The following is a 57671-nucleotide window of genomic DNA, read 5'->3' as shown; positions in this document are numbered from 1 at the left end:
TCGCTATTATAAATTTCTATGATTTGTATTGGGGCATGTGTCATTACTCAATTTTTTTAATCACTGTATGCAGGCGGCGCACGCCGATAGCGACTATCACTAATACGAAGGGGATAGCGATCCCTGAAATCAGATCGGGTTTTATATCAATTAACTGAGTGCTGAGTATGGCTTTTGCAGCTGAATGGATCAAGCTAATGATATATGTGGTAATAGCAACTATAGATAAACCTTCCACAGTTTCCTGAAAACGTAATTGAATTTTTGCGCGTAAATCCATGGAGGTAAGTAGCGCCTGGTTTTGGCGTTCTATGGAAATATCAACGCGTGTGCGTAGTAATTGACTGGCATTGCTGATTCTTTCCGAGAGCAGGCGGAAACGTTGTGCCGTGGATTTACAGGAGCTAATCGCGGGTTGCATGCGTTTAGTTATAAACTCACCAATATTTTGTATGCCTTGTATTTTTTCTTCACGGATATCAATAATGCGTTGTTCTACAATTTTGTAATAGGCTGCAGCCGCACCAAAGCGAAACTGGCTATGCGAAATATCGCTTTCGACTTCTGCTGCCAGCAGTGTCATTTGGTCCAGTAATAAGCTGTCATCACAATCTGGCTGTGCCATTGTCGTAGTGATTTGAGATAGGCGTTGTTCGTAATCGCTTACTTTAGGCGCAAGTTCATGTGAGATAGGAAAGGCTAACAGTGCCATTACCCGATATATTTCAATTTCAAACAAACGTTGTAATAAGCGCCCGGCTTGCTGCGATTGCAGTTTTTTATCGAATATAATAAAACGGCTAAAGCCATCATTATGTATACGAAAATCAGTGAATGCGGTGGCGTCACCGCCCGTCATTTTTGCACCGACAATGGTATTGCCTGCAAAATATTGACTTATATTCTCAAGATTCGGTGTCTGATCATTGGCCGGCATAATAACCGTATGTATAGCAACAATGGTTTGACCCGTCAGTTTATCTAGCCAGTCAATCGGCGCAAAAGATAATGCCGGCTTGGCAAAAGGAAAGTCTGTATTAACATCGTTAACATAAAAGCTGTAGGTGCTAAATTCATCATGCTGCTCCCAGTGAAAAAGAAAATTATCAAAACGGGCAATAAAGTGGCTAGCTTCAATCGGCGGGGGATTGATAGCAAATCTTTGACATAGGCTAGCCAGGTGAAAACGTTCCTGGGCTTTTTCCTGTTCATTGAGAGTTAATGCAAGATGGCTTGCTCTTGCGGGGAGCTCCAGGGATACAGGAGGGCGGGCATGAATCTCATTATGCAAGGTAAAGCGTTGCGCGTTATTTTCGGGAATAGGTATTAGCTTAGGCTCAGTTTCTGATGGGTATGTTCTGTTCATATAGAGCGTGGCTTTTGCCCGCTAATATCTAAATTTCAATTAAGGCCGACTGAATTCACGTACTATAAGGCGCTATCTGAGCGCTTTAAAGCCTATATCGGTACGATAATAAACTTTATCCCAAGTGATTTTGTGGCTTAAAGCATAAGCCTTCTGTTGTGCTTCCCGAATAGTATCACCTAAGGCACAGGCACATAAAACTCTTCCGCCATCGGTGACCACTTTGCCGTCAACCAGACGGGTGCCAGCATGAAAAACTTTGCTGTCACTCATTTCAGCCTCGGGTAAGCCACTAATCACATCACCTTTTGGGTAGCTGTCAGGGTAACCTCCTGCAGCCAGCACGACACCTAATGCACAGCGCTCATCCCATTCAGTACTGATATTGGCCAGATCCTGGTTTAATGCCGCTTCACATAAAGTGACTAAATCGCTTTTCAAGCGCATCATAATCGGTTGTGTTTCAGGATCACCAAAACGGCAGTTATATTCTAAAACTTTGAGCTCGCCCTCAGGAGAAATCATCAAGCCAGCATAGAGGAAGCCGGTATAGGGCATACCATCGTCTGCCATGCCTTTTAAGGTTGGGTTAATCACTTCGTCCATAACCCGCTGATGAATTTCATCCGTGACAATCGGAGCAGGGGAGTAGGCTCCCATGCCACCGGTATTAGGACCTTTATCACCATTATCTCGTGCTTTATGATCTTGTGAACTTGCCATGGGGAGTGCTTGTATGCCATCAGCAATAACAATAAAACTCGCTTCTTCACCGGTCAGAAATTCTTCGATAACCACGCGACTTCCGGCTGCGCCAAAGCTATTGCCGGACAGCATATCTTTAACTGCTGCGATGGCTTCGGCTTCAGTTTGAGCAACGATAACACCTTTGCCCGCTGCTAAGCCATCGGCTTTAACCACGATGGGGGCACCTTTTTGCTGAATATAGTCTATGGCTGCGTTCTGGTCAGTAAAGGTCTGATATTCGGCCGTTGGAATCTTATGTCGCGCCATAAAATCTTTACAGAACTTTTTGGAGCCTTCCAGTTGCGCCGCTTTTGCACCTGGTCCAAAGCATTTTAATCCTGCTGCCTGAAAGACATCGACTATGCCTGCGACCAGCGGTACTTCAGGGCCAATAATGGTTAAATCGATATTTTCCTGTTGCGCAAAATTCAGCAAACCATTTATATTTTCTACTGAGATGTCGATATTAATGAGTTTATCTTCTAAAGCTGTTCCGGCATTACCAGGAGCCACGTAAACTGTTTCGACTTTTGGAGATTGACTTGCTTTCCAGCCTAGCGCATGTTCACGCCCGCCGCTACCGACTATAAGAATTTTCATAAATAAACTTTGAATTATGTAGGGTGGGCAAGGTTTTTCTGCACACCATTAAATGACAGGAGGACAGAAAAGTGTTGTCCACCCTACGGTCATATTTTAATGTCTAAAATGACGCATGCCGGTAAAGACCATGGCGATATTATGCTCATCTGCCGCTGCAATAACTTCCGCATCGCGCATCGAGCCTCCTGGTTGAATAACTGCGGTAATACCTGCTTCTGCAGCGGCATCCAGTCCATCTCTAAAAGGAAAGAAGGCATCGGAAGCCATCACTGAGCCCGGGACTGTCAATCCTTCATCAGCGGCTTTAATGCCGGCAATTCTAGCTGAATAGACCCGGCTCATCTGGCCTGCGCCAACACCGATTGTGCGTCCATTTTTGCAATAAACAATGGCATTGGATTTAACAAATTTGGCCACTTTCCAGGCAAATAATAAATCGGCTAATTCCTGTTCGGTCGGTACGCGTTTACTTACGACTTTCACTTCTGCAGCATTGATCATGCCGTAATCTTTGTCTTGTACTAATAGTCCTCCAGAAACGCGCTTATAATCAAGGCTAGGCTCGTGACCGCTATTCCAGAGTCCGCTTTCCAGGACGCGCACGTTTTGCTTTTCAGAAAGCACTTTCAGTGCGGCTGAACTAATGGTTGGTGCAATAATAACTTCAACAAACTGACGTTTAATAATCTCCGCTGCTGTTGCCTCGTCTAACTCCATGTTAAACGCGATTATGCCGCCAAAAGAGGAAGTGGGATCAGTGGCATAAGCTAGGTCGTATGCATCAAGAATAGAGTCTGCCTGTGCAACACCACAGGGATTGGCATGTTTGACGATGACGCAGGTAGGCTTGTCTTCAAAAGATTTTACGCATTCTAATGCGGCATCAGTATCAGCAATATTATTATAGGAAAGCTCTTTACCTTGCAGTTGTTTAGCGCCTGCAATGGAACCTGATGCAGGTAACTTTTCTTTGTAGAAAGCAGCATTTTGATGTGGATTTTCACCATAACGCATACTTTGAATTTTATTAAATTGTAAGTTTAGTGTCTCAGGAAATGCTTGCTGATTTACTTTTTCTAAATAAATTGAAATAGCTGTATCGTAGCTTGCCGTGAGTGCAAAACTCTTAAGAGCAAGGTTAAAGCGCGTTTGACGAGATAATTGGTTTTTATTATTAAGCAGTTCTTTTAAAATGTCTTCATAATCTTCTGGGTCAACCACAATAGCGACATCATTATGATTTTTAGCGGCACCACGAATCATGCTAGGCCCGCCTATATCAATATTTTCAATAGCTGTCGCCAGATCACAATCAGGCCGTGCAACTGTTTCTTCAAAAGGGTAAAGATTAACAATTACCATATCAATTGGCTTGATACCACTATCCTGCATGATGTCATCATCAATGCCACGGCGTCCCAGAATACCACCATGAATCTTCGGGTGTAGGGTTTTGACCCGACCATCCATCATTTCGGGAAATCCCGTGTAATCAGATACCTCGGTAACATTAATATCATTTTCGGCTAACAATTTTGCTGTGCCACCGGTAGATAATAGTTCAATGCCTAATTGGTCGAGCTCTCGGCAAAAATCAAGTATACCGGTTTTGTTAGAAACGCTGATTAAGGCGCGATTAACTTTTTTTTTCATGAAAATCTCTAAAGATAATAGGGGTTAGGATAAGCCGTATTGGTCCAGCTTTTTACGTAAAGTACTACGACTAATACCAAGAATTTGTGCAGTTTTGGTCTGGTTGTAACCCGAGTATTGAAAGGTCGCTTCTAATAATGGTTTTTCGACTTCAGTCAGCACTAGTGCAAGTAAGTCAGTAGTCTGATGACCATCTAGCTGAGCAAGATATTGATCAACAGCGAGCCTGACCTGAACAGATAAGGGGATTGGGGTTTTATTAGCAGTGGTCATTGTATCTATACTTCATTGCGTTGCTTGCATGTTTCAGTGGCATAGTTTTATCGAAAAGGTCAAACGCAGAGTTAACGAGGGATAGTTGGGTCTCTGGGGAATTTGTCTGGTAAATAGGTTTTTTTATCGTAGCGGGTAATGAGCCTAAATGATCGAAATACCAGCCGATATGTTTCCTGCCTATTCTAACACCATTCAGTGTCCCATAAAATAGATACAATTCTTCCAGATGCTGTTGTAAGGTATTTTTTATTTTATGCAAATCAGTCTGAATAGCCTGTTCGCCTGTTTGCAAATAATGTTGAATCTCTTCAAAAAACCATGGGCGGCCTTGCGCTGCACGTCCAATCATAATCGCATCGGCAGAGGTGTAATCCAGGACATATCTGGCTTTTTCGACCGATGTGATATCGCCGTTGGCAATCACCGGGATAGAGACAGCTGCCTTTACTGCTTTAATCGTGTCATACTCTGCCGCACCTTTAAAAGCACAGGCGCGTGTGCGACCATGCACTGTCAGCGCTGCAATACCGGATTGTTCGGCTAGTTGAGCAATTTTAACGGCATTGCGGTTATCTTTATCCCAACCGGTACGGATTTTTAAGGTCACAGGAATATTGACAGCGGAAACCACTTTTTGCAGAATAGTTTTTACCAGATCTTCATTACGTAATAATGCAGATCCAGCGGCTACCGAGCAGACTTTTTTAGTGGGACAGCCCATATTAATATCGATAATCTGTGCACCACGCTGTGCATTGAATTGTGCTGCTTCGGCCATTTTCTCAGGATTTGCACCCAGAATTTGTACTGAACGCAGGCCAGTTTCCCCGGTATGATCAGCTTTTAATAGGGTGCGTTTATGTTTGCGTAAAGCCGGGTTTGAAGCGACCATTTCGGAGACAGCAAGTCCAGCGCCAAATTGCTTGCATAAATTCCTGAATGGACGGTCGGTTATCCCTGCCATAGGTGCCAAGACAAGATTATTTTGTAACTGGTAGGGACCTATCTTCATTTTTTAGCTGGAGAGTTCTTTACGGGGCAATCTATAATACTACGAAACTATCTTAAGTATAAGGAATATTGGGCATTTTTCATTTTTACCTGGAAGTAGTTTACATTTGCCGATAATTATTCAACTCAGGAGTAAAAAAATCTTTAGCTTAATGAAGTTAGCAATTGCTAAAACTATTGCACACCAGTCATTGTGAAAATTGTAAAATGAAAGATGCTAAATATATATTCGAGGATTGAAGCATCTACGTTGCTTCGTGTTGTTGCGCAAGGTATTTTTGGTAATTTAATTTTACTAATTCTGGTGTGTAGTTACGCTCCAGTCTGCGCAAAGCGAAGTGAGCATGTGCCAGGTCCTGAAAATAGCCAATAAATAAAAGATTAATGGTGGCTCCGCCAATAGCACCGATCACCGGTATGGTTTGTGCAGCTATTTTTTCAGAAACAGGGATACTAAAACGAGCTGCAATTTGATTGATGGCTTTACTCACGATAGGCGCACTTTCTTTACTTAAAACAGGTGTGCCAAGTTGCGATGAAGCTTCGGCTAGTCCTTTAGCTAATATTGAACGAATGGCATAGTAGCCGGTCTCAGAACCGTGGCGAGTAGTGTCACTTAGGGCAAAAACTTCCAGGCAGGCCATTTTGGTATTTCCATGACTCAGGTTTTCACCGTAAAAACGTGCAATATCGGCAATTGATCGCAACATAATGGTGGTTGAGATAGGTAATTCTATAGTAATGGCTGTTAAACCAAAAGCTCCGCCAAGAGCACCACTTAAGCCAGCAAAAAATTTGTGCGTTTTATTATAGGGGATACTGCTTTTGCGGGAATTCAAGGTGAAAATTGCACCTTCTAATGATTTTTCTAATGCAGTGCGGGTTATATCATTTAATGAAAGAGAGACTTGCTCGGGTAATATGGCGATAGTTTTCTCTACAGCACTGCCCACAGTTTTAGTAATTTTTGAACTAAAGCTAGGGTTTTCTAATACGTCTGCTGCCCTATGCAAAATAATTAGATCTTTAGAGGTGAGTTTCATTGTAGAAAAAGCATAGCGTTTAAGGAGGAAGTATCCGGAGGCAGTCGATTGGTGAAGGAAATCCCCGGTTTTTATGCAACGTCGACTATTACAACTGTGGTTTGAGATAGTCGACGTTTTATTTGAGGTTGATATTCTATAATTATTTGTTAAGCATCCTTAATAGTTTCTGGTTATTTCATCCTGGCTAAATACTTTATGAAGTGCTTTGAGTTTGCCTGGAGCCCCGCCTGTTTTAACCAGCGGAGCTTTAAGGCATATTGTGTGTAGAATGATCCATTTCCATGCCAGTGGCTTGTTCTGGTTTTTTTGCGATGCCCATCAGTTCTATAGATTGCATATGATGCATCATTTCCTTAAAGCCATTATCGGAAGCAAGGAAGCGTATGCCGTTATACATGGTATTTGCTCCCATCACTATCATCAGTACTGCTGCGAATTTAAGCATTAAACCACGTGCCTTGGTACCTAATTTACCAAAAGCAAAAGTGACCACGAGCATGGTGGGTAAAGTACCAATCCCTAAAGCGAGCATCATTAATCCGCCTTCTATGGGACCTGGAGCCGAGGTTGCATTGACTGCCATGGCAAAGGTGAGCGGGCAGGGCATCAGGCCATTCAGCATTCCTCCCATGCTAGCCCCTAGAACAGAACCGCGTCTTGCAGCAGACATAAAGATTTTATTCAGTATCTTGGTAGGCATATATTTCATGGAAAATTGCCAGGGCGAAAGTCCGACTATACCTAAAGCCAAAATAATGACAAAGAAACCTATGGTGACTTGTAAAAATCCTTGAATATGGCCTAATAAACCAGTTGAAACCAGTGCAACTCCAAGTAAGGCGGCAGTAATACCGACTATGGTATACATGGTTATGCGGGCAAAGTGATAGGCTAAGTAGGGCCAGACACTTTTTTTCTCGGTTTTCATGAAAAAACCCGCTACCAGTGCTCCGCACATACCTGCACAATGCCCACTGCCAAAAAAACCTGTCATTAATGCGAGGGCATAAACTGAGTAATCCAGATTAGCAAAAAAATCGGTCACGTTATTTTCCGTTGATTCGTAAAGAGTTAACTATAACCGAGACTGAGCTTAATGCCATGGCAGCGGAAGCTATCATAGGGTTTAGCTTTCCGACTGCAGCAATAGGAATGGCAACAGTATTGTAGCCAAAAGCCCAGAATAAATTTTGTTTGATAATCTTCATGGTGTAAGTGCTAAGTTCAATGGTTTCAGCTACTTTGGAAATATCGCCATTGACCAGAGTTAAATCCGCGGATTCAATCGCAATATCTGTTCCATGGCCAATAGCAAAGCCAACATTTGCCGCTGCAAGAGCAGGGGCGTCATTGATACCATCACCAATCATGCCGACCGAGCCGCCTTCATTTTGCAGACGATGAATTTCCAGTAGTTTTTGCTCGGGCGTTGCATGAGCAATCACGGTTTTAATGCCGACCTGGCTTGCAATATGTTTAGCGGTTTCGATGGTGTCACCTGTCACCATCAGTGTTTCGATATTTAACCTGTTTAGTGCGGCAATAGCCTGTTTAGCGTTTTTTCTGGGTTGGTCGGCAATACCAAATATTGCGCTTGCTTTACCATTAAACGCTGTAAAGACAGGTGTTTTTCCCATAAGTCCAAGTTCATGAGCATGAGGCAAGAGTTCAGAAATATCTATATTTTGTTCTTCCAGCCATGCCTGATTACCAATCAGTACCTGGTAATGACCTACTTTTGTTTGCAAGCCTCGGCCTGCCGTGACCTTAAAATCTTTTACCTGTTTAAACTCAAAATCGTGTTCTGCCAGTGCATAATTAACAATCGCCTTGGCCAGAAAATGTTCTGAATTATGTTCGGCAGAAGCAAGATGCGAGAGTAGCAGTTCATTACTGATCGGACTGATATTGATAAAATCGGTGACTACCGGTTTTCCTTCGGTAATGGTTCCGGTTTTATCAAAAATAATTGCAGTTAGATGCGTTGCTATTTCCAGACTTTCTCCATTACGGATAAAGACACCACGTTTGGCTGACTGGCCAGTGCCGACCATAATAGCTGTTGGTGTGGCCAGGCCAAGCGCACAAGGGCAGGCGATTAACATTACGGTAACTGCACTGCTAAAGGCAAAGCTAAACGGGGCTCCAGCAATAGTCCATGACGCAAAAGTGAGTGCTGAAATGGCCATAACGCTGGGTACAAATACAGCCGAAATTTTATCGACCATTTTTTGTACAGGCAATTTAGATGCCTGGGCGTGATCAACCATATGGATAATTCCCGCAAGAACGGTATCCATGCCAATGGCTGTCGCTTTTATAGTCAGTAAGCCCGTGCCGTTAACACAGCCGCCGATGACTTTATGTCCAACTTCCTTAATAACAGGAATGCTTTCTCCAGTCACCATGGCTTCGTCAACGGTAGAAATACCATCAATAACCTCGCCATCTGTGGGAATTTTTTCACCAGGGCGAATGAGTAAGGAATCACCTAACTCAATATCATCAATACTGATAGTGATTTCCTGGCCATCTTTTAATAGCGTAGCGGTTTGTGGTTGTAAATCAACCAGTTTTCTAATGGCTTCGCCTGCTTTTCCTTTGGCATTTTCTTCCATATAACGTCCAAGCAGGACAAAAGAAATGATACTGGCGGCAGCCTCAAAATACAGATGCCCTTTGCCTCTTAATAGCGAAGGTATGCTGTACCCATATGCAGAACCAACACCGATAGCGATTAAGCTATCCATATTTGCCCTGCCCATTTTTGCAAGTAACCAGGCTTTGCTAAAAAATGTCCCGCCTGCTGCAAAAACAACCGGAGTTGTTAGTGCAAATTGAACCCAGTGAAAAAGGCGTCCTGAGGGCATTGCCATGCCGATTGCGACCACGGGGGCGCTTAGAACGCTGGCCCAAATAAATCGTTTTTTAGCGCTGGCCAGGCGCAGATGCTCCTTTCTTATAAGCTCCTGACGCTGTGATAGCGTGTCCATTAAGTTTGCTTTATAACCGACTTTGCTGATAATCTCAGCCATATCCTGACGTGATAAACGACCATTTGTAGACGCAATGGCAGAAGCAAAGTTAACGGTTGCGTTATGTACTCGTGGATCCCGTTTTAAGGACATTTCCAGAAGTAATGCGCAAGAAGCACAGCTCATGCCTTCAATAGCCAGGCTAATATCCTGTAGGGGAACGCTGGTATCTTCAATGATATTGCTTTTGGGCAGGCTGATTTTTTTCTTGCCGATATTGTCTAAAACCATATCCAGCAAAGTTAGCAAGTTCTCTTTAGGTAAACTTTTATGCTGAAAGTAGAGCGTTACCGAGCCAATTTCAGGAATTGATTTTATGGTTTTTATTTCAGGACGTTTTTTTAAAATAATCTCAAAAATATAAGTTCGTTCGGGATCTTTTTCCAGAATAGGCACTAAAATCCGAATACGGCTTTTTAGTTCATGGGCGAGCTTAAAATTTTTAGGCTGAAATGATTGAGTCATAGGGGGCTTAGATTTTATTTGCTTTTAGTCGTTTTAGAACGAATAAATAAAAACATCAGGTAGAAAATGGTTAGCCATTGATAGCGATACTTTAAAGGCTCTAATATCCATTTTTTAGTAATTAATTTCCAATGTATCTTAATTAGAAAGAGTACTAAAACATCATTAAAAAAGGTGATCAGGGTTTTTTCGGGGTTAGCGAGAATTTCGGGTTTTTTTTTCAGTCCTAATTTTGCCAAAATGCTGATTGCTTGAGCTGTTTCTTTGGTTTCAGTGTATTTTTCTTTAGCCCATCGAGTGCCCTTCCAGTTAGGCATCTTAAGGTTTTTAGTAAAACGGCTGGATGTTACGGTGTCTGGCTTTGCATTGAAAAAGCCTTTATTCTCCAGGTCGGTGAGCAACTCAATAAGTTGCTTAGCTAGCTCTTGCAGGGAAACACTTTCTTCAGTAAATCGAATAGACAGCTTGCGTTTGTTGCTGAATAAATTAACGCGATATACACCTTCAAAATCACGGATTGCATCTGATACGAAGCTAGCAACTTCATCGCTACATAAGCGTTCCGGAATTTGGAATCTTACATGACCAGAAGATTTATAGCGTAGAATAATTTCTTTTTGTATAGACATGTAGGTAGTAAAACGAGATATTAGAGTGAAGTGGATAAGAATAAACAGCATATTAGACATGCTTTTATTCAAGACACTTAAAAGAAACTTTTTAGAGCACTCCTTGCATTATCAATAGGGCGAACTCAAGTACGCCCTATATCAAGTTACTCTGCTTAAAATGTGTCGTTGTCAGAAAAAGAAGACTTGTTACTCCTGGTCTTCTTTTGATTCAGCAACCATATCTTCCAGGTTTTCTTTTTGTTGCAGCACAAAATCTTTACCTTTATCACCGACTGATGTGACCGAAGAAATAATTTCTTTTCTATATTTGTGTACATAGTAGCCACCTACCATGCCAATACCTACTAGAAGTAGGGGATGTTTTGTAATTTTACTCATAATTGTTTTTCCAGTTTGCGCACCTGCAGACATAACAGCACCTTTGATTAATGTAGTTGAAACTTCATGCCTATTCAATCCATGATGGGCGATATTTTTAGCATGCGACATGGTAGTTGCAGCCGCACGTTTAGCGTGATTGTGAGCCATAGTTATTAGTCCAAATTAAAAGAGAATACAGGTTTATTATTGGGTATCTTCAGGTAGCAAATTATCTTCATTAAGCATTTGGTAAATGCCTTGACAGCCTTCGCAGCAAAATTCTTTTTTACCTTCTTTTGTTAGCAGGGTAAAGCCTGCGACCTCTACCGGAAGCCCGCATAAATCACATGATTTTTTTTCTTCAGCCATAAGTGTTAATGTAATGGTAGTTTAAAACCGATAAGCGTGAAAAAACCTCATCAACATTGATAAAGAGATGCTATTTCGCCTCTTTGCTAAAGTTGACTTACGCTTTGAAAACTGACTATACCAGAAATTGAGAGGGGAGTCCCTACTTTTGCGAAAGTTCATTTTGGGCATTCTTGTCCACAACGCGCGAAATGCTTAACGGGATTGATTAAAAACTGCGTTGCCCTTATTCGCCCTGCATCTACTTATAAATTATAAAAGCATCAAATGGTTGTTTATTTTGTTACCTTAAATGGCTGGACGCACTATCGGAAAGCCGAATGTTTTCTCTATCCAAAAAGACGCCTCGTGAAAACACCCAGATCTACTGCTATCACGGATTAAAAGTTTTTACTTCGCTTAGGCTCCGCTTCCAGGATTTTCAGCGGTAGAGAAGGGCAAGACTACAGGAAGGTAGGTTACTGATTACAATCGACATCCGGAGAGCACGAGTTTGAACGACTTTGTCCATTACCAGAGTTGTGATTACATACTTTAGTCGATGCTTTCATCAGGGCAATACGCATGGCACCCGTTAGGCTCGAGCCCAAGCCAACGCGAGCTGCTATGGCTGGTAATACAATAAATGAGGCGAGTGCAAGGCCAGCACCAAGTAATATTGCACTATTTGAAACTTGTGATTCTTGTTGTAGTGACGGTTGATTGCTCATATTTCCGAATTGATTAATTGTAGTGTTATATTAATCATACAAAAAGTAGGCCAACTATTAACTGACTGATATATAAAAATAAAATATTGTTAAAATAAAAATAAAAGAAAAAACGAGTTATTTGATGTAATATTTATAAGTCACATAACATAGTTTAATTAGTTGATATTAATAGAGCCTGCCCAGCAAGTTGTTCGTGAACGCGGTCAAACAGGAATTCAATCAGCTTCTGTCTTTTTAGGTGCTCACCAAGTAAGCAAGCAATCCTGTCTTTCGGGACACATTCTTCAAATGGGAGTTGTTAAAACCGTCTATAGAAAGGACAGTTACGAATTTGATATTCAATGCGGTCATCAGGTAGATTATACTGTTGCTGTAAACCAATAATTTGAGCAAAGCATTGCATCATTGGGTTTAACTAATGGATCACCCATCTGACCACTCTGTCATTATTTAAAGCTGATTATATTTTGCTTAGGTAAATGACAGAATGGTCCTAATTTACCTTTATCCCGTTTTAGTATTGGGAAATAACAGGTGCTAGCATTCACGCTCTCCTGATTACAGTATTAATTTGGAAGATAAAAGGTGGCCAGGATCAATTATCCTGACCAGGCGGCTGTATTTTAGAAGCCGCCTCGGTATATTATCAACTCAGCAAATATCACCTTTATCTACTTTTTTGATGAAGTTGGGCATATGCGTTCAGTCATCGATTCTTTGTATAGGCCACGCATTAATAAAGAATTGCTTGTGCACAAAACTTTATTTTGTTTTGCCTTCTTCTGCTCTTTGCAGCAAGTACTGACCGTATTGGTTTTTTTCCAGGGGTTTGGCTAGTTCAATTAGTTTTTCTTTAGTGATATAGCCTTGTTCGAAGGCTATTTCTTCGATACAGGCTACTTTTAACCCTTGTCGTTTTTCAATGGTTTCTATGAATTGTGAAGCTTCTAGCAGACTTTCATGTGTTCCTGTATCCAGCCAGGCATAGCCTCTTCCCAGTAATTGTACTTTTAACCGTTTTTCATTTAGATAGAGTTGATTAACCGTTGTGATTTCTAGTTCACCCCTTGCAGAGGGCGTTATTGATGCTGCTTTTTTTACTACATCATTAGGGTAAAAATACATGCCAGTGACGGCGTATTTACTTTTTGGGTGGGTGGGTTTTTCTTCCAGGCTTATGACATTACCGTTTGGGTCAAACTCTGCCACACCATAACGCTCAGCATCAGCAACGCGATATCCGAATACGGTTGCCTTGTTGTCTTTTTTGGCGGTAGCGACAGCTGTTGCCAAGGTTTTTTTAAGATCGTGGCCATAGAATATATTATCCCCTAACACCAGACATACATCGTCATCACCAATAAAGTCCTTTCCCAGGATAAAGGCCTGTGCTAAACCATCGGGGGAGGGCTGTACTATATATTCGAGTTGTAAGCCAATATCTGAACCATTTCCCAGTAAGCGTTTAAAACTGGCTTGATCATCAGGTGTTGTAATGATTAATATTTTTGTAATTCCAGCTATCATTAATATCGATAATGGATAGTAAATCATGGGTTTATCATAAACGGGAAGAGCTTGTTTTGATATTCCCTTGGTAATTGGGTATAGGCGTGTGCCAGAGCCTCCGGCTAATATTATTCCTTTCATTGTTTCCTGGTATAGTAAGTTTAGGTTTCTGTATGAGTGTTTTGGTGATTAATTTACTTTTACAAGTCCGCCAATGCCAATTAAGGCTCCAAAACCCCAACGCATTTGTAGTTTAATCTCTTGATGTATGTCCATGATAGCTTGCACTTACTTTTCAAATCGTTTTTCTATTTATTCAAAGCGCTTTTCCATTTGTACAAAAACCGCTAACATTAATTCATCGCTGATGCTTTAATTCTTCTCCGACACGCGTAGTTCTTTCGCGTAACTCTGGTTCATAACGCACATTTGAATTACTTTCTTCAGAAGTGCCTGCAATAAATGTCTTAAGTAGTTCCATTATTTGCTCACTGTCTTCTCTTGTGCAAGTGCCGTATTTTGGGCTTCTTTGTGTGATTAATAAGCTTATTCTATGGTGAATTTGCTTTGAAACCAAGGGTAAGCTGAATTAATACATTGTTTTTGTATTTGATAGCGCTTGCTCAATAATATTTTTTCTTAGTTATTTATTTACGCTTCCGGTTGCGTTTGAATCGATAGGTAGCGCTTTTGTCCTGCCTTATTACTTCATTTCAGTTAACCGTGTCTGACTAATTGAAAGAAATTTTCCTTGCCGGACTGTTGAAAACACTGAATATTCGATAAACAGGCATTATTTATCTTAAGTCTAAAGCTGTGCTGAATATCCATGGCTAATATATGGGCTAGAATAATGCGTATAACACCGGCATGAGTGATCAAGAGAATATGTTTGCCTTGGTGAACTTTGTATAGAGATTGCCAGGCTTGTATAACTCGCTGCTGGAAGTGAGCAAAGCGTTCACCATTTGGCGGTGGGAAACTTATTGGGTCAAGGTAAAATTGGTCAAGTAATTGAGGGTTAATTTGATCTGCTGTCTTTCCTTCCCAGTCTCCAAAATCAAGTTCTTGAAAAGAAGGGCTAATGTGTAACGGCAATTGTAATTCATGTGATAGAAATTGTGCAAATGCATGACAACGAGTAAGCGGTGAACTGAAGATGAGATCCCAATGAGTTTGAGTAGGGAGTTTGTTGTGCATTTGATCCCAGCCATTAGAACTGAGAGGGTCGTCTGTAATACCACGATAGCAGGACCCTCCCTCGACTTCACCGTGACGCAACAAGTCTATAGTAGTTAATGTCAAGGCCATGATAATTTGTAAGTCGGTTTAGCTATTTTGCACTTAAGAGGGTTGGTTTTAGTCTACTTGTGTAACTAACTTATATTAAACTCATTTTTCTGGTCATGGTAAAGTTTTGTTATTGCCATGACTAGAAAAAAGCTAAAGGGTGTTTACTCCTGAAAGTAAAATCGGTGTTGTTAGTTGGGTATGCTTAGTTATTTACACGTCTATTTTGACAATGCAGTTCGCGCTGATTGAATGGCGGCACGGACTGTATCAGGCGCAGTGCCGCCGATATGTTTACGTGCTGCGACTGAGCCTTGCAGAGATAAAACATCAAATACGTCCTCTGTAATCATTTCTGAAAAACCTTGTAATTCGATCAAGGAAAGTTCAGATAAGTCACGCTCAGAATCCAGCCCCAAACGCACAGCCAGACCTACGACTTCATGTGCATCACGAAAGGCCATGCCTTTACGTACTAGATAATCTGCCAGGTCAGTCGCAGTGGCAAAGCCTTTTTTCGCTGCATTAAACATATTTTCACGTTTTGCTTCAATATGCGGCACCATTTCGGCAAAGGCACGCAAACAGTTTATTAGCGTATCAGCGGTGTCAAATAAAGGTTCTTTATCTTCCTGATTGTCCTTATTATAGGCAAGAGGCTGGCTTTTCATTAGCATTAATAAAGAAACCAGATGCCCTGTTACGCGACCTGATTTGCCGCGAACCAATTCAGGTACATCAGGGTTTTTCTTTTGCGGCATAATAGAAGAGCCAGTGCAAAAGGCATCAGGCAATTCAATAAACGAAAATTGCGCACTAGTCCACAATACCAGTTCTTCTGAGAAACGCGATAAATGCATCATGATAATGCTGCCCGCCGCAGTAAATTCTATGGCAAAATCACGGTCACTCACTGAATCCAGCGAGTTGGCAGAAGGGCGAGAAAAACCTAATAATTCAGCCGTCAATTCACGATCAATTGGATAACTGGTTCCTGCTAAAGCGGCTGCTCCTAGTGGCATAATATTAACGCGTTTAAGGCAATCTTCCAGGCGCTCTTTATCGCGTACCAGCATTTCAAACCAGGCCATTAAATGATGCCCAAAAGTTACTGGCTGGGCAACTTGTAGATGTGTAAATCCTGGCATAATCGTATTTGCTTCTTGTTCAGCCAGATCTAGTAAAGCAATTTGTAAACGTTCGATAACGGCAATAATCGCATTAATTTCTGTGCGCATATATAAACGAATATCAGTTGCCACCTGGTCATTGCGGGAACGGCCTGTATGTAGTTTTTTACCAGCTATGCCTATTAAATCGGTTAGACGTGCTTCGATATTCATATGCACATCTTCTTGCTTCACCGACCACTGAAACTCGCCACGTTGAATTTCTTCACTAATTTGTTGTAGACCTTGGAAAATACTGTCGCGCTCCTTTTCGGTCAAGATGCCAATTTTGCAAAGCATCGTTGCATGAGCAATTGAGCCTTGAATATCTTGTTGAGCCATGCGTTGGTCAAAATCAACCGATGCTGTAAATACTTCAACAAAGGCGTCTGTCGCCTCGGAAAAGCGAGCACTGGAAAGTTTGTCCTTATTAGCGGTAGTCATAATGTAGTTAGGGTTAAAAAAAGTTATCTTAAATTATAACATTGATGTTTTCATGTTCCCAAGATTTGCTTATTGGCGTTATCTAATAATCTAAACAGGGAACTAATGTATTATTTATTTTTAAGTATTTTTGCATCTTATGTTTTGCTTATGAAGCTAAATACTTAACAAGATTAAAGAAAAAAGTTGTGCACATTATCTGTGGATAAGTCTGTGGATTAATAGTAGAAAAGTAAGTCTAACACCCAGCATTGTTACAGTTCTGTTAATTTGTATGAATTTTATACAACTCATTAAAATTAAATTAATTCAATTACTTATGCATATAAAATATATGCTTGTCAGGTTTTATTTATAACTAAAAGACTTAATTTGTGTTTAATTTAGCGATATAGTCAGATTGTGGAGGGATTTAGGTGAATCTGTTTATTAAAGAGCTATAAAATCTATTTAACTGCAGGGATGGAAAATTGAGAATAGGGAGTGAGTTTTATCAAATGGACAGACTAAAATCACCGGTAATCCATTTGTTAAAATAGTCTGACTAATTGTGTTTTTAGATGGAGCTATGAAACCATCTTAAAATCTAAATTCTGCAAACCAAAGGGCGCAAATAATATAATTTTTAGATGATTAAATTGCTAGTCATCAAAATTGTTTTTTTATTTATGATCTGCATAGCTTTGCAGGGTTTAGGCGAAATTGAACTTGCTAATCCGGCAGTTAAATAATCCACAAAACCGTGAGGCGGAGTAGAGTCACCCAGCAGGTGACAAGCATTTACGATCATTATATTTTATATTCAGTCACTTATAATGTTTTATAGAAACTTCTCATTATGGCTCTTCCCGACTTCGCGGGGTAGTCACTATATGTAGTATATTGCTATTTGATTATTTAGGTGCAGGCTGGGTATGATAGCCATCTTTTTAGACGGCAAACTTTAAATAAATGAACCCGATATTGTTACAAATTCCTTTGGATTTACCCGATGTGCAAATAGAGGCATTTGATACTGAGTCTAAAAAAGGAATTATTATTAAAGTCCAAAGTACATGCAAAGGCACAACTTGTCGGCAATGCCATCAGCCTATCGATAAGTTTTATGGCTATGGCAAAGAAATTACGTTACGCCATTTACCGATCTTTGAACAGTCCGTCTGGATTAAGATCAAACCGAAGCGTTACCAATGCCCTTATTGTGATCAAGGCCCGACAACCACTCAGCGCTGTAGTTGGTATGATCAAAAAAGCCCACATACTAAAGCCTATGAACAGTGGATATTGCGCGACCTAATCAATAGCACAATAACCGACATCAGTATCAAACGTGGCATTAATGAAGCGGCTGTTGAAGGCATTATTAATCGTTATATTCGTCAAGAAGTGGATTGGGAGACAATAAAAAGCCTGCCATTACTTGGACTTGATGAGATTGCGTTAAAAAAAGGACATAAAGATTTTGTTGTTATCATTTCAGGGATCAATGAAGGCGGAGAAAAATGCATTTTGGCCGTATTGCCAAATCGCAAAAAGGAAACAGTAAAAATATTTCTACAAAGCATTCCCGTGGAAATTAAAAGAACAATACAACGTGCCTGCGTTGATATGTATGACGGCTACAGTAATGCAGTGTATGAGGAACTTCATGGCGTTGAGGTTGTGGTTGATCGATTCCATGTGACCAAAAGCTATCGAGCCTGTGCAGACAACGCAAGAATAAAAGAGATGAAAACACTGAAAAAGACGCTTTCTAGTGAGGATTATGCCCAACTGAAAGGCGTGATGTGGTTATTCCGAAAATCACTCTGGGACTTGAATGAAGAGCAACAAATTAAATTAATACAACTCTTTAATTATGCGCCAGAGCTTAAGCAAATTTATATTTATCGGGAAGCATTGACGGGTATTTTTAACCGACCTTTAAGTAAAAGTCAGGCAGAAGCTGAGCTAAATTCATGGGTCGAGCAGGTTAGAAATCTGAAGTTGGACTGTTTCAACTCATTTATAGTGACCTTACAAAACTGGCAGCATGAAATCACTAATTATTTTCTTCGCCGTGAAACCAGTGGTTTTGTAGAAGGACTGAATAACAAAATTAAGGTGATCAAAAGACGTTGCTATGGCATTTATGATATAGGGCGTTTATTTCAGCATATTTGGCTTGATGTCGAAGGCCGACGTTTATTCGGATATGCTTAACACTATATGTTGTGGTCACCCCGCGAAATCGGGAAGAGCCCTCATTATCCACGGGAAAATATTAAAAAGTTGCTTTACAATATATTCTATGAACTCGCCTAAACCTGAATTACCAGAGATAAACAAAGAAGATCGCACACCGCTAGTCGATGTGTTATTGGAAATGCTTGCCTGGCAACAAAAGCAGATTGATGAGTTAGCACAAGAGATACTCAAGCTTAAAGGCGAAACCACAAAGCCTAAAATCAAACCGAGTACAATGGATAAGGAGGGTGCCCCAGGAAGTGATGACTCCTCATCAAAAAGGAAAAAAGGCCCAAGGCGCAGTAAAAAAGGCAACCTCAAAATAGATGAAACCCAAATTATTCAGCCGGATGAAATCCCAGAGGGTTCACGCTTTAAAGGGTATCAGGATCGTGTTATTCAGGATATTACCTTTCAAACTCATAACATTCGTTATCGTTTAGCAGAATATATAACGCCAGAGGGTCTTACGATTTTAGGTCAGCTTCCCGAAGACATTCAGGGAGGTAGCTTTGGTAAAAGCCTTATTGCCTTTATTCTCTATCAATACCATCACCAACATGTCACACAGCCATTACTACTGGAACAAATTCGTGATTTAGGCGTCGATATTTCGAGCGGTAAGCTCAGTTATATACTAACAGAAGATCTGGACGACTTTCATGCCGAAAAAGATGAATTACTGAAGACGGGATTATCCGTTTCTAAATATATTCATACAGATGATACTGGCGCACGGCATAAAGGGCAAAATGGCTATTGCACACATATTGGCAATGATTTTTTTGCCTGGTTCAGTAGTACAGAAAGTAAAAGCAGAATCAATTTTTTAAACTGTCTATCACAAGGCAAAACAACGCTTTATACATTGAACACAGGTGCCATTGAATACATGGCACAAAATAAGCTGTCTGTTGTAATCTTGGCGACACTGGAAAATATCAGTGTCTGCATTAACACGGCACCTGACTGGTGCGAATGGCTGGATCAGCAAGGCATCGTTAAACCTCGGCACAGAAAAATAGTCACGGAAGGTGCTTTGATGGGAGGGCTGCTAGACCAAGGCATTTCCTCTGACTTTTCAATTATCAGTGATGATGCAGGGCAGTTTAACGTCTTTGATCATGCCTTGTGCTGGATCCATGCCGAACGAGTGATTAATCGCCTGATTCCTTTAAATGACAGCCATACCAAGGCAGTAGATGACGCACGCGACCAGCTTTGGTCGATTTACCATGACCTGAAAGCTTATAAACTTAATCCTGTTACCGAACAGGCGAGCAGTATCAGGCAGCGCTTTCAAATCCTATGCAGTACCAAAACCTGTTACGAAACGCTTAACCAGGCCCTCGGGCGAATGGGGAAAAATCAACATGAACTCCTCCGTGTACTCGACAAACCCTACCTCCCACTTCATAACAATTTAAGCGAACGGGATATAAGGGATTACGTCAAGAAACGAAAAATCAGCGGGAGTACACGAAGTGATGCAGGGCGGAAAGCCCGTGATACTTTTGCCAGTCTCAAGAAGACCTGCCGAAAGCACGGCATGTCATTTTGGGGTTATTTAAAAAGTCGCTTACTGAAGTTAGAAGGGATTCCTCCGTTATCGGAAGTCATTCGTGCGGCCGCTGCCAGTGGATAATGAGAAGTTACGTTTTATACCAGTCAACTGTGGTTTCCAGAATACTGGATAGTGAGTTAAGCTTATTATAAACAAGGGTGGTTTTTTCAGAAAAAAGACTTGATTACTCACTCTCCTATGTCATTGTGAAGCTCAACCTCATGCTGTTATCTCAATAAATACGTGTAACTGATATGATAGCCGTTCTAAATATAACAAAAATCAACCAAAATGAATTAACTTTTCAATTTCATGAGAAAAATAACTCATACATTCACATTTAAATTGTTGGCTTTATATGTGCTGAGTTTGCTAAATCATGACAGCGAATTGTGTGTAATCAGGAACTTTTATTATGATTAACAATTCTCAGTTAGCACGCTGGGGAATTCTCCCTTTATGGCTTTTACTGACATTCAGTATCTTCTTGCGTACTCCAACACCTATTGATGAGACACGTTATCTTAGTGTTGCATGGGAAATGTGGTTACGTCAGGATTTTCTGGTTCCCTACCTTAATGGTGAAACCTATAGTCACAAACCGCCATTATTATTTTGGCTTATTCAGTTAAGCTGGAGCCTGTTTGGTGTGAATGAATGGGCTGCACGCCTGGTAGGTCCAGTTTGTGCATTACTCAACTTGTACCTGACGCGTTCATTAGCAAAGCAATTATGGCCTGATAAAGAAAAGGTAGCCTTGCTTGCTCCGTGGATTTTAATTGCTACACTATTGTGGACGCTTTTTGCAACTGCGACTATGTTTGATATATTGCTCAGTAATTGTGTATTACTTGGTATGCTGGGTTTAGTAAATGCTACGCAAGGTAAAGAAGTAAAAGGTTGGTCATTTTTTGCTTTAGCTATTGGGCTTGGGTTATTGGCTAAAGGACCCGTTATTTTTGTGCATTTGTTGCCCGTTGCTTTATTGATGCCCGTATGGATTGAAAAAAATCAGTCAAAAAACTATTCTCGTTGGTATAGCTATCAATTTATCGCTATATTGAGCGGTGCTTTGATCGCTTTAATCTGGGCAATCCCTGCCGCAATACAAGGCGGCGAGGCTTACGCAAATGCGATTTTATGGAGTCAAACGGCTAATAGAGCGGTCACAACGCATATTCATGCACGTCCATTTTGGTGGTATTTTCCCTTTTTACCCTTATTTATATTTCCCTGGGTTGCATGGCCTCGTATGTGGAAGTGTTTAATCGGTTTGCCATGGAAACAGGACACAGGCGTTCGCTTTTGTAGTGTCTGGTTTATCAGTTGCTTGCTGATTTTTTCTCTTATTCAGAGTAAACAAGTACATTATCTTCTGCCCCTGTTACCCGCTTTTAGCTTACTCATCGCTCGCCTTCTAATGAATGCGGAAAAATCCGCTACACTGCTATCTGAATTGGCTTTACCGCTTTGCTTTTGTGCTGTAGGACTGTTCTTAATATTGATGCCTTCAATGACAACATTTGCCAAACTGTCCTGGGTACAAACCATGGATTTTGTTTGGGGTGGAAGTGTTTTAAGCATTGGCTTGGCTTTATTGGGTATAACACTCTATTTCCGCCAGTTATCAATTTTGGCAGTCAGTACCTCCGTTGTGCTTGCAATTGTAATTGGTTTTTTCTGCTTTTTTAACTATACCGGACTTGCATATAACTTAAAACCTGCGGCTGAGAAATTAAAAGACATTCAGGAACACGATATGCCAGTCGCTTACGTGGGAAAGTATCAGGGGCAGTTTCACTTTCTTGGCCGCTTAACTCATGCAATTGAAATCGTAGAAAATGGTCAAGCCCTTAGCTGGGCAAGTGCTCACCCTGATGGCTATTTGATTTCTTTAGAAGAAAAAAAAGCTACTAATGTTAGCTATATCCAGGGCCAACGTGAACGCTGGCTAATTTTTAGAACGGGGCAACAAACACTACAGATGCAAACCAAATAACACAGGTGTTCAACTTATTTTTAATTATTCAATACTGTTTTTTTGCCCGTAAAATAAAATATAAATTACGCGCATAAATGAATAATCCAGATCCCTGTCCAACGATAAATACAGGGTCCTGTTTATGTATTGCATAAATCAGCAAAGTTGTCCCCCCAAAAATACTAAAATACCAGAATAATACTGGTATGACACTTTGTTTAGCTCGTTCGCTTGCTAACCATTGAATCAGGAATCGGGCAGAAAATAGAGCCTGACCTAAAAAACCGATAATTAACCAGCTTGTTTCTTTATCCACGAGTAACCTCAGTTATTTTTGGTAAACTGCTACGTTTTTTTAACCAGACTACACCGAGTAAATCAATAATACCTGCCATTAACCGGTCTAGTGTGCCATATTTTGATTGGCCATGATTACGTGGACGATGATTCACTTTGACAGAAATGACTTGCCCGCCCGTTGCTAATATCATGGCAGGTAGAAAACGATGTATATGATCAAAATAAGGGAGTTGTAAAAATTTATCGCGCAAAAATAGCTTTAAACCACAACCGGTGTCAGGTGTATTATCTTGTAGAATTTTCTGACGAATACTATTAGCAAATCGCGATGAAAATTTACGCCAACCGTTATCATTACGTTTATGACGGAATCCTGCCAGCATCCAGAGTGACTCAGAATTTTCATGCTGCTGTTGTTCTTCGGCAAGTTTGCAGATATCGGCAGGGTCATTCTGCCCATCGCCATCAAGTGTAGCAATCCATGAGTATTGCGCAGCACTGACGCCAGTATGTATTGCACGGCTTTGACCACAACAAACCTGATGGTGAAGTATACGTAATTGAGGATATTTCAGTGCAGCCGTTTTTAATTTTGCTAGTGTTGCATCGCTACTGCCATCATCAACAAAAATCATTTCAAAGGTATATAAAGGTTGAAGTGCTGCAGCAATTTCTGCTATTAACGATTCAATATTCTCTTGTTCATTATGCACTGGAACTACAACTGAGATTTGCATATTAATTTTTATAATAAATAAGTAATTTTCTGTTTATTTCAAGAAAGTTGAAATACTGAGAATAATAGTGGAGGTATCATGAACAATATCGTCGCCAAAAAACTGTGTTAGCTAGAAACAAGCAAACCACATGAAGCGGAATATTGAACGCAGGAGGCTTCTAAAATACAAAACCTGACTTCCCATGAAATAATAACAATGCTTAATCCATTACGTCCACATTTATCTGAGTCGATTCATCAACAAATTATAGTCAATGTTGTCGCGTTCATGACATTGACAAGATAGGGTTGTCTTGACGGACGGAAAAAGGTAGCAGTTATCGCACCGTGCAGTATTTTTTTGAAGGTGCATATAAATATGTCTCAAATTAAGTTGACCACTGATCAAAAATAAGTAAAAGCAGAGTGTTAAAAAGTTTATATTCTGGGAAGCGATGGACGTTGTTGTAACCAAGTATGGGTATCATGTGCATAGTTTAGGGCGTTTTTTTTCTTCACTGTAAAGTCCAGGTTGTGTATAGAGTTTATGCCTTAGTGATATATTCTTGCCTGCTCTCTTAAATTCCGCAAAGGTTGGCCAGTACGCACGGAGTAACAAATACGCTAAAAAGCACAGCACTCTAATCCTAAAGCCACGCCGAAGTAAAGAGGTAAAAACCTTAGACCGCCCAAATGCAGCAAAAAATTCGTGAAATAGTTGAAATTTATTCTTTTTCGGTGGCTAATTGCAATCTCCAATTCGTCAGGCACTGACACTGAGAGATAATGATATCATTGATAAGTTGCTTGATTAATGATGTCTCACTTCAATTTACTTCAAGGCTTACTCAATATATCGGTGTTCTTTAAACCAGAGAAACGAATCACGGTAGGCTTCTTTAACGGGTGTTGGTTTCAAGCCCAGTTCATTTATTGCCCGGGTATGGGTTCCGTATTTTCCGCAATTTAACAGACGAATGGAATGATAGTTAAAGCGCGGATAAACATGGGGGAAAAATTTCCGTTCAATCCAGTCTTTTACGATGGCAATGTTTTGCATGAAAAAGTAGGGATGACCCATCTAGGTTTGCTTACGCCGGTAAATTCTTCCAGCCAGCCCAGTGTTTCATTAATACTGTGTTGTTCACCGGTAAGTAAATAGCGCTCGCCAATAACGCCCTTTTCCATGGCTAGCAGGTGCCCCTGCACTACATCCTGAACAGGTGTGAAATCAAATCCTCCCGGAACTGAGGCACGCATTTTTCCTTGTGCAAATTCAATAATTGTTCTACCGAGCAGAGAAGGCTTAAAGTCCCATGGACCTACAATACCTGATGGATTGACTATCACTGCAGGCAGACCGCGCACAATTTCTTTATAAACTTCGAGTTCTGCAAAGGTTTTAGAAATTTCATAGTCAGTCGTCATTTCATAGGGACTGACTGCCCATTTTTCATTGGATGCGCCATCGGGGTTATTACCTACTGCGCCGAAGGAGCTGCAATGTACGACTTTCTTAACGCCCTGAAGACGACAGGCTTGCATTAAATAGCGAGTACCAAGCACATTAACGTCATACAGTTCTTTGCGGTCGCCGTTACGAATACTGACGAAGGCCGCGAGATGATACACATAATCACAGCCTTTTACGGCTGCGATAAGCGATTGTTTATCTTTTAGGTTGCCGTAGGCATGTTCTACATCCAGCCCTTCTACTTCAATATTACTGCTGTCTTTACGCAAAAGGACACGAACTTCTTCACCTCTTGCTAATAATGCGCGGACTAAATTAGCCCCCAAATGCCCTGTTGCACCGGTTACAAGTGTCGTCATAAAAAATCAAGGGATATTTCGGTAGGGCGGACTTTAGTCCGCAATTTGAGAGTTATAAGGCGGGCTTTAGTCTCCGCCATACCTTAGATCAGCTCAGTTTATAACAGGTTGTTATATACCAAGCTCTTTACTTTCTTCCAGTATTTTGCTTTCTTCTTGCATGCGGTTGTATTCGCTGAGTTCTTTTTTACTCAAGCCAGCACCTGGAAAAATATAGCGTTCTTTAGATTCTAGCTGTTCCTTTTTACGCAATGCTTCGGTGTGTATATATTCATTCCATTTTTTAATACTCAGCTTCTGAAACTCACCGACGATAGGATTGAATTCAAGATGCTGAATATGTGGGTGTCGTTCCTGACCCAGCATTTCTTCTTGCAGAATATACACATCTTCTTTAAGCAGAGGAACAATATAAAAGAAGTTGGCTAAACGAATGACCGTTTTACGTAAAAACTTGGGAACGGGTTTATTGATAAAAGGAATTTCCAGTGGGCCTAGTAAGAACACGAAAAAACAACGCGTAGTACGTTCATCCATGGGTGTCATAAAAAGCCAATGTAAATATTTGTCAGCCGTATTCGAGCCTTGATAGGGGTAGTGATACCATAAGGTCATATCTTCCAGGCCTGCGCCTTTTTTTTCGCCTGCGGTCTTAACGGCACTGCTTTGGCTCATGTCGGTTTCATAATCTACATAGATTATATCGCCTTCATGTCGGGTGCCTAATAAGTGTGGATCAGTAAAGGGTTTAAATTTACGGTGCAAAAAAGCATGGTTAAAGTCACATACATTTTCCAGAATCATGCTGAAATGAGCCTTAAGCGTGAAATCCAGCGGTACAAACTCCCAGGGCTTATCTTGTGTAAGCTGAGGTACTTCGGGGATGGATACTTTATCTGCCAGTGCAGGATCACCAGGAAATACCCAGATTAAGTCATATTTTTCCTGTACCGGGTAAGAATTTATTTTGATATTAGGTAAGCTGTCTTTTGCCTTACCTTTACCTAATTCGTGAGATATACCAGTGCATTTGCCGCATCCATCAAAGCTCCAGCCATGGTATTGACAGGTAATTTCATTGCCTTGAACGATGCCTGAAGTCAATCGTAGTTGGCGATGTGGGCAGCGGTTTTCTATCGCATTGACCTTGCCATCTTCGCCACGATATAAGGCGATAGGGCTTTTCCAGAAAATTACTTCTACAGATTGGCCTTTTTTAAGTTTGGAGCTCATTTCCATGGCATACCAGTAATTACCGCTTTGGCCAACAGATCTTACTTGTTCGCGGCGACTTTTAGGTTGTTCTTCTTCAGTATTCATAATGATCCAAAAAAATAATGTCTTAATATTAATATGGTTATTATAGCAGGAAGTGGGGGTGCTATTTATTAAAAATGGCGATACGAATCATGACTAAAAAACCTTTTATTTTTTGCAATAGACTTGCCTCTGGGCGTATTTTTTCATGACCTGGGAGTGGATGGCCTTTAGCCAATTTGCCTATTTTTTCTTTGACGGCAGGGTCTAGTTTACCTGCAGCAGCCAGTTCGAAAAACAAGGCTTTGGTATTACCTAGATCAAAGAAATCTCGTTGCCATTCCCATTTGTAATCGCCACCATAACGAAACCAGGAGCCGCCTGTGCCTTCTACCATATAATGGGTGCCATCGTCTCTTTTAGCCGGGGACACTTGTGTCCATAAACCGATTACTTCACCTTGTTTTTCATCAATCAGAATTCGGTGGTACGGATATTTCCATTCTTCAAAGCCTTTCATTTGAGCACCAAGCGCCCACTCTTCAATTTGTTTGCGATTGCGTGCGACAAATTCTTCATTTGGTCCGATATTCCAGCGGTATTCAGCATTGTCGGTATACATGGCACCTAAATGCTTAGGCCAGTTACCATCATTTTCGGCTTGGCGATTCGCTTCTAACCAACGTTCTACCATTTCTTCAAGTTCGACTCTTGGGTATGCGGCCATGTTAATTCCCTAATCCTGTATTATTTTTATTGCACTTGTAGGGCAGTATTCTGCTGCCGCTTGTGCTTTTTTGAGTAAAGTATTGTTTGGTGTATCTTGTAATATGCTTAATTTGCCTTTGTCATCAACCTGAAAAATTTCAGGTGCTTCCGCCATGCAGTTTGCATGTCCCTGGCATAAGTCCATATCGATATCTATTTTAAAGCAGTTAAGTTTGGTAACGGTGTTAGCAACAGTGTCCTTGCTTGCAGTGGCTGTTTGCTTGATATTGCCTCGTTTGGTGTAGCGCACCATGCAAGGGGAGCCAGGCTGGACGACCATTTGTTTATAATCGTCTTGATAACTTTCGGGAGTGCCAACCAGTTCAAATTTATAACGGCGTAATAATATCGCATAAATAGCTTTTAGCTGTAACATGGCAAAGGCATTGCCACTGCATTTATGACGTCCTCCTCCGAAAGCGACCCAGCTAAAGGGAATTGCGTCTTCCTGGCGTTCTTTGGTAAAACGTTCCGGATCAAATTTTTCCGGATCAGGAAATATCTCCGGTATACGGTGAGATACACGAGGGGATACGCAGACATATTTACCTGCTTTGATAATATAATCTTTAAATTTCAGATCTTTAGCGACTTTTCGAATCAGAAAAATCAACGGAGGATGCAAACGCAAGACTTCTTTAATCACGCGTTCAAATACTGGGATTTCACGTAAAGACTGAAAGGTGACTTCGCCCTCATGCCCATATAAAGTATCAAATTCTTGCAGCACTTTATCCATATATTTAGGATTTCGTGCAAGTTCAAGTGTAATCCAGGCAGCTGTGCCAGCTGTAGTATGATGTCCGGCAAATAAGGTGCCAATCAGTAAACCGGTAATTTCATGCGGTGAGAGAGGGCTTCCATCGTCATAGCGTACATCAATCAGCATTTGAAAGGCATCATCGCTTTTTTCAGTTTTTTGCGCTCTTTTTTCGATAATAGCGGTTACTAATTCTTGTAAACGCACACGTGCTTTATCTCGACGGCGCAATATAGGAATAGGTAAATAAGGAAAAATAAAGGCTAGCGGGTGCATGCCATTTTCCAGATCATGATAAAGGTGTGCAAACTCCTCATTTAGTTCGTAGCGGAACTCATTACCTAATAAACAGTGACTTGATGTATAAATTGTCAATTGTTTCATAAACTCAAGTATATCAACTTCGCCAGAGTCACCCCAATCTTTAATGGCTTCTTCTACCTCCTGTACGATAACTTTAGAGTAGGTGCGCATGGGCTTGTCGCGTAATACCGGCATCAGCATTTTTAATTGCTGGTCTTTGATATGCGGTGGCGCATCAAAAACCACACCTTTACCAAAAATAGGTGTCATGACTTTGTAGGCTTCATTTTGATCAAGCTGATCATCCGGTGCACGAAAAAATGCTTCATTGCCTTCAGGACCGGTTAGTAATACCATTTGCTGATGAAACAAACGAAACTCCCCAATTTCACCTAGTTTGCTTCTTAATAAGGTCATATAGTCAAATGGATTTTTCCCAAATTTAAGCATATGGCCAATAAGCGGGAGACCGCCTGGCATTTTTTCAGGTTCTTTATTGGTTGGGCTTGGTTGTTCAGTCATAAAAATTTCGCTTACTGGGGATTTGCCGCACTTAAAGTCTATTGTTAATAAGCAATAGACTTTAAGTGCGCCGTTGAGTTTTGAATTATAAATCTTGTCGATTTTACGCTGTGCTTGCATAATGTACAAACTATCTTGTTTAGATACCTGATTAGAGTAATGCGTACTATGGATAATATGCTTATAATAAATAAGGTATTGTTAAAAGTATTTTGCAGGTTCAATTAAAAGAGGTAAGCGATGGATAAGGCATCATTTGAAACAAAGAGAAGAAGAAAGTTTTTAGTGCAATCAGTTATCTGGTATGTGTTTTTAATCTCGTTAACGTATTTTTTACCTGAGGTGATGCTTTTTTACGTTATTTGTGGCGCTTATGATGTAAGCCGTAACGGTAATATCAATGGCAGAGTGTTATATCGATACTTTTTTGGTAATGGCGTGCCGACATGGGCCTTGTCCCCTTTTAATATTTTGATGGATATTGTTACCTTGCCTTATATCAATAAGAAAGTGTATCTGTTACAAGACCTGCCTGATGAGTGTCGGCTGGAAATCAATGAATTATTGGATGTGGTCAAATCTGAAAACGTAGTGGATGAACTGTCTAGTCGGGCAGAGAAAATCAGGAGAAGTATGATTTTCTTCAAGTGGTATGGTAAGAATGTTGATAATTTTTATACTGTTCCTGCATTTCATAAAGACTATAAATATGTCAGAACAATAGGTGTTTCTGTTTTTAATAAAAAAGAATCAACAGATGAGCATTTTGGGCCATTAAGAACAACTTTAAGAGTGCTTTATAATATCAATGATATTAGCAGTCAGGATGCCTATATTAAGGTAGGTAATATAGAGAATCACTGGTGTGAAAGTAAAATGTTCATTTTTGATGATACTTTACAACACCAATCCTTTAATGAAACTGATGAGCCTCGTTATTGTTTGTTTGTCGATATTGTAAGGCCGAGTAAATGTCATTTTGTAATGGATTTATTTGTCAAACTTGTGGCAACTATAATGCAAAAAATGAACCATATATTTTATAGTAGCTGGGTGCCTTTAAAATAAGGCTGTTGTAATTGATGATAAAGACAGTGAACTCTACAAATCTTGCATGCTAAACATATAGATATTCTGTAATCAGTAGCCTGCGACAATCTGTCACGGTATATTATTGAATCGTTCTGTTATTATATAGATAACTCTTGGGAATTTATTTTCCTTCCAAACAAGAGTCATTTGACCATTTAATACGCTTGGTATTTTCTCTACCAGGCGTTTTTTTTTGCCTGAAAGTTATGTTGTTAAGCTGTGGTTAATTTGAAAAATTATAGACAAGTGTATGGTGTATACAACAAGTTAAGAATTTCAGAGCAGTGCGACAATATGTCGCGCGGCAATATGCCACATTTTCAGTTTGCCATTATCTGGATAAGATAGCTGCAACTCTTAATTATACAAATCTTACCTCCAGTATTATTTTTGTTGAGTTTTTAATGCATTTGGCTACCAAACTAGCTAAGTGCATTTTTTTTGCCTGACACTTTTTGCTGTTATTTGTAAAGGGTATTAATTGACATTACACTACTACGCGGTAGAATTATTGGTTAATTTCGATTTAGGCCAGGAAGGCTAGTCTAGTACTTTAGAAAGTACCTTAATAATATTATTTTACAAAAGTAGGAAGCTATTAAATGAGTCATACCTTATATGAAGCAAATGCGCACCGTGTGCATCGTTGCGAATTAGCCGTTCCGGGATCAAATCCAGAAATGTTTGAGAAAGCATTGAAAAGTGGCGTGGATGTTATTTTTCTTGACTTGGAAGATGCAGTTGCACCTGATGACAAGTTGCAAGCACGTAAAAATGTTATTAAAGCAATTAATGAGCTGGATTGGGCGGGGCATGGGATTACTGTTTCCATACGTATCAATGGCTTAGACACGCAATATATGGTGCGTGATATAGTTGACCTTGTGGAGCAGTGCGGTGAAAAAATAGATACAATCCTTATTCCTAAAGTAGGTGTATATAGTGATGTGTATATGGTTGAATCGATGCTGAATCAATTAGAAATGCAACAGGGATTAACTAAAAAAATAGGTATTGAGTGTCTGATTGAAACTGCACTGGGCATGGCAAATGTTGAAGATATTGCCAAGCAGGGAGCTATAGGCGGTCGTTTAGAAGCCCTGCATTTTGGAGTTGCTGACTATGCCGCCTCTAATCGCGCTAGGACAACAAATATTGGTGGTTTAAATCCTGATTACCCAGGCGATCAATGGCACTATGCTATTAGTCGTATGACGGTTGCATGTCGTGCTTATGGCCTACGAGCCATTGATGGGCCTTTTGGTGATTTTAAAGATCCCGAAGGATTTAAAGATGCTGCGAGAAGAGCAGCGGCTATAGGTTGTGAAGGCAAATGGGCTATCCATCCATCGCAAATTGCTCTGGCAAATGATGTATTTACGCCACCAGAATCAGAAGTACAGAAAGCCAAGCGTATTTTGGCGGCATTAAAAGAAGCAGCAGAGCAAGGTAAAGGAGCTGCTGCTTTAGACGGTCGATTAATTGATGCGGCTTCTGAAAAAATGGCAAACAATGTCGTAAGTACGGCTGCTGCTATTGCTGCTAAAGCATAAAGCAAATAGAATTGGAAAAAGGTCGCTTTTGCGGCCTTTTTTTATTGAATCATTAAATAGTTTTTATAGAGGATGCGATGGATATTCATGAGTATCAAGCTAAAGAAATTTTAGCTGGCTACGGTGTAAAAATTGCCGAAGGCGGGCTTGCGTATAGCCCGGAAGATGCAGTGCAACGTGCCCGCGAAATAGGAGGCAATGTCTGGGCGGTAAAGGCGCAAATCCATTCAGGTGCCCGGGGTAAAGCGGGTGGTGTAAAAATTTGTTTTACTCATGATGAGGTTGAGGCCGCGGCTGAGCGTATGCTGGGTAAACGGATGGTAACCCAACAGACCGGTCCAGCGGGTAAAGTATGTTCACGTTTATATATTGAAGCTGGCACAGATATAGCTAAAGAACTGTATTTCAGTTTTTTGGTTGATCGTGCTCACGAACGTATCGTCATGGTTGGTTCTGCTCAAGGCGGAATGGAAATTGAAGATCTGGCTGAGAATAATCCTGATGCGATTAAGAAGATTCATATTGATCCTGCAGTGGGTTTATTAGATTTTCAGGCGCGCAAAATGGCTTTTTCTCTAGGCTTGGAGGCTACGCAAATTAGCCATGCTGTTAAATTTATAACGGGTTGCTACCGTGCCATGCGCGAGCTGGATGCAAATATGCTGGAAATTAACCCATTGGTTGTGACCAAAAGTGGGAAGTTAGTGGCCTTGGATGCAAAAATGGGTTTTGATGATAATGCGCTTTTTCGTCGTCAAAAAGTAGCGGAGCTACGCGACAAGACTCAGGAAGACCCGCGTGAAATGGCGGCCGCTGATCGAGGTTTAAGCTATGTTGGTTTAGATGGTGATATCGGTTGTATGATCAATGGTGCAGGCCTGGCCATGGCGACTATGGATATGATTAAACTGGCTGGAGGAGAACCGGCAAACTTTTTAGACGTGGGTGGCGGAGCATCGCCTGAAAGGACTGAAAAAGCATTTCGTCTGGTTTTGGCCGATGAAGGTGTAAAAGCTATGCTGGTAAATATTTTTGCAGGCATCAATCGCTGTGACTGGATCGCTGAAGGTGTGGTGCAAGCAGTTAAAAAAATAGATTTGCAGATTCCTTTGATTGTACGTTTATCGGGTACCAATGTAGAAGAAGGGCGTAAGATTATTGCTGATAGTGGCTTGCCGATTATTACCGCAACTACTTTAGCTGAAGCAGCTGAAAAAGCTGTGCAGGCACGCAATGAGCAGGTAGCTAAAGAAGGGGCAGCATAATGGCAATTTTAATTGATAAAGAAACACGTATGATTGTGCAGGGTTTTACCGGAAAAATAGGCACTTTCCATGCGCAGGATATGATTAATTATGGCTCTAATGTTGTCGGTGGCATCACGCCAGGTAAGGGAGGTCAAACTCATCTGGGTCGCCCTGTGTTTAACACCGTTAAAGAGTCTGTCCAACAAGTGGGGGCTGAAGCCAGTATTATCTTTGTTCCTCCGGCATTTGCGGCTGATTCCATTATGGAAGCGGCTGATGCTGGTATTAAGTATTGTGTGGCGGTTACAGATGGTATTCCTACGCAAGACATGATGAAGGTTAAACAGTATTTACGCAAATTTCCAAAAGATGAGCGGATGATTCTGACGGGACCTAATTGTGCGGGAACAATAAGTCCTGGAAAATCAATGCTCGGTATTATGCCGGGGCATATTTATATACCGGGTGTAGTCGGCATAGTTGGGCGTTCGGGTACACTGGGTTACGAAGCTGCCGATCAATTGAAAGAACTGGGTATCGGGATTTCTACGTCTGTAGGTATAGGGGGGGATCCGATTAATGGTAGCTCGCATCGTGATATACTTGAATTGTTTGAGCAAGATGATGAAACGCGGGTAGTGATCATGATTGGCGAAATTGGAGGACCCCAGGAAGTTGAAGCGGGTGTTTTTGCTAAAGCATATATGAGTAAGCCTGTTATTGCTTATATTGCTGGCTTGACAGCTCCGAAAGGTCGTCGTATGGGGCATGCAGGCGCGATCATCTCTGAGGCTGGCGAGGGCGCAGCTGAGAAGGTGGAGATGTTACTGGATCTAGGGGTAACGATTGCACCAAACCCATCTTCAATGGGGGAAACAGTTGCTAAAGTGTTGGCCAAATTGTAAAAAGATATGTTTTGCGCTAATAAGCCGTATCTTGCGTCAGAGTAAGATACGGCTTTTTTATTTAAGGTAATGTTTAGAATGCGCACATTTCAGCGTGTGTAGTCTAAGTGAGGGTTAATGCACAATATCAGGTTTCTTTCAGTCATGGATCGAATGATGATGAGTGACTTACTGAAAACGATTTTTTCAGTGTTGCTTGTTTTAGTCGTTATCATTGTTAGCCGAAATTTTATCAAGATACTTAAAATGGCTGTTGATGGGCTGATTTCTACTGAGGCGATCTTGAGTATTTTAGGTTTGAAAATTGTGCTGGCAAGTGCCGCTTTTATAGTTCCTGCCGTATTTGTCAGTGTGTTGATGGTCTTGGGACGTATGTATAGAGATCAGGAAATGTCAGCGTTATCTTCCGCAGGTGCAGGCGTGGGGCGGCTGTATATTGCGGTGTTTAAAACCATTATACCGGTAGTCTTTGCTGCTGCCTGGATGGCCTTGTATGTATCTCCTTGGGCTGCAAGTAAGGTAGAGCGCATTATTTTTGAAGAAAAACAAAATATTGGTGTACGTGCAATAGCTGAAGGGAAGTTCAGTGAATACAATAAAGGAAATTTGATTTTTTATGTAGAGAAAATAACTACTGATAATGTAATGCACGATGTTTTTGTGCAAGATAAACGTGAGAATAAAGTAGGCATTGTAACTGCTGAAAAAGCCGAAGTACGCACCATAAATAACGATCTATATATCGTATTTATAAATGGAGAGCGCGTACAAGGTAATGCAGGCGAAGTGGATTTTGTTTTAGAAACCTTTGCCGAGTATGCCATGCGGCTGGATAGTAGCACGGAAATACAGGAAAATCCCATTACCGGGATTGATACCACCAAATTGTTGCAAACACAGGACTTAAAAGAGTTGAGCGAGCTGCATCACCGTTTATCTGTTCCCTTTAGTATTATCGTACTTGCTATTATGGCCGTGCCGTTGGCTCAAGTCAGTCCGCGCAGTGGCGTGTATGGCAATCTGGCGGCTGCTTTTCTGATTTATTTCAGCTTTGCTAATTTCGAGAAAGTGAGTGGCAGTTGGATGGTAAATGGTGAAATACCAGTATGGTTAGGTTTTTGGGGCGTATATTTCCTTGCTGTTTTGTTTATTGTAATTTTATTAGTCAGGTTATATGGCCTGGCCTGGGTAATATTGCAGTTAAAAGGTAAGTTAGTATGAATGCATTAGATCGTTATATTATAAAGGAGGTATTAAAAGGTACGTTAATATCTTTGTTAATGCTCTATGCCTTGTTTAACCTGTTTTCATTAAAGGATGAATTAAATTATCGCGGGGTTGGCGATTACGATTTAAAGCATATCTTAATGTATCTGGGATTAATGATCCCGCATTATTTGTATGAATTAATGCCTTCTGCAGCCTTGTTAGGCAGTCTCTTTATTCTGGGAGGCATGGCTAATCACCGCGAGCTATTAGCTATGAGGGTTTCGGGTGTGTCGGTGTTTGGTATCATTCGTTCAGTTATGATAGCCGGTATGATTTTAGTGGTTTTTTCCTTTTTGATTGGTGAGCTTATAGCGCCTGATGCAGAAAAAAAGGCGAAAATCTTACGTAGTTTCGCAAAAACACATTTGCCGGTTGCCAGGACTGTACAAGGCTTATGGTTAAGGGATGGCAATCAATTTATTTATGTACGCGATATTTATACTGAAGGGGATATTGCCAATATTAATATTTATGAATTAGATGATGAGCGACATCTGCAGAAATTAACTTATGCCAAGCGAGGACGTTATCTTGAGAAACAGCAATGGTTACTAAAGGAAGTCAAAACTTCAGCAATCTCTGCGCAGGGCATTAAGTCAGAACCAGTTAATGAAAGTGTTTGGTCTTCGGTTATTGATCCAGAGGTGGTTGATGTGGTGGTTGTCGAGCCAGAGAATATGTCATTGAGTGACCTTTCAAATTATATCGATTTTTTAAAAGAGAACAAACAAGATTCAGCCAAATATGAATTAGCCTTTTGGGCCAGATTAATTAATCCCTTTATTATCCTGGTTATGTTGCTGGTTTCTGCGCCTTTTGTTGTTGGGGTTGGCCGTGGAATTTCTTTAGGTCCTAGAATGATGCTAGGTATTTTAATTGGGATGAGTTTTAATATTATTGATAATGCGGCTGGACAAATGGGCATTGTTTATGGCTTAAACCCGTTATTTGTTGCAGTATTGCCGAGTTGTATTATTTTGCTAGGTGCGTTTTATGCGATTAGCAGGCTGCGTTAAAGTTACAATGTATTTTATCAGTCCTGGGTCGTGTTAGAACCAGCCTGTATGGCTATTTGTCTATCGAAATGATATGAGACTTAGAACTGAGGTCCTGCCAGGTCATCCGGTCTTTTTGCCATAGGCACCAGAAAATACCTAAGCCAAAGACCAGCCAGGAAGCGCAGGCAGTAATATAGCGTATAAAGGCTTGTTTCCAGTTTATATCTGCATGCTCATGGTTGACTAGGCGTAACCTCCATGCACGTAACCCAAGTGTTTGTCCTCCATGGGTCCAGAACCAGCCATAAAATATAAAGCTGACAAATAACAGATATAAAGGGAAAACAAAGCGCGACTGAATTGCTTCGCCCTGATTAAAAGGGAGTATTATTGCAGTGGCAAAAAAGAACAATGCAATGATCAGAATAAGATCATAAAAAATGGCTGCAATATAACGAAAAAAACCTGGCTTTGCAGGGGATGCAAATAAGCCAGGTTTTTTAGACTGTTTAGCCAATTAATTTTTGAAGATCGCTAGTTTCTGACCCAGGAAAAGGCAATAGGCAATTAAAAGAGCGAACATGCCTAAGGCAAATATAAAAGGCGGCTTATGGAAAAGCAGAATAAAAAGGTCAGATAACACTAGGGCCGATAGAAAAGGTTTATCTAGTAGAGCGTCAAAAAATTTTTTAAGCATTGTTCCCCCTGGTTTTGAACCCACTTACATAAGGCTTGGGAGCTTGAAGTGAGTGATAAAAGTTGATTTTTAAGATTAATTTCATATCAACTGCTGATTCTACTATATAATTTGTTTTTATTGTAAAAAATAATACTTAGAGTACACGTGTTTTTTTAATTTATTGAGACAAAAAAATACCTTATCTACAGCAAAGTTTTTTTGTTTTACATAATAGTGCTAAACAGCGCATATACTATAATAATAATAAGTCTTGATAGAAGATTTTAGCAGTCAAATAATGCTTCTTGATTAAGATAATAAAGGAAGAGAAAAATTTTAAGTTTTTTTAAAAGATTAATAAATAAAGCGCAAAACGTGAATCTGCATGACGTTGGACCTTCATCGGAGGTGCAAATTACGCAGGGTTTAGAACCGGTAATTTATACACGCTCCGAACATAATATCTCGCGCAGCCAAATCAGTAGCAATGCCTTGAAAGTATTGTATCGTCTGAAAAATGAAGGCTATGATGCTTATTTAGTGGGTGGTTGTGTCAGAGACTTGTTGCTAGGGCGTGAACCAAAAGATTTTGATGTCGCGACCAATGCGAGCCCGGAACAGGTAAAACGGGCTTTTCGTAATTGTCGGTTAATAGGCAGGCGCTTCCGGTTGGCTCATGTGTTTTATGGTCAAGAGATTATTGAAGTTGCTACATTTCGAGCTTCGAGTGATGAAGAACAGGGTTTGCAAAAAGTTGATCAGGATGGTCGTTTATTACGTGATAACAATTACGGCACTATAGAAGAAGATGTGGTTCGTCGTGACTTTACCGTTAATGCGCTTTATTACAATATCAAGGATTTTTCCATTGTTGATTATGTAGGCGGAATGGATGATCATCGTGCCGGAATGATGCGCTTGATTGGAGATCCGGAGACACGTTATCGAGAAGATCCTGTAAGAATGATTCGGCTGGTACGTTTTGCTGTAAAACTGGGTTTTTCAATCAATGCAGAATGCGAAAAGCCTATTTTTCAGTTAGCTGATTTATTGGCTAATATTCCTGCTGCAAGATTGCAAGATGAGGCCTTAAAATTATTTTTATCCGGCTATGCAGTAGAAACGTTTGAAATGCTGCGTCATTATGGTTTATTTGCCCATTTGTATCCTGCTGCTGAAACGAGTTTGTGTAGCGAAGAACAGGGTTTTCCCAAGCTTTTTATTGCTAAGGCTCTGGTCAATACAGATAAACGTATTGCCGAAGGCAAAAGTATTGCACCCTTTTTTCTTATTTCTACTTTTTTATGGGATGCCGTTAAAAATCAGGCTAATATAAATCTGGCTGAAGGTATGTCAGAATCAATTGCATTTCAACAGGCATCCAGTCAGGTTATTTCCCAGCAATTGAAAAGTACCGCTTTTCCTAAATATATTGGAATGGCGATGCGTGATATCTGGGGTCTGCAAGCTCGTTTTAGTAATCGTAGTGGCACGCGAGCCTATCGCCTGCTAGGCCATCCAAAATTTAGGGCGGCTTATGATTTTTTGCTATTACGTGCCGAAACCGGTGGAGCGGAACCGGAGCTCGCCAGCTGGTGGGCCGATTTTCAGATTGCATCAGAAGTTCAACAAAAAAAGATGATCGCCAGCATTAGTAAAACTTCACCCAAAAAACGCAGACGTAGACGCAAGCCAACTGTAAAAAACCAACAGCATGACTAAGGAAATCGCCTATATAGGCTTAGGCAGTAATCTAGCGGCGCCCGAAGCCCAGATACATACTGCACGACAAGCTATTTCAAGTCTGGAGGGAGTATCAGAGCATGCTTTTTCCAGTTTATATCGCAGCCCCCCCATGGGACCAAAGGACCAGCCGGATTATGTCAATGCCGTGATGGCCATAGAGACAGATTTGTCTGCTATAGCGTTATTGCGCAACTTGCAGCAAATAGAGCTGGACCACGGGCGTGTACGTAAAGATGAACGCTGGGGAGCAAGAACGCTGGATCTGGATATATTGCTGTATGGCCAGAGTATTATTAATCAGCCTGATTTAATAGTGCCGCATTATGGTCTGGCAGAGCGCGCCTTTGTTTTGTATCCTTTACAGGAAATTGCTCCTGTACTTGAGATACCGGGGCGAGGGAAAATATCTGATTTAGTCGCCTCCTGCCCTTTAGGTGGCTTAGTGAGACTGTTCTGATGAGTCAATATTCAACAGTTTCCAGGGCTAAGATAAAAACCATAGCTGACTTGCAGCAGATGAAGCAAGCAGGGCAAAAAATAACCAGTTTAACGGCTTATGACGCCAGTTTTACCGCGCTGCTAGATCAGGCTGGTGTTGACATTCTGCTTGTGGGCGATTCTTTAGGCATGGTTGTACAGGGTCATGCCAGTACTTTGCCGGTGAATATGCAGGATATGCTCTATCATACCCAAATAGTAAGCCGTGGCCGCCAGCAGGCATTTATTATTGCCGATTTGCCTTTTATGAGTAGCGCAACACCATTGCAGGCAGCTGAAAATGCAGCGCTATTAATTCAGCAAGGTGGCGCGCAAATGGTCAAGCTGGAAGGGGCGAAAATTGAAGCTATAGAATTTATGGTGCAACAAGGTATTCCTGTTTGTGCGCATTTAGGTTTATTGCCACAGTCAATTTATCAGTTAGGTAAATATACCGTGCAGGGTAAACTGGAAAAAGATGCAGCAAAGATATTGGCAGATGCTGTAAAGGTTGAACAGGCTGGCGCGCAAATGTTAATAGTGGAGTGCATCCCGGCTTCATTGGCAGAGCAAATTAGCGAACAACTCTTGATCCCGGTTATAGGGATAGGTGCTGGAGTGCATTGTGATGGTCAGGTGCTGGTATTATACGATATGTTGGATATCAGTTTAGGCAGAAAACCACGTTTTAGTAAAAATTATATGCAACAATCAGGCTCTATACTTGAAGCAATTCAGTCTTATGTGGCCGAAGTAAGGGAGCAAAAATTTCCTGCCCAAGAACACAGTTTCTAATATGCTGGATATTGAAAGTATTAAGTGTATACGTACACAGATTATGCACTGGCGTTTGGCGGGCGAGAGCATTGCATTTGTGCCTACCATGGGTAATTTGCATGCCGGGCATTTACAACTGGTTAAGGCTGCAAAAGCAGAGGCAGAGAGAGTGGTGGTTAGTATATTTGTCAATCCTACGCAGTTCGATGAGCAGGATGACTTTGCTAATTACCCGCGTACAGAAGATACCGATCTGGAAAAATTACAGTCCGAAGGTGTTGATATTGTCTATATGCCGAAGCGGGAAGAAATGTATCCCACACAAATGCTCACAAAAGTAAGCGTTAGTCAGGTTACAGAAAAACACTGCGGTGCTGCGCGGCCCGGACATTTTGATGGTGTTGCAACTGTCGTGTGTAAGTTATTCAATATAGTTCAACCCGATAGCGCTTTTTTTGGCGAGAAAGATTTTCAGCAGTTGATGGTGATCCGCACCATGGTGGCTGACTTGAATTTCCCGATAGACATCATTGCGGTACCAACATTGCGCGAAACAGATGGTCTAGCCATGAGCTCACGTAATACCCATTTGAACGGGATGCAACGACAACAGGCAAGGCAATTATATCAAGCACTCTGTCTAGCAAAACAGGCGGTTTTAGAGCAGCAGGCAAGCTTTGCAGAAATAGAACAAGCCTATCTTCGAAGATTAACTGAGCAGGGTTTTAAGCCTGATTATTTCTCCATTTGCAGGAGGAGTGATTTACAGGCAGCGACAGAATTGGATGAGCAATTAATTATTCTCGCAGCTGCGCGGCTAGGAAAAACTCGTTTGATTGATAATATACAACTAGACCTGAATCTCTAATTCCTTCAGTCATGTAGACTTACTGAAGGCATGGTATTAAATTATTGCAGGATTTATAAACTATTACGCTTTATCTCGGCAATTAGCCGAAGATTAATAAAGCATGTCTTCTAGCTATTACATTAAAAATCAAATGCTTAGAAAATGTATTTAGAAAGACAGTAATAGCATATGCTTGTAAATATTGCGATAATTTGGGATAATTGCCAGTTCTGAAATTTCTCTAGACCATAAACTGATATGCAAATTACAATGCTTAAAGCAAAATTACATCGAGCAACAGTAACTCATGCTGAATTAGGATATGAAGGGTCCTGTGCTATTGATGGGCATATACTGGATTACTCAGGGATAAGAGAATATGAACAAATCCAGATATATAATGTCAATAATGGTGAGCGGTTTACGACCTATGCCATAAGAGCAGAAGATGGCTCGGGTATTTTCTCCATAAATGGAGCAGCGGCACGTCTGGCTTGTCCAGGCGATTTTATAATTGTCTGCTCATACGCAGAGCTTAACGAAGCTGAATTAAAAAATTACCAGCCCACCCTGGTCTATTTCGATGGCAAAAACGAAATGGTCAGAACCAGTCATTCTATTCCAGTTCAGGCGGCCTGAAGGCAGGGCGGAATAGCGCTAGCTTTTTCCGCCATTGAAACAATTCCCGATACATTTCACTCTTCCCCTATAAGCAGGCATGCAATAGCTTTAGAGGCTATGAAAGTATTCATCACTAAATCCCCATTTTTTTAAAACAGGGCCTGTTTTGCAAGCTTTTAAAGTATATATTTCTAAAAATGACGTTTTTTCTTAGAAAAAAGTCCTTTTTCCCACTATTTTTAAGCATATTGGCTGTTTTTTAATTTATTTTTTTGTCGTTGGACGCAATAATCCCTTAGAAAATCGACGCCGAGCAGGTTTATTACGCGGACAAAGTTATAACCTAAGACCATTAAACCAAATTCACCACCGCATTTTTCTAATCCACGCATCAAAAAGTGATTTATGCCTGCTCGGTGTTTTAATGTACCAAAAGGGTGTTCAGCTAATGCCGCTCGCTGACGCATTTTATTGGGATCTTTTGCCATACGTTGCTTGTGGTGGTCAACGACTTCTTCATGCTCCCAACGCTCTATTTGTTTTGATTTTGCTTTTTCACTCAGACATTTTTTTTGCAAAGGACATTCCGCACAAACAGCGGCATCGCTTTTGTAACGAATATAGTTTTTGCCACCTTTTTGCAAAGGCTTGCCTCGTCGAGTCAGTTTTTCATCTTGAGGGCAAACATAGCAATCTTGCTCAGTATCATATTCAAATTGTTCACGGGTTAATCGTCCTTTTTCAGCCATGCGCCTAGACTTATCAGGGACAGGGACATAAACCGTGATATTTTGATCTTCACAGGCTTTTATTTGGCTTCCATTGAAATAACCTGAGTCCCCCAGGCCATCAAGATTTTCTGATTGCAAAATGCTCTGAGCCTTTTCCAGCATCGGCGCAAGCTGCTGCATGTCATTACCGTCTTGCACCACGTCCTCGGCAACAATCAAACGGTGTTTGTTATCAACAGCGATTTGAACGTTATAGCCCGCCACCGTTTCTCCGCGTTTGGTCAAAAGCCGCGCATCTTCATCAACTGTAGAAATTTGCTTTTCACCACGGTCTTTTAACTGTTGCTGCAACGCTTCTTTTTCTGCCTTTTTCTATTTGATTATCGCCAGCTTTTCAACCAAGTTGTTATCTTCATTTAACGAGTCTTGATCTAATTTATTATCGGCAGTATCCTGTTTATCTAGTTCATCTTGATATTGGGTGATTTTCTTTTCCAATGCCTCAAGCTGTTTTTTAAGCTTATCCTCGGTGTAAATACCTTGCTTACTGACGTCGCCTTTAAAAAAACTCCCATCCACCGCGACTGTCTCTCCACCAAATAAGGACAGTTCTTTACATAGCAACAAAAAGTCACGATTAGCCGCTTTCAATGCCGTACTATTGCATTTGCGAAAATCGGCAATCGTTTTGTATGTGGGTAACAATCCTTCAACTAGCCACATCACCTCCAAATTACGTCGAGTCTCACTTTCCAATTTGCGACTGCTGCGAATCCCCTGCAAATAACCATATAAATAGAGTTTTAATAAAGCAGCAGGATTAAAAGGCGGTTGTCCTGAAGTGATAATAGTTTCGGTGTGCTGAAATCCTAGTTCCTTAACATCTAATGTATTGACATAAGCGTCAATCGCACGCACAGTATTATTTTGACTGACATAATCCTCAACACGCGAAGGCAGTAACATTTCTTGCTGACGATTGAGGCTGGGTTGGTAGCGACGAGTAGTCATTATTTCAGTTTTAGATCTATTTAATGATTCTAATATTATATCGCATTAAAGTAAGTGAATACTTTCACAGTCTCTTTAGCCATTGTTGTCACTGTCATTAAAAAAATCATCTATCCATCGGAGGCGCATAAGTTCTAAAATCAGATATTATGCACAGCTCTTGCGCAAGCCTATGACTTTTTAATTTAAGATGGTCATCAACTTGAAAACAGAAACAGGCATTGAAAAAAAGTAATTTAAATCGAGTTTAGCTCTTTTGGTTTAACTTTTTTCACGTCAGAAAATGAGCATATTTTGTCTCAAGGTTAAAAGGTTCATGATCTTATTACTTGGAAAGAAACAAAGTTTGGTGTAAGGTCTTGTAATCATGCATATATCGAATTAAGTTGACTGGTCACTTGATTGATAGGTAAATATAAGTTGTTGATTCTAAGCGCTAAAGGTTTTCTAGAAACCGACAAAAGTTTGATTGCAATACCTTGACCCTCTGCGCTGCTTCAACTTGTGCTTACGGCCTGCTGGCTACCGCTCATCGCGCTTAATATTTGGAGTTACCTCCGCCTGCACGATGTTAACTATCTGTTGTGAGCTGCCTTGCCAGAGCGGGACTTTCACCCGCTGGAATTATCGACTTTGCTCAGCCGCCCCCCTTGATACACTAGTTACTTTTAGTGGATTCAACAAACTATTGCTTAAATACTGCATGTTCTTCATAGGAAAACAAGCTTGAGTTACATGAGATGGTATAAAATATCGCCCATACCGGAAAGGAAATAATAAGCTATAGCTCTCCCATTCTCATGCCTAAGAAAACAGAGTCATGGGCTGTGGATATCCTCCACTGACAGTTCAGTATGCGACAGTTCGCCATAAAAACTATTAAAGGTCTATTATATGCTGCAGAGTTTTTTAAATTTTCTTTTCAACACTCAGGGATTTATGCCACATGGTTTCTGCTTTCAGTGGCAACCTGTTATCCTTTGGGTAACTGTTGTTTCCGATCTGCTTATCTTTCTTGCGTATTTATCCATCCCAATTGCCCTCGGTTATTTTGTCTATCAGCGCAAGGATCTAGAAAACAAGTGGTTGTTTATTCTTTTTTCGGCCTTTATTTTTTCCTGTGGCGCAACACATTTTTTCGCAGTTGTGAATGTATGGATTCCTTTATACGCACTCAGCTCTATTATCAAACTGGTAACCGCTCTTGTATCAATAGTAACGGCTATATTTTTATGGCCTTTAATTCCTGTCGTCTTAAAAATTCCCAGTCCGCACCAGCTACAAAGAGCAAATCAGGAATTACAGGATTTAAATACCAACCTAGACAAACAGATTCAGAAGCGTACACAGGAACTAGAGAAAAATCAGATGTATTTACAACATATGGTTTCCGTTACCCCTTCAGTGATTTATATCTTGAAACCTGCTGGTAATACCTCGTCCCCTTTCAAAGTTATCTTTATTTCAGACAAAATTACCGAATTGACTGGTTTTACACCAGATGACTGGTATCAAAATAACACTTTATGGATTGATCAAATACATCCAGATGATGTTGATAAGGTACTTAAAAATATGTCGACCCTAATAGCGCAAGGGCACTTGGTTCATGAATATCAATTTCGGATAAAAAATGGCGCGTATTGCTGGATCAGAGACGAATTGATCATTGTCTATGATAAAAATCATCAAGTTAAAGAAGCCTTTGGTTCATGGACAGATATTAGCGGTTATAAACAGACTGAAGCAGATCTAAGAATCGCAGCAACCACTTTTGAAAGCATGCAGGCCGTTCTGATTACAGATGCTCAGGGAAAAATACTTCGTGCTAATCAAGCTTTTACTAAAATGTCAGGGTATTCATTGGCAGATGTGTTAGGTAAAAATCCTCATATTTTACAATCAACACATCATGATGAATCTTTTTATAAAGATTTATGGGAGCAAATATCAAAAGAAGGATTTTATGAAGGTGAGTTTTGGAATCGTAAGCAATCGGGAGAAATTTATCCTGTGATGCAAAGTATTACTGCTGTTAAAAATAACATAGGGGAAACTACGCACCATGTTTCAGTGTCAAGCAATATTTCGGAACAAAAAGCTAAAGAGATGGAAATCAAGGAACTCGCTTACTATGATGCACTAACCCAGTTACCTAACCGCCGTTTATTAACCGACAGAATAGAACAAGAGTTAAAAGTAGCCCATAGAAATAGCCTGTTTGGAGCAGTGATATTTTTAGACCTTGATGATTTTAAAGTTCTTAATGACTCTATCGGGCACCATATAGGAGATGAATTGCTTTGCCTGGTTGCTGATCGCATAAAATTACATTTACGTGCTGAAGATATGCCAGCAAGATTAGGTGGTGATGAATTTGTTATCTTACTGCACGCCTCTCATAAGCAGGCAGGGCAAGCATCAGATGAAGCAATGATTGTGGCTCACAAAATATTACGGGAACTCAATGTGCCTTATATTCTAAATAATACTTCAATGAATTTTTCATCCAGCATGGGTATCAGTATTTACCCGGATGGTGAATTATCCGCACTGGATGTTATGCGGCAAGCAGATACTGCAATGTATCGTTCCAAACATGAAGGCAAGAATTTAATCAGTTTTTTCGATGTGGCAATGCAACAAAAAGCTGATCACAGAATCCAGATAGAAAGCCAGTTACGAATAGCAATGGCTGAAAACCAGCTGGAACTAGTTTTCCAGCCACAATTTGCAAATAATGGCACTTATATCAGCGCCGAAGCGTTACTGCGCTGGAATCATCCACAACAAGGTATGATTTTACCCGAAGCATTTATTCCCATTGCCGAACAGAGTAACCTGATTACGCTGATAGATACATGGGTGCTTGAAAAAATATGTCAGCATTTGAAAGAATGGCAGGAAGCAGGCTTATGCTTCGGTCATATCGCAATCAACATCAGCTCCAAAAAAATCAAACAGCAAAGCTTCGTGGACGAAGTAAAAAAAATACTGCAGGGAGTCGGTGTATCTCCCCAATCTTTAATGCTGGAAGTAACTGAGAATATTTTTATCGATAAAATAGAAATTATCATTGATAAATTTAAATACCTGAATGACTTGGGAATCCATTTTTCCCTGGATGATTTCGGAACTGGCTATTCCTCGTTGGCCTACCTGAAAGACATTCCTTTTCAACAGCTTAAAATTGATCGGCAATTTATCCGCGATATTTTGCTTGATACTAATGATGAGGCTATTGTTGAAACAATAATCGCGATGGCGAATAAGTTAGATATGCAGGTTATCGCTGAGGGGGTCGAAACAGTAGAACAGTTCAGTAAACTAAAACTTAAAGGGTGTGAATTTTATCAGGGCTATTATTTTAGTAGTCCTCTGGTTAACGCCGAATTTGTTAACCTTATCAGTTAACGAACATTTAAACTGAGCCAGAAATAGCCATTTGGGAAAAACAGGATCAAGCATTAGGTGGTGAGTCAAATCTGTTATTAAGCATGAATATCTCGGTCAAATTCCACCTTATTGATTAATAATCTAATCACAATACCATGCAATTTTTTGACTTTGAAAAACAGATAGATCTACGCGTCAAACGCATAGCTCAGCTTCTAAGGTTGAGATTCTTGCGCTCAATTTTTTGTGTATTTCTTTTGCCAATTTCATGCTCTTTTGTTTCTAAATGTCGTTCATAAGCGCCCCAATCATCAGTATAGTACCGACTGATATTGAAAGGAGTCAGTAAAGATTTTAGCTCTTTAAAAACAGTATCTTTACGTTTGCCAAAGACATAAGCGATCACAGCATTGCTTGCATGATCAAAGGCATGCCATGGCCAACGTTGGTTTGATTTTTTTCCTACAAATGACCACTGTTCATTTATTTCAGCTTCGTCACAGACCAACTCCAGCCTAACATCCAGAGGGTTGTCTTTATTTTTTAGGATGCTGATGACTGTATTTTTGTTAATGCCGAGAACCCGTGCTGTATCTCTAACTCCACTACTATTGATCGCCATTTCAGTGACCATTTTTTTGATGCCTGGCTTACAAGCTTTATAGCGATAATCTAGCATAAAGATTTTAGTCGTACACTTATTATTTTGACAGCGATATCGCTGTTCATTACGTGTGTTTTTACCCGATTTCATTATGGTGTTACAATTATAATTCGTGCAGACAATTCAGATAATTTTTTGATAACATGTCATTTAGAAAATTATGCAATAAATTACTTCATTAGCCTAATATTGGCACGAATTACAGATTTAACCCACCACCGCAAATTGATATCCGGGCTGAAGAAGTGGCTCGCCGTACACCATTTCGACAAACTAAAATAATAGGCGGTATTCTGGAACTCGAGTGTAATGCCCTGTTTGAAGCTGCTGGTATAGGTTCAGCACGGTTGAGATGAGAATTCCAACATTTTGGCTTAAGGGAAATTACGGTCAAGTCTTGCAATTGAGCATTATAAGGGAAGCAAACTTGATGATTTTTCTTGATTTTTTAACTACAAAATCAACTTGATAACCCCGTTATTTTTACGTTATGTGTAATTAATTAAATGAAAAATAAAAGCATGTTCAGCATTTTTATCGGTTTTTTCTTATTTTCCTCATTAGCCTTTTCAGATGATTATATTCAAGCTAATTTAGATAACCCCTTTCAATTCACAATTGGTCAAACTGTTCAGATAGAATCAGAAAATTTAGAAATAAAATTTCAAAAAATTATTGAAGATTCTCGATGTCCTGATAACGTCACTTGTTTTTGGAGAGGAGTACTCATTATTGAGCTTTTCATAACAAAAGATAATCAAGATTTAGGTGCCTTCCCCATTTCTGATTATGACTTACCGGCATTAGCAGAGAAGGACGTTTTCTCTGAAATAAATGTACTGAATTATAAAATTAAATTACTTAACGAAAAAGATGGCGTTGTTGAGATGAAGATAAATAAACACGTAACAAATCAACCCACTGAACCAGGCAGCAGTCATAATGGGCAGGGATAGATATGGAGTTTTTTTAGTGAAAATCAGATAGTAGACCCTGTTTATGCACTGTTTGAGAACGAGTAAACTATATACCATATTGTTTTTAAAGGTAATTTAGTGGGAATGGCTCAGGCTCTGATCCCGAATATTTGAAATTTTTTTTTGAAATAAATAAGCAGGTGAAAGCCTAATAATATGGAGATGATAGCTGCATAAAAAAGCGGTTCGCTTAAGTCTGATTTGACCAGCCATAAATAATGAATGACCGCGCTGATCGCTGCTAAATAAACGAGTTTATGTAATTGAATCCAGCGCTTTGCCAGGCGCTTTTGCATGGCTTTAGTTGAGGTAAGTGCAAGTGGTGTAAGCAGTATAAAAGTGAACAAACCCACTAAGATATAAGGGCTTTGAGGGACTTCATCGATAAAATTTTCCCATGAAAACGATAAGTCCAGAGCGATATAAACCAGAAAATGTAGACAGGCGTAAAAATAAGCAAATAAGCCCAGCATGCGTCGAAAGCGTATTGGCCAGCTTTGGTGTAGTAGTTTTTTTAAAGGCGTGAGCGCAAGACCTATGCAAAGAAAGCGCAATGCCCAGTCGCCTAATGTAAAGTGCAAAGTTTCAATCGGGTTAGCACCCAATTGATTTTGCAGTGTGTCGTTTACTAAAAGTAGAAAGGGCGCCAGGCTAAGAACAAAAACAGTCATTTTTATCCACGCCCAGCTCTTTTTTGAAAGTGGCATTAGAAGTATTTTTTCAGGTCCATACCAGTATAAAGCGAAGCAACTTGTTCACCATAGCCATTAAATAGTTCTGTTTTACGTTTAGGCGTGAAAATACTGGCACCTAATATGCGTTCTCTGCTTTGACTCCAGCGCGGGTGAGGGACGTTAGGGTTTACATTGGCATAAAATCCATATTCTCCGGCAGCCATTTTATTCCACGCAGTGGCTGGCATAGTTTCACTAAAACGAATTTTAACGATAGCTTTAATGCTTTTAAATCCGTATTTCCAGGGCACAACTAAGCGTAGTGGTGCGCCATTTTGCTTGGGTAATTCTTCGTCATACATGCCTGCAGCCATAAAAGCTAAGGGGTGCATCGCTTCATCTATGCGTAGGCCTTCTACATATGGCCAATCTAGGGATTGACTCTTTTGGCCGACCATCACTTCTGGGTTATATAGCGTGGTAAATTCGACAAATTTGGCTTTTGATGTGGGCTTAAATTGTTGCAGCATTGCAGCTAAGGGAAAGCCTATCCAAGGTACAACCATAGACCAGGCTTCTACACAGCGAAAGCGATATATGCGCTCTTCCAGAGGGTTGTTTTTAAGTATATCTTCTAAATTAAAATTTCCTGTATTTTCTGCTTCACCTTCTACCTTTATTGCCCAAGGACTCGTTTGTAGGGGCCTAGCTAAAATGGTAGAGTCTTTTTTGTGCGTGCTAAATTCGTAATAATTGGTATAATTTTTTGCATCTTCGCTGCTAGTTACGGGCAGGTTTGCAGAATAAGGCCCTGTTGGTACTTGAGCATATTTTTTAGTTTGGGCGTGCGCTGAGCCAGGGAGTAATGAAGCAAGAGAAATTCCGGCTGCCGCTTTGATGATTTTGCGGCGATTGAGAAAAATCGCTTTATCAGTGATTTCGCTGTTTAAAATAGATGACTGTTCCTTGATTAACACAATTGACTCCTTGATTACATTTTTCTGTATAAGCTCTAAATATATATTGAAAAACTGTATTTAGCAATGTCACGAGGTTTGGCTGTGACGAAATGATTAAAGGGGGTTGAGGCCCCTCAACTTTTTACCACGTCGAAAATCTGCTTTCTTATTGGCGTTGTTTCTGAAGGTCACAGGAACGCCTTGTTACCTTATCAAAATTGGAAATGAGATCAGTTCTACTGTTACAACATTTATACTATTTTTAAACACATGGCTAGATCTTTAAGATTAGTATTTTCAGGTGCACTGTTTTATGTCACTTCGCGTGGAGATCGTCGTGAGAATATATACCTAAACAGTGAGGGCAGGTACTATAGCTGAGTATATTGGGGCGTGAAAAATAGCATTAACTGAGTGATTCATGGATATTGTCAAATGACGAACCATCATCATTTGCTAATGGATGTTGTTGGCGGTAATTTATCAAGTGGGGTGCGTCAGATAAGTGGCTTATTTACTCAGGCTTTTAATCGTCGATAATGTGAACGTGAGCATTTATTTGGCTCTTCCCGATTTCGCGGGGTGACCACAACATATAGTGTTAAGCATATCCGAATAAACGTCGGCCTTCGACATCAAGCCAAATATGCTGAAATAAACGCCCTATATCATAAATGCCATAGCAACGTCTTTTGATCACCTTAATTTTGTTATTCAGTCCTTCTACAAAACCACTGGTTTCACGGCGAAGAAAATAATTAGTGATTTCATGCTGCCAGTTTTGTAAGGTCACTATAAATGAGTTGAAACAGTCCAACTTCAGATTTCTAACCTGCTCGACCCATGAATTTAGCTCAGCTTCTGCCTGACTTTTACTTAAAGGTCGGTTAAAAATACCCGTCAATGCTTCCCGATAAATATAAATTTGCTTAAGCTCTGGCGCATAATTAAAGAGTTGTATTAATTTAATTTGTTGCTCTTCATTCAAGTCCCAGAGTGATTTTCGGAATAACCACATCACGCCTTTCAGTTGGGCATAATCCTCACTAGAAAGCGTCTTTTTCAGTGTTTTCATCTCTTTTATTCTTGCGTTGTCTGCACAGGCTCGATAGCTTTTGGTCACATGGAATCGATCAACCACAACCTCAACGCCATGAAGTTCCTCATACACTGCATTACTGTAGCCGTCATACATATCAACGCAGGCACGTTGTATTGTTCTTTTAATTTCCACGGGAATGCTTTGTAGAAATATTTTTACTGTTTCCTTTTTGCGATTTGGCAATACGGCCAAAATGCATTTTTCTCCGCCTTCATTGATCCCTGAAATGATAACAACAAAATCTTTATGTCCTTTTTTTAACGCAATCTCATCAAGTCCAAGTAATGGCAGGCTTTTTATTGTCTCCCAATCCACTTCTTGACGAATATAACGATTAATAATGCCTTCAACAGCCGCTTCATTAATGCCACGTTTGATACTGATGTCGGTTATTGTGCTATTGATTAGGTCGCGCAATATCCACTGTTCATAGGCTTTAGTATGTGGGCTTTTTTGATCATACCAACTACAGCGCTGAGTGGTTGTCGGGCCTTGATCACAATAAGGGCATTGGTAACGCTTCGGTTTGATCTTAATCCAGACGGACTGTTCAAAGATCGGTAAATGGCGTAACGTAATTTCTTTGCCATAGCCATAAAACTTATCGATAGGCTGATGGCATTGCCGACAAGTTGTGCCTTTGCATGTACTTTGGACTTTAATAATAATTCCTTTTTTAGACTCAGTATCAAATGCCTCTATTTGCACATCGGGTAAATCCAAAGGAATTTGTAACAATATCGGGTTCATTTATTTAAAGTTTGCCGTCTAAAAAGATGGCTATCATACCCAGCCTGCACCTAAATAATCAAATAGCAATATACTACATATAGTGACTACCCCGCGAAGTCGGGAAGAGCCATTTATTTCAAGGGTGTTACAAAGCAATTTTAGTGCAAAAAGAAGCATGTTTTTTGGACTTAATATGCATTGCAGCTTATCAGCAGTTCCTTTTGCAATGAAAAAGCTTACCTGATCCCAAAGCAAAAACTAAACACCAGATGTTTCTTGGTAGTGAGGTGTCTGTTGGTAAGTATCGACAAGCAGCGGAAAAACCAGAAAATAACGCTAAATTACCCAAAGCGTATAAGAGGCAGTTGCTTTAATGCTTTTAGGTTATCAGGAAAGATATTCTCAGCGTAATGAGGCGATGGCAAAAACTTATTCAATTGAAGCATATACAATGGCGGAAAGAGGCAGATATTTTAAAGTTCACTATATGACAATGAGTCGGGCGGTGAAGAAATATGAATCCCAATAATGTTGTAATATTAGAACTGACACCGGCTAGCTTATTGGGCAAGTTTCTACTTAGGCATAACTTAGTGGAATTCCTTGTCAATCCGGAATTGCCGTAATATTTTTAGAAAGGAGCGAATAATGCACAAATTGACACCGTCGCAAGAAGCAATGCTTGAACTGTTTCAGCAGCACGTAAATGCGGAGCTTGAGGGCGACATAGAAACTACGATGGCCACAATGACAGACCACCCGCATTTAATTAATGTACCACTCATCACCGGAGGAGTGGGAAGGGAGAGTGTACGTGATTTTTACACAAATCATCTAGTGGGGAAATTCTTCCCGCCTGATGTTGAAATGATTGCTGTTTCGCGCACTATCGGAGAAGATCAAATCGTGGATGAATTGGTAATCAGGTTTACGCACACCACGGTTATCGAGTGGATGCTGCCTGGTGTTTTGCCCACAGGAAAGAAGGTAGAAGTAGCATTTGTAGTAATTGTAAAGTTTGAGAGCGGCAAGATCGCACATGAACATATTTATTGGGATCAGGCGAGTGTATTGGTGCAGCTTGGTCTGCTGGATCCGACAGGTCTGCCCGTGTGTGGTGCTGAGGGTGCTCAAAAGGTTCTCAACCCGAAGTTACCGTTACGTGATATCTAGTTTCGTAGTCACATGCAGCCCAACATGTTTACTGACAAGGTAGGTCAACCACCAGTTAGTAAAGCATAATTAGGATCAGAAGAATATTAATCTGCTATGTGTTTACCTTTTGGTATCGTAAATTAGATGATGTAATGGCAAGGCTAAGGCAAGTCACCCCTGTTGGAGTACCGCAACATATCCTACAAAGAGGGAATAACAGGCAGGTCTGTTTTGCCCGTGAAGAAGATATGAAGGCATATTTCAATGGACTCAAGAAGTTGTTTATGAAGCATCAGGTCGATGGCCATACCTGGGTGATGCTGACAAACTATGTGTATCTGCTGTGTATCCCTGGAAAGAGAAGGCTATCAGTCGTTTGGTGCAATCAATCGGTTGCCGGTTTGTTCGTTATTATAATAACCATACCTACCAGCGTAGCGGCACGTTGTGGGAAAGTCGTTTTAAGTCTTGTTTGGTGCAAAGTGAGCGATACCTGCTTGAACTGCATCGTTAAATGGAGTTAAATCCAGTCAGGGCTGATATGGTTGATGACTTCAGTGACTATAGTTGGTCGAGCAATGCTATCAATGCAGGGGACATGGATAGTGAATTACAAACACTACATCCAGAATATCTAGTTTTGGGAAATCAAAACATGAGCGGTTAAGCAACTGGAAGCGAGCGGGTTACATCATAAATAGAAGCATATAGAAGCATTGATCAATCAACAAGTCACGGTAAGAAAACCGGGAAGGCCAAGAAAACGGGATGGTGATGAAACATAAATGTTACGCTGACACCGAATATTTGCTTGCCCCCGATTACTTGACCCCGAATAATTGCGTTGCACAGCTTGGTCGTTATACTTAAAGATTAACATAGAGGAGTATTATTATGAGATCTATTGATTTAGATAAAGCACTAGCAAAAAAATATGCGCTATATGCAATGATGGCTTCCAATGCTTATATGAAAGAGGATAGAACATACTTTCCAATTGAGGATCTTGGTTGGGTTCGGGTTGATTTAGAGGGCAACACAACATCAGAAAACTCTTATACGCCTTCATGGGTAGGAAAAATATTTTCTAACCTTCAATATGATATTTGGGTAAATAATGATGAGAACAAAACGGTTATTTCATTCAAGGGTACAGACGAGAAAATTGATTGGGTAAATGGTAATTTTGCTGTAGGTATATCAATTCCATATAAAAGCGCAAAAAAGCATGTAAAGGAATATATAAAACATCACCCTGATCGCGAGGTTGTGCTAACAGGGCATTCCCTTGGTGGAGGTTTGGCCTTATCTGTTTCCTTGTGGGAAGGAATAGATGCGTATGTTTTTAATTCTTCTCCCCGTGTATTTGATGGAATAAAAAATCATTCATCTCCAGCAACTAGGAAAGTCATTTTTCAAGAAGGTGATGTTTTACAGAAAATTCGTAAGGTATATCCTAAGTTTTTAAAAACTATTCCAGCAAAGGATATCGTACAAACACACTTCAATTACAATGGTATAAGTAATCACAGGGCAGATTTATTGGCCGAAGGGATATTAAGGTGTGCAACGGATGACCCAAAACTTTCGGAACTTGCGCATAAAATACCTCAAAAGGTTGAATGTAACTTAGCATAACAATTTGTTTTCACTCGGAAAAACAAAGCTACGTGGCTATGGTTCCTCCGATTTATTTTTGCGGTGAAGCATAGCGTTATTCTTGTGACTAATCGCTACTAAAAATCAACATGCTCTCTGGAGGAGATTGACATTACTCTTGATTCTTAAACCAGTTAAGCGACGCCAGTGTGTTGCTTAACGGCTTGTATTCAGCACCTACCCAGCCCTTATATGGTGATGCTTGGATAATCGAAAATATCTGCTGGTAATCCATATTGCCCGTGCCTGGCTGATGCCTGCCTGGGCAATCGGCAAATTGAATATGGCCTATTTTATCGGCATATTGCGTAATAAAGTTTGCAGGGGCTTCCTGCATCATTAACATATGATAAATATCATATTGCATTAATAAGTCCGGGTGATTTATTTCCTGCATAATAGCAAACATCTGTTCACTGCTATGGATAATAAAATCAGGCATATCGACGGTATTAATCGCTTCAAACACTGTTTTGATACCCAGGGGCGAGAAAGCATTAATAGCGTAACGCAGGTTTTCTTTAAAAGTCTGCTGATATATAGCAAGCCTGGTCTTGTTCAGACAACGGCCGGGTAAAATGTTAATGGCATTGGGCTTGAGGATTTTTGCATAGGCAACTGCTTCAGTCACGGATTGCTTAAACTGCTGTTGTTTCTCAGGTACTGATGCCAGGCCTTCGCCGCCTTGTAATAAATCATCTGCAGCCACATTAAACAGCACCAGTTGTAATTGATGTTTAGCCAGTTCTTGATGAATAGTGTTCGCACTTAATTCATAAGGGAATTGAACTTCTACGGCGTTAAATCCCTGTTCTTTTGCTGCCTGAAAGCGACTTTGTAAAGGAACTTCTGTAAATAATACACTTAAATTTGCGGAAAAACGGAGCATGAGGATTGCCTATTGCTATAAAGCTGACTTCAGTCTGCTGTTGTAGATGTTATTTGGCATGTGGATTAAAATCCGCCCTACAAAACTTCTTCCAGCGGATTTTGATTTATATAATGACTAAGCTTCGCAAAATCCTGTAATGAAATAGTTTCTGCGCGTAAAGTAGGGTCTATATCCAATGCTGTAATATCAGCTTCAGTAATTAATTTTTTCAGTGAATTACGTAAGGTTTTACGTCTTTGTGAAAAGGCGGTAGTGACCACGGTATTCAACATTTTAACCGAATCTACCATAACCGGTAGTTGTTCGTACGGCACCAGGCGAACGATTGAAGACATTACTTTGGGCGCTGGATTAAAGCTTTCAGGCGGTACATCAAATAAATGTTCCGTCGCGCAGTAGTACTGCATCATAATGCTAAGCCGGCCATATTTCTTACTGCCGGGGTCGGCACAAATTCTATCCACAACTTCTTTTTGCAGCATAAAAGTCATATCTGCAATACGCGGGGTATTTTCCAGCAGATGAAACATTAACGGCGTAGAAATATTGTAGGGCAGGTTGCCTAAAATATGCAGCTTTTCATCCGCTTTCGCTAAAGATGAAAAATCAAACTTTAATGCATCTGAGCTGTGAATGGTTAAATTACTGTACTGTTTAAATTTATACTGCAGTAAGCGTACTAAATCTCTGTCTAATTCAACGACATCAAGTTGTGCGCCGCTTTTCAATAAAGGTTCGGTTAATGCGCCTTGTCCCGGGCCAATTTCTACCCAGTGCTGGTCCTGGTCATAAAAAAGCGAGCCTAGAATATTGTCAATAATATACTGGTCATGTAAAAAATTCTGTCCAAAACGTTTACGTGCTTTATGTGCCATAGTGTATTGTCATCAAGTGCTAAAAATATAACTTATTGAGTAGCCGTTTCTGAGCTGGCAGACATCTGTATCGCGGTTTGCAATGCGAATACCAGACTGCTAACTTCTGCTTTACCGGTACCGGCCAGATCTAAAGCAGTACCATGATCAACCGAGGTACGGATAATGGGCAGGCCTAAGGTAATATTAACTGCTTTACCAAAGCCTTTGTATTTTAAAACGGGTAATCCCTGGTCATGATACATCGCCAGTACAGCATCAGCCTTATCCAGATATTTAGCAGTAAACAAAGTATCTGCAGGGAGTGGGCCTTGTAAGCTAATACCGTCTAGACGACATTGATCTAGAGCTGGCTCAATCACCTCAATTTCTTCCCGCCCTAAATGACCACTTTCACCTGCATGGGGATTAAGCCCACAGACTAAAATATGCGGCTGCTGCAGCCCAAAACGATGGCGTAAATCCGCATCTAGTAAATGGATAACAGTTAATAATGTTTCCCGAGTAATTGCCCTGCTAACTTCGGATAGCGGTAAATGAGTTGTCGCCAGAGCGACGCGTAAACCTTCCGTTGCCAGCATCATCACGGGATGGCCGCCAGTTATAGTGGCAATATATTCGGTATGTCCGGTAAACGCTATGCCTGCATCATTAATAATTCCTTTGTGTACTGGTGCGGTGACCATTGCTGCAAACAATCCATCTAGACAGCCTTTAGTAGCCAGTTCGATTGTTTGTAATACGTAATGGCTGTTGTTTTTATTTAATATTCCACAGTTTACCGGCTCACTTAGACTGCAGGGTAAAACCGTTAATGCGCCTGCGACATGCTGCTGGATTTTTTGTTGCGCATTAAAGAGGTTAATACTCAGCGGTAAATTGAGTTGTTTTGCGCGTTGTTGCAGTAACTCCGGGTCTGCAATAACAATCAGTTCACAGGCGAGTTCATATTGTGCTAACTGTATGCATAAGTCGGGGCCAATGCCAGAGGGTTCGCCTGATGTTACAGCTATGCGGGGGAGAAGTGTTGACACGGTAATTATTAAATGATCAAAACATTATATTTTAGCATCAAACCCAAATGCGCGGTCCTGCATAAATAATAATTTCAGTTGTTCAACACATAAAAATAATATATTATGCAGCCCGAACGAACGTTAGGTAAGCATTGTGAGCACAAAAGAAAATATACTACAGATAGCGGTGACGCTATTTTCTAAACAAGGTTTTGATGGCGTGTCTATGCGAGATCTCGCAAAGTCGGCAAATATGAGCACTGCTGCTGTTTATCATCATTTTCCCAATAAGCAGGCTTTATATCTGCAAGCCATGCATTTTGCCTTTGCTAAACAGGCAAATGCATTTGATGCAGTGTGGCAAGCAGAGCTAGGGGCAGAAGAAAAACTCGGCAGCTTCGTTAGATGTCTAATCGAGGTGTTAACAACAGATATTGACTTTAGACGTTTTATGCAAAGAGAGTTGCTTGATGCAGATGATGAGCGCATGCAGCTTTTGGCGAAAGAAGTTTTTCAGGTACAGTTTAATCAGCTAATGACCGTCATTGAACAAATCAGTGGCTCACAACAACAGGTTCACTTTAGCGCATTAAGTGTGATTGCTCTGGTTTGCGATATTATTCAAATGCAACCACTAAGCAGACATTTGCCAGGCTGGCAGGCAGAGCATGAGCAGGTGGATTTTATTGCCGAT

General features: G+C 40.5%; 53 protein-coding genes and 1 pseudogene (1 of these 54 cut by a window edge). 21 read left to right on the top strand and 33 right to left on the bottom strand.

The window, feature by feature from the left end; genetic code table 11:
* Positions 1 to 43 precede the first annotated feature (43 nt).
* The 12 genes from AU255_RS17485 to AU255_RS17430 all read right to left on the bottom strand — a co-directional run bounded on the left by AU255_RS17485 (position 44) and on the right by AU255_RS17430 (position 12273).
* Positions 44 to 1366 carry a DUF3422 family protein gene (locus tag AU255_RS17485; protein ID WP_080524162.1) on the bottom strand — a complete coding sequence of 441 codons (1323 nt, stop codon included), beginning with the start codon at positions 1364 to 1366 and terminating at the stop codon, positions 44 to 46.
* A gap of 72 nt (positions 1367 to 1438) precedes the next feature.
* Positions 1439 to 2713, bottom strand: a complete 1275-nt coding sequence (gene purD, locus AU255_RS17480) for a phosphoribosylamine--glycine ligase (RefSeq protein ID WP_080524161.1) — start codon at positions 2711 to 2713, stop codon at positions 1439 to 1441.
* 96 nt (positions 2714 to 2809) lie between these two features.
* Positions 2810 to 4369, bottom strand: a complete 1560-nt coding sequence (purH, locus tag AU255_RS17475) for a bifunctional phosphoribosylaminoimidazolecarboxamide formyltransferase/IMP cyclohydrolase (protein WP_080524160.1) — start codon at positions 4367 to 4369, stop codon at positions 2810 to 2812.
* A gap of 24 nt (positions 4370 to 4393) precedes the next feature.
* Positions 4394 to 4642: a helix-turn-helix domain-containing protein gene (locus AU255_RS17470; protein WP_080524159.1), complete on the bottom strand. Its 249-nt coding sequence runs from the start codon at positions 4640 to 4642 to the stop codon at positions 4394 to 4396.
* Complete coding sequence (dusB, locus tag AU255_RS17465) at positions 4629 to 5657, bottom strand: tRNA dihydrouridine synthase DusB (protein WP_080524158.1); 1029 nt, start codon at positions 5655 to 5657, stop codon at positions 4629 to 4631. Before dusB ends, AU255_RS17470 begins: the two co-directional genes overlap by 14 nt.
* 244 nt (positions 5658 to 5901) lie before the next feature.
* The gene (locus tag AU255_RS17460; RefSeq protein ID WP_080524157.1) at positions 5902 to 6699 is read right to left on the bottom strand and encodes an EcsC family protein; all 798 of its coding nucleotides are present in this window, start codon (positions 6697 to 6699) and stop codon (positions 5902 to 5904) included.
* A 250-nt stretch (positions 6700 to 6949) separates the two neighbouring features.
* Positions 6950 to 7747: a sulfite exporter TauE/SafE family protein gene (locus AU255_RS17455; protein WP_198942679.1), complete on the bottom strand. Its 798-nt coding sequence runs from the start codon at positions 7745 to 7747 to the stop codon at positions 6950 to 6952.
* Between the two features lies 1 nt (position 7748).
* Complete coding sequence (locus AU255_RS17450) at positions 7749 to 10202, bottom strand: heavy metal translocating P-type ATPase (protein ID WP_080524156.1); 2454 nt, start codon at positions 10200 to 10202, stop codon at positions 7749 to 7751.
* 14 nt (positions 10203 to 10216) lie between these two features.
* Positions 10217 to 10831 (bottom strand): hypothetical protein, encoded by a 615-nt coding sequence (locus tag AU255_RS17445; protein WP_080524155.1) that lies wholly within the window; start codon positions 10829 to 10831, stop codon positions 10217 to 10219.
* Positions 10832 to 11020: 189 nt separating this feature from the next.
* Positions 11021 to 11362 (bottom strand): hypothetical protein, encoded by a 342-nt coding sequence (locus tag AU255_RS20940; RefSeq protein WP_233144728.1) that lies wholly within the window; start codon positions 11360 to 11362, stop codon positions 11021 to 11023.
* Positions 11363 to 11398: 36 nt separating this feature from the next.
* Positions 11399 to 11563: a heavy metal translocating P-type ATPase metal-binding domain-containing protein gene (locus AU255_RS17435; RefSeq protein WP_080524154.1), complete on the bottom strand. Its 165-nt coding sequence runs from the start codon at positions 11561 to 11563 to the stop codon at positions 11399 to 11401.
* A 458-nt stretch (positions 11564 to 12021) separates the two neighbouring features.
* Entirely contained in the window at positions 12022 to 12273 is a 252-nt protein-coding gene (locus AU255_RS17430) for a hypothetical protein (protein ID WP_080524153.1), read from the bottom strand.
* Positions 12274 to 12435: 162 nt separating this feature from the next.
* Here AU255_RS17430 and AU255_RS20190 point away from each other — a divergent pair, with 162 nt between their 5' ends.
* Positions 12436 to 12660 carry a hypothetical protein gene (locus AU255_RS20190; RefSeq protein ID WP_158083162.1) on the top strand — a complete coding sequence of 75 codons (225 nt, stop codon included), beginning with the start codon at positions 12436 to 12438 and terminating at the stop codon, positions 12658 to 12660.
* Between the two features lie 378 nt (positions 12661 to 13038).
* Here AU255_RS20190 and rfbA read toward each other — a convergent pair whose 3' ends face one another.
* The 4 genes from rfbA to argH form a co-directional block, all read right to left on the bottom strand.
* On the bottom strand, positions 13039 to 13926 hold the full coding sequence (gene rfbA / locus AU255_RS17425; RefSeq protein WP_080524152.1) for a glucose-1-phosphate thymidylyltransferase RfbA: 888 nt from the start codon (positions 13924 to 13926) through the stop codon (positions 13039 to 13041).
* Between the two features lie 217 nt (positions 13927 to 14143).
* Complete coding sequence (locus AU255_RS21160) at positions 14144 to 14266, bottom strand: hypothetical protein (RefSeq protein ID WP_269844823.1); 123 nt, start codon at positions 14264 to 14266, stop codon at positions 14144 to 14146.
* 236 nt (positions 14267 to 14502) lie between these two features.
* Positions 14503 to 15096: an alpha-ribazole phosphatase gene (gene cobC / locus AU255_RS17420; RefSeq protein WP_080524151.1), complete on the bottom strand. Its 594-nt coding sequence runs from the start codon at positions 15094 to 15096 to the stop codon at positions 14503 to 14505.
* Between the two features lie 200 nt (positions 15097 to 15296).
* Positions 15297 to 16688 carry an argininosuccinate lyase gene (argH, locus tag AU255_RS17415; protein ID WP_080524150.1) on the bottom strand — a complete coding sequence of 464 codons (1392 nt, stop codon included), beginning with the start codon at positions 16686 to 16688 and terminating at the stop codon, positions 15297 to 15299.
* 951 nt (positions 16689 to 17639) lie between these two features.
* On the opposite strand from argH, the gene AU255_RS17410 reads away from it, so the two are divergent.
* The 3 genes from AU255_RS17410 to AU255_RS17400 all read left to right on the top strand — a co-directional run bounded on the left by AU255_RS17410 (position 17640) and on the right by AU255_RS17400 (position 22477).
* On the top strand, positions 17640 to 18890 hold the full coding sequence (locus AU255_RS17410; RefSeq protein WP_080522378.1) for an ISL3 family transposase: 1251 nt from the start codon (positions 17640 to 17642) through the stop codon (positions 18888 to 18890).
* An 88-nt stretch (positions 18891 to 18978) separates the two neighbouring features.
* Positions 18979 to 20559, top strand: coding sequence for an IS66 family transposase (locus AU255_RS17405; protein WP_080520980.1), 1581 nt, complete (start codon positions 18979 to 18981; stop codon positions 20557 to 20559).
* Positions 20560 to 20893: 334 nt separating this feature from the next.
* Positions 20894 to 22477, top strand: coding sequence for an ArnT family glycosyltransferase (locus AU255_RS17400; protein ID WP_080524149.1), 1584 nt, complete (start codon positions 20894 to 20896; stop codon positions 22475 to 22477).
* Between the two features lie 28 nt (positions 22478 to 22505).
* Here the strand turns inward: AU255_RS17400 and AU255_RS17395 are convergent, their stop codons facing one another.
* The 7 genes from AU255_RS17395 to AU255_RS17370 all read right to left on the bottom strand — a co-directional run bounded on the left by AU255_RS17395 (position 22506) and on the right by AU255_RS17370 (position 28920).
* Positions 22506 to 22775 (bottom strand): lipid-A-disaccharide synthase N-terminal domain-containing protein, encoded by a 270-nt coding sequence (locus AU255_RS17395; protein WP_080524148.1) that lies wholly within the window; start codon positions 22773 to 22775, stop codon positions 22506 to 22508.
* A complete protein-coding gene (locus tag AU255_RS17390) occupies positions 22768 to 23496 on the bottom strand; it encodes a glycosyltransferase family 2 protein (protein ID WP_080524147.1) in 729 nt (242 codons plus the stop codon). Before AU255_RS17390 ends, AU255_RS17395 begins: the two co-directional genes overlap by 8 nt.
* 825 nt (positions 23497 to 24321) lie before the next feature.
* On the bottom strand, positions 24322 to 24537 hold the full coding sequence (locus tag AU255_RS20935; protein ID WP_233144727.1) for a hypothetical protein: 216 nt from the start codon (positions 24535 to 24537) through the stop codon (positions 24322 to 24324).
* Positions 24516 to 25310 carry an SDR family oxidoreductase gene (locus AU255_RS17385; RefSeq protein ID WP_233144726.1) on the bottom strand — a complete coding sequence of 265 codons (795 nt, stop codon included), beginning with the start codon at positions 25308 to 25310 and terminating at the stop codon, positions 24516 to 24518. Before AU255_RS17385 ends, AU255_RS20935 begins: the two co-directional genes overlap by 22 nt.
* 111 nt (positions 25311 to 25421) lie before the next feature.
* Positions 25422 to 26630 carry a Rieske 2Fe-2S domain-containing protein gene (locus tag AU255_RS17380; RefSeq protein ID WP_080524146.1) on the bottom strand — a complete coding sequence of 403 codons (1209 nt, stop codon included), beginning with the start codon at positions 26628 to 26630 and terminating at the stop codon, positions 25422 to 25424.
* A gap of 61 nt (positions 26631 to 26691) precedes the next feature.
* A complete protein-coding gene (locus tag AU255_RS17375) occupies positions 26692 to 27294 on the bottom strand; it encodes a hypothetical protein (protein ID WP_080524145.1) in 603 nt (200 codons plus the stop codon).
* Between the two features lie 9 nt (positions 27295 to 27303).
* Positions 27304 to 28920: a cytochrome P450 gene (locus tag AU255_RS17370; RefSeq protein WP_080524201.1), complete on the bottom strand. Its 1617-nt coding sequence runs from the start codon at positions 28918 to 28920 to the stop codon at positions 27304 to 27306.
* Between the two features lie 240 nt (positions 28921 to 29160).
* On the opposite strand from AU255_RS17370, the gene AU255_RS17365 reads away from it, so the two are divergent.
* From AU255_RS17365 to lptG, 6 genes are all read left to right on the top strand, one after another.
* The gene (locus AU255_RS17365) at positions 29161 to 29988 is read left to right on the top strand and encodes an aspartyl/asparaginyl beta-hydroxylase domain-containing protein (RefSeq protein WP_080524144.1); all 828 of its coding nucleotides are present in this window, start codon (positions 29161 to 29163) and stop codon (positions 29986 to 29988) included.
* Between the two features lie 626 nt (positions 29989 to 30614).
* The gene (locus tag AU255_RS17360; RefSeq protein ID WP_080524143.1) at positions 30615 to 31565 is read left to right on the top strand and encodes an HpcH/HpaI aldolase/citrate lyase family protein; all 951 of its coding nucleotides are present in this window, start codon (positions 30615 to 30617) and stop codon (positions 31563 to 31565) included.
* A 77-nt stretch (positions 31566 to 31642) separates the two neighbouring features.
* Positions 31643 to 32830, top strand: a complete 1188-nt coding sequence (locus tag AU255_RS17355) for a malate--CoA ligase subunit beta (protein WP_080524142.1) — start codon at positions 31643 to 31645, stop codon at positions 32828 to 32830.
* Complete coding sequence (sucD, locus tag AU255_RS17350; protein WP_080524141.1) at positions 32830 to 33717, top strand: succinate--CoA ligase subunit alpha; 888 nt, start codon at positions 32830 to 32832, stop codon at positions 33715 to 33717. The genes AU255_RS17355 and sucD overlap by 1 nt, the downstream gene beginning before the upstream one ends.
* A gap of 117 nt (positions 33718 to 33834) precedes the next feature.
* Positions 33835 to 34938, top strand: a complete 1104-nt coding sequence (gene lptF / locus AU255_RS17345) for an LPS export ABC transporter permease LptF (RefSeq protein WP_080524140.1) — start codon at positions 33835 to 33837, stop codon at positions 34936 to 34938.
* On the top strand, positions 34935 to 36002 hold the full coding sequence (gene lptG / locus AU255_RS17340) for an LPS export ABC transporter permease LptG (RefSeq protein WP_080524139.1): 1068 nt from the start codon (positions 34935 to 34937) through the stop codon (positions 36000 to 36002). The genes lptF and lptG overlap by 4 nt, the downstream gene beginning before the upstream one ends.
* 52 nt (positions 36003 to 36054) lie before the next feature.
* Here the strand turns inward: lptG and AU255_RS17335 are convergent, their stop codons facing one another.
* The gene (locus AU255_RS17335) at positions 36055 to 36501 is read right to left on the bottom strand and encodes an RDD family protein (protein WP_233144725.1); all 447 of its coding nucleotides are present in this window, start codon (positions 36499 to 36501) and stop codon (positions 36055 to 36057) included.
* A gap of 543 nt (positions 36502 to 37044) precedes the next feature.
* Between AU255_RS17335 and pcnB the strand changes: the two genes are divergently transcribed.
* From pcnB to panD, 5 genes are all read left to right on the top strand, one after another.
* Positions 37045 to 38385: a polynucleotide adenylyltransferase PcnB gene (gene pcnB / locus AU255_RS17325; RefSeq protein WP_233144734.1), complete on the top strand. Its 1341-nt coding sequence runs from the start codon at positions 37045 to 37047 to the stop codon at positions 38383 to 38385.
* Positions 38378 to 38866: a 2-amino-4-hydroxy-6-hydroxymethyldihydropteridine diphosphokinase gene (gene folK, locus AU255_RS17320; protein WP_080524136.1), complete on the top strand. Its 489-nt coding sequence runs from the start codon at positions 38378 to 38380 to the stop codon at positions 38864 to 38866. Before pcnB ends, folK begins: the two co-directional genes overlap by 8 nt.
* The gene (panB, locus tag AU255_RS17315) at positions 38866 to 39681 is read left to right on the top strand and encodes a 3-methyl-2-oxobutanoate hydroxymethyltransferase (RefSeq protein WP_080524135.1); all 816 of its coding nucleotides are present in this window, start codon (positions 38866 to 38868) and stop codon (positions 39679 to 39681) included. The genes folK and panB overlap by 1 nt, the downstream gene beginning before the upstream one ends.
* A gap of 4 nt (positions 39682 to 39685) precedes the next feature.
* Positions 39686 to 40531, top strand: a complete 846-nt coding sequence (panC, locus tag AU255_RS17310; protein WP_408606499.1) for a pantoate--beta-alanine ligase — start codon at positions 39686 to 39688, stop codon at positions 40529 to 40531.
* Between the two features lie 240 nt (positions 40532 to 40771).
* The gene (panD, locus tag AU255_RS17305; protein WP_080524133.1) at positions 40772 to 41152 is read left to right on the top strand and encodes an aspartate 1-decarboxylase; all 381 of its coding nucleotides are present in this window, start codon (positions 40772 to 40774) and stop codon (positions 41150 to 41152) included.
* Between the two features lie 221 nt (positions 41153 to 41373).
* On the opposite strand, the gene AU255_RS20930 is transcribed toward panD, so the two are convergent.
* A complete protein-coding gene (locus tag AU255_RS20930; protein ID WP_233144724.1) occupies positions 41374 to 42216 on the bottom strand; it encodes a transposase in 843 nt (280 codons plus the stop codon).
* 21 nt (positions 42217 to 42237) lie between these two features.
* A complete protein-coding gene (locus tag AU255_RS20925) occupies positions 42238 to 42876 on the bottom strand; it encodes a transposase (RefSeq protein ID WP_233144723.1) in 639 nt (212 codons plus the stop codon).
* Positions 42877 to 43770: 894 nt separating this feature from the next.
* Here AU255_RS20925 and AU255_RS17295 point away from each other — a divergent pair.
* Positions 43771 to 46290: a sensor domain-containing protein gene (locus AU255_RS17295; protein ID WP_080524132.1), complete on the top strand. Its 2520-nt coding sequence runs from the start codon at positions 43771 to 43773 to the stop codon at positions 46288 to 46290.
* A gap of 193 nt (positions 46291 to 46483) precedes the next feature.
* Here AU255_RS17295 and AU255_RS17290 read toward each other — a convergent pair.
* A pseudogene (locus AU255_RS17290) lies at positions 46484 to 47026 on the bottom strand (IS1 family transposase); the annotation flags it as partial.
* Positions 47027 to 47442: 416 nt separating this feature from the next.
* Here AU255_RS17290 and AU255_RS17285 point away from each other — a divergent pair.
* The gene (locus tag AU255_RS17285; RefSeq protein WP_080524131.1) at positions 47443 to 47892 is read left to right on the top strand and encodes a hypothetical protein; all 450 of its coding nucleotides are present in this window, start codon (positions 47443 to 47445) and stop codon (positions 47890 to 47892) included.
* Between the two features lie 110 nt (positions 47893 to 48002).
* On the opposite strand, the gene AU255_RS17280 is transcribed toward AU255_RS17285, so the two are convergent.
* The 3 genes from AU255_RS17280 to AU255_RS17270 all read right to left on the bottom strand — a co-directional run bounded on the left by AU255_RS17280 (position 48003) and on the right by AU255_RS17270 (position 51398).
* Positions 48003 to 48620, bottom strand: coding sequence for a protein-methionine-sulfoxide reductase heme-binding subunit MsrQ (locus tag AU255_RS17280; RefSeq protein ID WP_080524130.1), 618 nt, complete (start codon positions 48618 to 48620; stop codon positions 48003 to 48005).
* Positions 48620 to 49558 carry a protein-methionine-sulfoxide reductase catalytic subunit MsrP gene (gene msrP / locus AU255_RS17275; protein WP_198942685.1) on the bottom strand — a complete coding sequence of 313 codons (939 nt, stop codon included), beginning with the start codon at positions 49556 to 49558 and terminating at the stop codon, positions 48620 to 48622. Before msrP ends, AU255_RS17280 begins: the two co-directional genes overlap by 1 nt.
* A 589-nt stretch (positions 49559 to 50147) precedes the next feature.
* Positions 50148 to 51398: an ISL3 family transposase gene (locus AU255_RS17270; RefSeq protein WP_080522378.1), complete on the bottom strand. Its 1251-nt coding sequence runs from the start codon at positions 51396 to 51398 to the stop codon at positions 50148 to 50150.
* 630 nt (positions 51399 to 52028) lie between these two features.
* On the opposite strand from AU255_RS17270, the gene AU255_RS17265 reads away from it, so the two are divergent.
* The 3 genes from AU255_RS17265 (at position 52029) to AU255_RS17255 (ending at position 54173) form a co-directional block, all read left to right on the top strand.
* Positions 52029 to 52553, top strand: a complete 525-nt coding sequence (locus tag AU255_RS17265; protein ID WP_080524128.1) for an ester cyclase — start codon at positions 52029 to 52031, stop codon at positions 52551 to 52553.
* A 98-nt stretch (positions 52554 to 52651) separates the two neighbouring features.
* On the top strand, positions 52652 to 53059 hold the full coding sequence (locus AU255_RS17260) for a hypothetical protein (RefSeq protein WP_233144722.1): 408 nt from the start codon (positions 52652 to 52654) through the stop codon (positions 53057 to 53059).
* Positions 53060 to 53429: 370 nt separating this feature from the next.
* On the top strand, positions 53430 to 54173 hold the full coding sequence (locus tag AU255_RS17255) for a lipase family protein (protein WP_080524127.1): 744 nt from the start codon (positions 53430 to 53432) through the stop codon (positions 54171 to 54173).
* A 133-nt stretch (positions 54174 to 54306) separates the two neighbouring features.
* Here AU255_RS17255 and AU255_RS17250 read toward each other — a convergent pair whose 3' ends face one another.
* The 3 genes from AU255_RS17250 to pdxA form a co-directional block, all read right to left on the bottom strand.
* Positions 54307 to 55083, bottom strand: a complete 777-nt coding sequence (locus tag AU255_RS17250) for a hydroxypyruvate isomerase family protein (RefSeq protein WP_080524126.1) — start codon at positions 55081 to 55083, stop codon at positions 54307 to 54309.
* 77 nt (positions 55084 to 55160) lie between these two features.
* On the bottom strand, positions 55161 to 55961 hold the full coding sequence (rsmA, locus tag AU255_RS17245; RefSeq protein ID WP_080524125.1) for a 16S rRNA (adenine(1518)-N(6)/adenine(1519)-N(6))-dimethyltransferase RsmA: 801 nt from the start codon (positions 55959 to 55961) through the stop codon (positions 55161 to 55163).
* Between the two features lie 32 nt (positions 55962 to 55993).
* Entirely contained in the window at positions 55994 to 57001 is a 1008-nt protein-coding gene (pdxA, locus tag AU255_RS17240; RefSeq protein WP_408606498.1) for a 4-hydroxythreonine-4-phosphate dehydrogenase PdxA, read from the bottom strand.
* Positions 57002 to 57131: 130 nt separating this feature from the next.
* On the opposite strand from pdxA, the gene AU255_RS17235 reads away from it, so the two are divergent.
* Positions 57132 to 57671, top strand: partial view of a TetR/AcrR family transcriptional regulator gene (locus AU255_RS17235; RefSeq protein WP_080524123.1) — the 5' portion only. It continues 51 nt past the right edge of the window; 540 of the gene's 591 nt are visible here — the first part of the coding sequence; the start codon lies at positions 57132 to 57134; the stop codon falls past the right edge of the window.

This window comes from Methyloprofundus sedimenti (assembly GCF_002072955.1).
GTDB classification, from domain to species: Bacteria; Pseudomonadota; Gammaproteobacteria; order Methylococcales; family Methylomonadaceae; genus Methyloprofundus; species Methyloprofundus sedimenti.
This window is presented reverse-complemented; position numbering and strand designations above follow the sequence as displayed.

Excerpts from the sequence above, each read along its gene's own strand:
- AU255_RS17375 (WP_080524145.1), bottom strand. The coding sequence starts at position 27,294 with ATGGCCGCATACCCAAGAGTCGAACTTGAAGAAATGGTAGAACGTTGG.
- AU255_RS17470 (WP_080524159.1), bottom strand. The coding sequence starts at position 4,642 with ATGACCACTGCTAATAAAACCCCAATCCCCTTATCTGTTCAGGTCAGG.
- AU255_RS17365 (WP_080524144.1), top strand. The coding sequence starts at position 29,161 with ATGGATAAGGCATCATTTGAAACAAAGAGAAGAAGAAAGTTTTTAGTG.
- purH (WP_080524160.1), bottom strand. The coding sequence starts at position 4,369 with ATGAAAAAAAAAGTTAATCGCGCCTTAATCAGCGTTTCTAACAAAACC.
- AU255_RS17360 (WP_080524143.1), top strand. The coding sequence starts at position 30,615 with ATGAGTCATACCTTATATGAAGCAAATGCGCACCGTGTGCATCGTTGC.
- AU255_RS17435 (WP_080524154.1), bottom strand. The coding sequence starts at position 11,563 with ATGGCTGAAGAAAAAAAATCATGTGATTTATGCGGGCTTCCGGTAGAG.
- argH (WP_080524150.1), bottom strand. The coding sequence starts at position 16,688 with ATGACTACCGCTAATAAGGACAAACTTTCCAGTGCTCGCTTTTCCGAG.
- AU255_RS17405 (WP_080520980.1), top strand. The coding sequence starts at position 18,979 with ATGAACTCGCCTAAACCTGAATTACCAGAGATAAACAAAGAAGATCGC.
- lptG (WP_080524139.1), top strand. The coding sequence starts at position 34,935 with ATGAATGCATTAGATCGTTATATTATAAAGGAGGTATTAAAAGGTACG.
- AU255_RS21160 (WP_269844823.1), bottom strand. The coding sequence starts at position 14,266 with ATGGAACTACTTAAGACATTTATTGCAGGCACTTCTGAAGAAAGTAAT.
- rsmA (WP_080524125.1), bottom strand. The coding sequence starts at position 55,961 with ATGGCACATAAAGCACGTAAACGTTTTGGACAGAATTTTTTACATGAC.
- panB (WP_080524135.1), top strand. The coding sequence starts at position 38,866 with ATGAGTCAATATTCAACAGTTTCCAGGGCTAAGATAAAAACCATAGCT.
- sucD (WP_080524141.1), top strand. The coding sequence starts at position 32,830 with ATGGCAATTTTAATTGATAAAGAAACACGTATGATTGTGCAGGGTTTT.
- cobC (WP_080524151.1), bottom strand. The coding sequence starts at position 15,096 with ATGGCCTTGACATTAACTACTATAGACTTGTTGCGTCACGGTGAAGTC.
- AU255_RS17270 (WP_080522378.1), bottom strand. The coding sequence starts at position 51,398 with ATGAACCCGATATTGTTACAAATTCCTTTGGATTTACCCGATGTGCAA.
- dusB (WP_080524158.1), bottom strand. The coding sequence starts at position 5,657 with ATGAAGATAGGTCCCTACCAGTTACAAAATAATCTTGTCTTGGCACCT.
- AU255_RS17370 (WP_080524201.1), bottom strand. The coding sequence starts at position 28,920 with ATGACTGAACAACCAAGCCCAACCAATAAAGAACCTGAAAAAATGCCA.
- AU255_RS17400 (WP_080524149.1), top strand. The coding sequence starts at position 20,894 with ATGATTAACAATTCTCAGTTAGCACGCTGGGGAATTCTCCCTTTATGG.
- AU255_RS17410 (WP_080522378.1), top strand. The coding sequence starts at position 17,640 with ATGAACCCGATATTGTTACAAATTCCTTTGGATTTACCCGATGTGCAA.
- folK (WP_080524136.1), top strand. The coding sequence starts at position 38,378 with ATGACTAAGGAAATCGCCTATATAGGCTTAGGCAGTAATCTAGCGGCG.
- AU255_RS17265 (WP_080524128.1), top strand. The coding sequence starts at position 52,029 with ATGCACAAATTGACACCGTCGCAAGAAGCAATGCTTGAACTGTTTCAG.
- AU255_RS17430 (WP_080524153.1), bottom strand. The coding sequence starts at position 12,273 with ATGAGCAATCAACCGTCACTACAACAAGAATCACAAGTTTCAAATAGT.
- AU255_RS20925 (WP_233144723.1), bottom strand. The coding sequence starts at position 42,876 with ATGACTACTCGTCGCTACCAACCCAGCCTCAATCGTCAGCAAGAAATG.
- AU255_RS17450 (WP_080524156.1), bottom strand. The coding sequence starts at position 10,202 with ATGACTCAATCATTTCAGCCTAAAAATTTTAAGCTCGCCCATGAACTA.
- rfbA (WP_080524152.1), bottom strand. The coding sequence starts at position 13,926 with ATGAAAGGAATAATATTAGCCGGAGGCTCTGGCACACGCCTATACCCA.
- AU255_RS17355 (WP_080524142.1), top strand. The coding sequence starts at position 31,643 with ATGGATATTCATGAGTATCAAGCTAAAGAAATTTTAGCTGGCTACGGT.
- AU255_RS17485 (WP_080524162.1), bottom strand. The coding sequence starts at position 1,366 with ATGAACAGAACATACCCATCAGAAACTGAGCCTAAGCTAATACCTATT.
- AU255_RS20940 (WP_233144728.1), bottom strand. The coding sequence starts at position 11,362 with ATGGCTCACAATCACGCTAAACGTGCGGCTGCAACTACCATGTCGCAT.
- AU255_RS17255 (WP_080524127.1), top strand. The coding sequence starts at position 53,430 with ATGAGATCTATTGATTTAGATAAAGCACTAGCAAAAAAATATGCGCTA.
- purD (WP_080524161.1), bottom strand. The coding sequence starts at position 2,713 with ATGAAAATTCTTATAGTCGGTAGCGGCGGGCGTGAACATGCGCTAGGC.
- panD (WP_080524133.1), top strand. The coding sequence starts at position 40,772 with ATGCAAATTACAATGCTTAAAGCAAAATTACATCGAGCAACAGTAACT.
- AU255_RS17445 (WP_080524155.1), bottom strand. The coding sequence starts at position 10,831 with ATGTCTATACAAAAAGAAATTATTCTACGCTATAAATCTTCTGGTCAT.
- AU255_RS20935 (WP_233144727.1), bottom strand. The coding sequence starts at position 24,537 with ATGCAAAACATTGCCATCGTAAAAGACTGGATTGAACGGAAATTTTTC.
- AU255_RS17295 (WP_080524132.1), top strand. The coding sequence starts at position 43,771 with ATGCTGCAGAGTTTTTTAAATTTTCTTTTCAACACTCAGGGATTTATG.
- AU255_RS17250 (WP_080524126.1), bottom strand. The coding sequence starts at position 55,083 with ATGCTCCGTTTTTCCGCAAATTTAAGTGTATTATTTACAGAAGTTCCT.
- AU255_RS17380 (WP_080524146.1), bottom strand. The coding sequence starts at position 26,630 with ATGAATACTGAAGAAGAACAACCTAAAAGTCGCCGCGAACAAGTAAGA.
- AU255_RS17280 (WP_080524130.1), bottom strand. The coding sequence starts at position 48,620 with ATGCCACTTTCAAAAAAGAGCTGGGCGTGGATAAAAATGACTGTTTTT.
- AU255_RS17385 (WP_233144726.1), bottom strand. The coding sequence starts at position 25,310 with ATGACGACACTTGTAACCGGTGCAACAGGGCATTTGGGGGCTAATTTA.
- lptF (WP_080524140.1), top strand. The coding sequence starts at position 33,835 with ATGCACAATATCAGGTTTCTTTCAGTCATGGATCGAATGATGATGAGT.
- AU255_RS17285 (WP_080524131.1), top strand. The coding sequence starts at position 47,443 with ATGAAAAATAAAAGCATGTTCAGCATTTTTATCGGTTTTTTCTTATTT.
- AU255_RS17390 (WP_080524147.1), bottom strand. The coding sequence starts at position 23,496 with ATGCAAATCTCAGTTGTAGTTCCAGTGCATAATGAACAAGAGAATATT.
- AU255_RS17460 (WP_080524157.1), bottom strand. The coding sequence starts at position 6,699 with ATGAAACTCACCTCTAAAGATCTAATTATTTTGCATAGGGCAGCAGAC.